We start from the raw sequence: 57671 nt of genomic DNA, 5'->3' as shown, positions 1-57671 counted from the left end.
GGCAGGCTTCTGGGAGCGCAGAAAACGATTTGGAGCGGTGTGGGCGGCGGTTTTCTGGAAGCCCCGCACGTCTATCACATCGGAGACTGGTATTACCTGCTGGCAGCAGAAGGAGGCACCAATTTTAATCATATGATTACCGTTGCGAGAAGCCGCAGCGTGGACGGCTCTTATGAGAGCTGCCCCGGTAATCCTGTATTGACCAACCTGCATGATGCCAGCAGGCAGGTGCAGTGTTCCGGGCACGGGGATCTGTTTCAGGATCATCTGGGAAACTGGTGGCTGGTTCATCTGGCAACCCGGATTTCCAGGCGGACAATGAGCCATTTGGGACGGGAAACCTTCCTGACCCCGGTAACCTGGGAGGAAGATTGGCCTGTGGTGGGAAACAACAGGAAAGCCTCCCTAATTTGTGAAGGCCCTTTATGGGCGGAGCAGGAGGCGGAAAAAAGCTGGCAGGCGGATTTTTCAAACAGGAAATGGGAACCGGAATGGATTTTTCTGCGCAGGCCGGCAGAGGGGGCCTATGAAAGAGGAGAGGGTTCGTTGAAGCTGCACCCTTCCACAGTCACCTTTGAAGCAGCGAAAAGCCCTGTATTCGCTGCGGTCAGACAGTGTGATTTCGGATGTGAGACAGAAGCCGTATTTGATTTTAAACCCCGCAGGGAAGGCGACGAGGCCGGCCTGGCAGTGGTCCTCGCCTCTGATTTCCACTACCGTTTTGGGAAAAAAAGAACGCAGGAAGGGAATTTCCTTGTGGTGGAAAAAACAGCGGAGGATTTCCGGCAGACAGCATTCTGTGCGCCGGCTCCGGAGGGGGAACTGCGGCTATGTATCCGTGCGGATAAGGAATTTTTTACTTTTTGTTATGCATCCGGCGAAGGGGAGATTCACCAGGTATGCAAAGCTTCCACCCGCTTCCTTTCCTGCGAACTGGCAGGAAAATGTTTTACAGGAACGGTTATCGGTCTGTATGCAATGTCGGAGGTGACGACAGACGCTGTGATGGAAGTAAAGGAATTCAAAATGACGCCGCAGCCGGAATAAGGCCTTCGGATTACATGTGAATTTCACAAGTGAAATCCATTCATATTTGATATTGCAATCCATCCATAAATGCTGGTATGATATAGAAGTTACGGATATCATGCTGAACCGGAAAACAGATGAATGAAACAGCATGAGGGAAGGAGAAAAAGAATATGAAGGAAAAGAAAGGAATCATCATAGCCGCGGTGCTCCTGCTTCTTGTTTGTGCGGGAGCAGCAATCCTTTATGGAAAATTCCGTCCGTCAGGAGAAGCGGGAAGCAAGAACGTTACGGTTGTGGTAGTACACGGGGATCAGTCGGAGCAGACCTTTGAATACCATACGGATGCGGCGTATCTTGGCGAAGTGCTGGAAGCGGAACAGCTGGTGGAAGGCGAAATGGGACCTTATGGTTTATTCATCACTGCCGTGGACGGAGAGAAGGCTGACGATACAAAGCAGCAGTGGTGGTGTATCACCAAGGGCGGCGAAACCGTCAATACTTCTGCTGAACAGACCCCGATAGCGGACGGAGATCGTTTTGAACTGACCATGAAGGAAGGCTATTAATGGCACATCTTAATACAAAGGAAATAGCGCTTATGGGGATCCTCAGCGCGTTGCTGATCATAGGGCAGGTTGCGCTGGGGTTTCTTCCCAATATTGAAGTTGTGACCCTTTTGGTAATCGCCTATACGCTTGTGTTCGGCAAAAAGGTGTTTTTTATCATCTATATTTTTGTGCTGGTGGAAGGGCTGATTTACGGCTTCGGATTATGGTGGATCAATTATCTTTATGTCTGGAGTGTTCAGGCCGCAGTCACCCTGTTTTTCAGAAAACAGAAATCGGTGCTGTTCTGGAGCATCCTTTCCGGCTTTTTTGGGATTACCTTCGGCGCGCTGTGCGCGCTGCCTTATTTTGCCATAGGGGGCCCGCAGGCGGCGTTTGCCTACTGGATATCAGGCCTGGCCTATGACATTCCCCACTGCATCGGGAATGTAGTGGTATGTCTTGTGCTTTTTAAGCCTGTGCTTTCCATATTGAAAAGGACCTGCGGTGAAATCAATGTGTGTGAAAATTGATTTCACCGCATTTTTTATTCCCGCGAGCAACGAGCCAAGTATCCATGCTTGCATGGATATTTGGCGACTGCCGCGAGGGTCAAAGACCCCGCTGCTCTGCCGCGAGGTCTTTGATTGCGGTCATTTCCGGGTAAATTCTCCAAAAGGGTGGGGAAGCCTGCAAAGCTCCCCGGCCAGGGCTTTCTGCATGGAGATTAAAAGCTCTTTCCTTTTAGGATCAGAGGCCAGGTTGTGCTGCTCCATGGTAAATGCGCGACCTGTCTGAATGGTAACTTTATCTTCCTTACCTTTTTGGGGATTTTTAAATCTTTTTCCATGTGTAACCTTTTGGCAGGGGGAAACATCTTATTAATGCAATTGCAGAAAAAAGGATCCGTGGCAAACGGCAGGAAAGGATAGACGGATGGAACTTGAAATGTTGGTCAGAAGGGCGAAGAAAGGCGATAAGGATGCTTTTCTGGAATTGATGCTGCTTCATAAGGAATATCTGTACCGAACCGCTTTCTTATATACCAGAAATCAGGACATGGCCTGCGACGCGGTCCAGGAATGCATTGTCAAAAGCATGGAGGCTATAGGCCAGCTGAAAAAACCGGAGTTTTTCAAAAGCTGGATGACCAGAATCCTGATTAACTGCGCGCTGGCGGAGCTGCGCAGGAACCGCCGGTATGCAGAGGAACCGGAATGGGAATCAGAGGAATGGGCCCAGGAGGAGGCCCCGGTATCTGCGGAGGAAAAGATGGATTTGTACCGGGCCATCGATCATCTGGATTATCCTTATAAAGTAATTATCATTCAGAAGTATTTCTTTGACTGCAAGCTGAATGATATTGCGGAACTTCTGGAAATGCCGTTGGGAACGGTTAAGGTTTATCATGCCAGGGCAAAAGAAAAGCTGAAGCGGTATCTGGAAAGCGGCTGAGCTTCGGCCCGGGCAGCGGTACATGAAAATTTTGACGGACACGGCCAGGCAGGCGTCTGGAGACGAGGAATGGATATGAAGAAAAATCAACATTTTAACCCCGGGGAAATATGGGAAAGCATAGAACTGCCGGATAACCTTGACCTGCTGATTAAAAACAGCGTGGAAGAAGGGTATAAGCGTATGCAGGATAAGAAAAAAAGAACAGAAAAGTGGAGAGGAAAAAGGATGGCAGCAGCGGTGGGCATCGTGGTATTGGGCTGTGCCGCCGCCATACCGGTAAAGGCATTTGTAACATCTCTGGTGCAGGAACGGATGCAGCGCATTCCTGCGGAAGAAATAAAAGAGGTGGAAAGCGTTATGGACAGCCAGGAGGTGAATGCGGACAGCTATTCCAGGGAGTATACGCAGACAGAGAAGGAAAGGTATGGGAATCTGTACAGAGCCTATCTCCAGGGAACTTTCCCGCAGGGGGAACTCAGACAGGAGCAGACGCAGAAAAAGGAGAGGGCGGATTCGCTTTATTATGCCAGGGATACCTCAACCTTCTATCTGCCCGAGCGCGAACTTACGGATGAAGAGCTGCTGCAAATCATAGAGTTTGAAACCAAAAGGGATTATGTGCTTTCCGAAAGAACGGAGCCGGCGGATATCACGGCAGAAGAAAAGCAGGCCAGGGAACAGATCGCGGAAAGCGGCGGGATTACCGAAGAAAAGGCAATTGTGCTGGGAAGCGAATGGCTTCATAATCTGTATGGCGTGTCCGAAAAAGGGATGGAACTGAACCATTATCTGAATACAGATATGGGGGCTGAGGGAAAAGGCGTCTATAATGTGAACTTCAGCGTACGCAGCACGGAATACTATTATTTCTATTTTGAACCACAGGACGGAACTCTGCTGGGGGCTTCCAGTAGCCTGGCCGCGGATATGGATGCGGATGCCGTAAGTTACGCTGTGCTGGAAGGAAAGATGGAGAAAATGTGTGAAACGGCAAAGGCTGTTTTAACAGGAAAACTTCAGAAGGAAGCAGAATATGAAAAAATCGTCTGTGCTTACCGGGATGAAAACGGATATCTGGGCAGCTTTAACAGAATTGCCTACTATTTTATCAGAAAGGATGGAAGCGCTTATAAGATCGCAATGAACGCCGCAAGAGAAGCATTCCTGGATTATGCATATATTGAAGATTATGGCGCATACATTCAGGAACAGAATCCGCAGACGGCGGAAAAGAGTAAAAATCCGAATTCCGGGCAAGGAAAAACGGTTTATGTGGAAATGGGGAAATGAGGAAATAAGGAAAGGTCCGGGAAGCGGTTCCCGGGCCTTCCTATTTGGCTCCTTTTTCTGAACGGTACTGGCTGGGCCAGATACCAGTATTTTTTTTAAATACTTTACTGAAATATACCGGATCAGGGTAACCAGACATTTCACCGATTATAGATACCTCTAATTCCGGGTGACGGATCAGAAGCTGTCTGGCATAATGAATCCTTAAATTGGTCAGATAACGAATCGGGGATTCATTATGATATTTTTTGAACAGATGACTTAAATAATCAGGAGCAAATCCCAACCTATCCGATATTTCGCCCATTGTTATCTGTTTCCTGAAATTTTCCTGGAGATATTTTTCAATACAGGAAACAATTTCTTCCTTGCTCATGTTTTTCAGGTGTTCGGGTACGCTGGCCTGTACTGTTTCGTTTTCACCATCCAATTCAATCAGGAGCTTGGTTAATGCCTGTTCCAGGTTCTCCTGCTTTATTGGTTTGAGAAGGAATCCTTTTACCTGATATTCAATCGCCTGCTGTGCTAACGTAAATTCATTATAACCGCTTATGATCAGGACTTTAATGGAAGGAAATGAAGCACGGAGGATACGGGAAAGCTCAAGGCCGCTCATTACCGGCATCTTGATATCTGTAATAAGCAAATCCACATGATGATTCCGAATGAAATCTAATGCGCTTTCTCCATCTTCAAAGGTTCCTTTTATGGTAAAAGGAAGGGAGAGGGCATTAATTTTCTTGATCAGGTTTTCCTGTATAAGCAGTTCATCCTCGGCCACAACCACATCATAAGCTTTTCTGCTAGCTAATTCAGTCATTTATTTTTCCTCCAATCGTGATACAGGCTCCGCCTTCCGGGTTATTTTCTAGTATGAGAACTGCGCAGGCACCGTATTGCAGCAGCAGCCTGAGATAAACATTCTGGAGCCCCATGCCCCCGATTTTCAGACAGGCAATATCTTTGGAATCCCGAATGGACCGCATAAGTTCAGTAAGCCGTGTAATCTCTCCTTCTGCAAAGCCGCATCCGTTATCTTTAATACGGATGTACCATTTCCCGTCCGTTTCTTCAAAAAATCCGCAAATGCTAATGCGCCATGGAGGTTTTTTCATAAAGGCGTATTTCAACGAATTTTCAATAATCGGCTGTATGCTCAGTTTAGGGATTTTGATATCGGCAATTTGTTCGTCTAAAGAAAAAGTGCAGGTGAGACGATCCCGGTAACGTACATTCATACAGGCTAAATATTTCTGCGTATATAAAAATTCATCCCGGATAGTTACGCGAAGTTCTCCGCCGGTCGAAGTATACCGGAGATAATCACAGAGATTTTCAGTTAAACTTATGATTTCCTGATTCATATTTTCTTCCGCCATTACGCTTATATTTGCCAGATTATTATAGAGAAAATGGGGCTTCATCATGGACTGTGTTGCAATCTCTTTGGCGCGTATTTCATTTTCCTGTGATTTCATCATTTCAAGAGTGGAAGAATTCATTTTATTATACATGTTCCGGAAAGAGGCAATCAATGTCTTTATTTCTTCAAAATGACTTTCAGGCAGCGGGACGGAATCGATTGAACGTGAGAAAACATCATCTAAGTCCAGGGTTTCAAAAGTATTTTTTAATTCTCCCACAGGTTTGAGAATACGGCCGGATATGGATATGCATATGGCAAGGGTTACTAACAATACGATTATCAGAACCGCCAGAAAAAACAGGGTGGGGGCTATCAGAGAATGAACGAGAATACTGTCGGACTCCATCGCATATATTTGCCAGCCTACGGAAGACAGGGTATTATAAAAGACAGCGGTTTTATTTCCGTTTTCATCCCGGATATGCGTAATCTGTCCTATAGGAAGCGAAGCTTTGGCGGAAAGGAGTGAAGCAATACCTGCGGATTCTGTCTCGGCAGTCTGGACAGGGTATACCTGTTCTCCGTTTTCGTTTAAAATTACAAGCCGGATGGATTGATTAGCGGCAGACAGCCGATTAAGATAACTGAAAAAAGTATCACATTTCTGCAAAACCTCAACCGCGCCTTCGATTTCGTGAATATTATCAAAATAGAGCCTGGTCAGCGTGATGTAATAAGGATCATAGGGAAGCGGAGCAGGGGACATAAAAAAGGAAAGCTGCCGCGGCAGACTCATGACTTTGTAACCGTTTTTTTCCATTACCGTATCGTACCAGCTTCGTTGGGACAACTGAATTTTTTTATGATAAGTATAGAAGCCGGAACCAACAGAAAAGCCATTTTTATGGTAAATGTTTATCTGCGCCACAGTCTGCTGCGGCCCGATCATGGCTGATATGGAATTGTAAATGGATTGTACCTGTACATAGGTCTGCTGGCTGTTAATCCGGGTGACATCCACATTGCGGATTCCGGGAAGAATATCCTTGGAATAAATGGTATTCAGCGATACGGTAGACATTTTCTCTATCTCCTGTTCCATATTGGAAAGCGCCGAATCACAGATATTCTGCAGATTCTGATATTCGCTGACCCTTAGATTCTTAATATAATATATGTAAAAAGCAATCAGGAGAATGGCGAGGGTAATAAACAGGACAAGAAAGTAATAGCGCGGCAGTGCTTTTTGTAAAGAGGGGGTTTTCTGTTTCATATGCAGCTCCTGAAAATTTCAAAAAATTACAAGCGGCAGAACTGTTTTGTGCATGTTGCTTTTTGAACGGTTAATGTACCATATAACTGTAGCAAAAAGCTACAAAAAATGCAAATAGAATCGTATATGGAGGATGGTTATGAAGAGAAAATTTGCTTTACTATTAACTGCAGCACTTGCTGTTTCCTGTCTGGCAGGATGCGGAAACAGTGTTGGAAATGGAAACGGTGGAGATGTACAGACATCATCGACTGTCTCGGAAACTGCAGACAAAGGGAAAAAAGAAAATATTACATTGACGTTCGGAACACATCAATCAGGAATTCCTTCCTGCGGAGTTGTTCAGGATTTGGCAGCGCAGTTTGAAGAGGAAACGGGAATCAAAGTAGATTTCCAGATATCTCCCGATGCGCAGTGGCGTGATTTACTGAAGGTAAAGCTGGATTCCGGAGAAGCCCCGGATATTTTCTGTGTTGATGCGGATCCCTTAAGCTTATATTCCAGGGTACGACCCGATGAAAACTGTGTGGATCTCACCAATGAGGAATGGGTGGATCGCATGGCCGATTATGCAAAGGAGTGTGTGGAATATGATGGCAAAATATATGCAATCCGCTTTGCGGAACCTAAGTTGAACTTTTATAACTATAACAAGAAAATTTTTTCGGATCTTGGGTTAGAAATCCCCACAACATATGAGGAGTTTAAAACCGTATGCCAGACGATTCAAGAGGCAGGGATCGTCCCGATTTATGAAGCAACTCAGAGTGCCTGGCATCAGTGCGTGCCTCTTTACGGCAGCGGCCCTTATTATGAAAAGCTGGAACCCGGTTTGTATGAGGCTTTGAACAATAATACAAAGGATATTAAGGACGTTGCCATGATGAAAACGATTCTGGAGCAGATGAAAGAGTTTGCGGAGCTTGGGTATTATGGAGAAGATTATCTCAGTAACACGGTGGATGCAGCGAAGGATGAAATTGGAACCGGAAGGGCGGCGATGTATTTGGCAGCTCCCGGATTTGCGCTTCAGGTAGAGGATCAATATCCTGATATGAAGGATCAAATCGGCATTTTCCTGATGCCGTTCGGAGATAATGATGTACTCGCAAATAATGCATCAAGTGCAGCATATTTTATTAACAGTAAAAGTGAGAATGCGGAATATGCGCTGGAATTTTTCCGCTTTCTGGCAAGACCTGAGAATCTGCAGTACAGACAGGATAATAATCCGGAAGAAATGGGACTGTGCTGGCCGGAAATTACACCCTCCTATCCGGATGAATTTAATAAATACATCGATTCCCTGGAAAGAGGTACTATTATGCAGGTAGGTGTGAAATACATTGATCCGCAGTTTATGGATACCGGAAAAGATATTGAGGCAATGTATACGGGAGCTATGACTCCTGAAGAAGTGATGGAGAATATTTCCAGAAGAAGGGCGGAACAGGCGGAGCTTCAGAAGGATCCGGCGTGGGAATAAGCGGGAAGCAGGGCGGCGTATGCCGTCCTGCCACATTGGAAGCTTAAACATGTCAGAGATACTTTGCACGTAGCGTACGTGCGGATGGGAGCTGTTATGAAGGCAAAAAAATTATATCCGACCTGGTTTGCTCTGGGAGCGCTTATATTTTATCTTGGTCTGTTTTTTCTGCCCGGAATTATGGGCATCGGCTATTCCTTTACTGATTGGAATACTTACAGCAGCGAAGTGAATTTCGTTGGCTGGAAAAATTATCTTAAGGTTTTTGAGGGCGGAAACAATTATGGAATGTATATAAAAAATACATTGTTATTTACAGCAGTGAGTTCCGTTACCAAAACGACACTGGGCATAGCCCTTGCTGTACTGCTTACCAATAAAATGGTAAAGATGAAAAGCATGCACAGGATGCTTGTTTTTTTGCCTCAGGTTATGTCTTTCCTGATTATTGGGCTGGTATTTAAGAATATTCTGCATCCCAGCCGCGGCTTTATTAATATTACACTAAAAGCTATTGGGCTGGATTTTTTTGCAAAGAACTGGCTGGGGGATTTGAATTTTGCTTTTAAAACGGTATTTGCAGTAGATGCCTGGAAAGGTACGGGATATGTTATGATGGTGATAATTGCAGGACTGAATTCCATTTCATCCACCTATTATGAGGCGGCAGAGCTGGATGGTGCCGGGTTCTTCAGTAAATTCAGGTATGTGACGCTGCCTCTTTTAAAAAATGTAATTATCAGTGTTACCGTATTGAATATTACATACGGCTTCCGTGTTTTCGATTTGATTTACAGTCTGACGAACGGAGGGCCGGGAAATGCAACCGGAGTTATTAATACGGCAGTTTACAGCGAATTTTCCAAAGGAAATTATGCGATGGGAACTACATTATCAAGCATTCTGTTTGTTTTTGTTTTGTCCGTATCTTATTTCATCCTGAAGGCAGTGGGGAATAAGGAGGTAGAGCAGTGAAAAAGAAGCTTTGTACTTTTTTAGCTAATTTTGCGGCCTGGGCTGCCAGTCTTATCATTTTGGTGCCAATGCTGGTGGTGGTAGTCAACTCCTTTAAATCACAGAAAGAATCCATGGTAATGACGCTTAGTCTGCCAAAAAAATTTATGCTTGAGAATTATGCTACGGTAATTGAAAGAGGAAAGCTGCTGTCTTCTTTTTGTAACAGCGCTGTTTATGCCTCCTTTAGTGTAATATTGATTTTATCGGTGGTATCCGCTGCTTCCTATGTGCTTTCACGGAATAGAAGCAGGCTGCACAGATTTGTTTATTATCTCATAGTGCTTGGCATTGCCATGCCGGTAAACAATGTGGCACTGATGAAAATTATGAAGGCAACTGCCCTGATAAATACCAGATATGGTTTGATTTTTCTGTATGTAGCGATGAATATCCCGCTGGCGCTGTTTTTGATGTTTGGGTTTGTGGAGACATTGCCCAGAGAGATTGATGAAGCAGCGGTTATTGACGGCGCAGGGCCGATGAGATTGTTTTCCAATGTGATTTTTCCTTTGATGAAGCCTACGGTTGTTACTGTAGGGATCCTTAATTTTATGGCTATCTGGAATGACTTTTCCATGCCTTTATATTTTATGAACAATTCGGGAAAGTGGCCTATGACGCTGGCCGTTTATAATTTTTTCGGACAGTTTGAACAGAGTTGGAATCTGGTAAGCGCTGATATAACGCTGACTGCGCTGCCGGTACTGATTGTATTTATTTTCGGACAGAAATATATTGTTGGCGGAGTAGCGGCAGGAGCCGTAAAAGGTTAGCGGAAAGAGGAAAAATATGAAAAAGAATATTTTATATATACATACGCATGACAGCGGCAGGTTTCTGGAACCGTTCGGCGTAAACGTAAAAACCCCGAATATAATGCGTCTGGCGCAGGAAGGCACTCTGTTCCGTCAGATTTACTGCGCAGCGCCCACCTGTTCTCCCAGCCGTGTAGGGCTGCTTTCCGGACAGGCTCCTCACAGCACTCATATGCTGGGGCTTGCACAGAGAGGATTTCAGATGGACAGTTATGATTCTCATTTGTCCAATTTCCTTCGCGGCCATGGCTATCATACCTGTCTGTTTGGTGTCCAGCATGAAGCGCCTGTTACAGATATGTTGGGTTATGATTACTGGTTTGATGAGGATTGCCATCATTCCCGATTTATACAAAGAGATACGGCGGCCAGTAGTCATGCAGCCGAATATCTTCTTAGTTATAAGGAAGATAAGCCATTTTTTATGTCGGTAGGATTTATCAATACCCACAGGCGATATCCGGAAGCTCCTGCGGATTTTGTAAACCCGGATTATGTCATGCCGCCAATGACAATCCCTGATACAAAAGAAAACCGGAAGGATATGGCCGATTTTATGTATTCGGCGAAAATTGCGGATGACTGTGTGGGAACGGTGCTGGAAGCATTGAAAAAATCCGGTAGAGAGGATGATACAATTATTATTTTTACAACCGATCATGGGATTGCATTTCCATTTATGAAATGCAACTGTTACGATACGGGAATCGGGGTTACTCTGATAATGAAGTACAAAAACAATCCTTCTGCCGGAAAGGTGTCGGATTCTTTGCTTTCACAGATTGATATTTATCCAACTCTCTGTGATATGCTTGGACTGGAAAAACCGGAATATCTGCAGGGAAAATCATTTGTTTCGCTGTTTGATGATACCGAAAAACAGATTAACGATGAGATATTTGCAGAGGTTACTTATCATGCTGCCTATGAACCGATGCGGTGCATCAGAACCAGACGTTATAAGCTGATACGGTACTTTGATTACCATAATAGCTATGTCCCTGCAAATATAGATGGTTCTTCCAGTAAAACAGAAATGATTGCCGCCGGACTTCTAAAACAGACAAGAGAGAGAGAAATGCTGTTTGATCTGGAACTGGATCCCCTGGAACGGAAGAACCTGGTGAATTCACCGGATTATAAAGAAATTTATGAAGAATTAAGACTGCATCTGGAAGCCTGGATGGAAAGAACCTCCGATCCGCTGCTGGGAACAGGATACCGGGTACCGAAGCCGGAGGGTGCTTGGGTGAACAGACTGCAGGATTTGGATCCGGAATGTACCTTAAGTGAATAAACAGAGAATAAAAACCCGGCCGCCGCAGCTTTTCTGATATGGAAATACTGCGGCGGCCGTTTCCTGGGAATAAATTGACAAAATTTTTATAATCCGCTACACTGATGTAAACGCTTACATAAACGCAGGAATCAGTATTCACAATCAGAACCAGGGAGGTTTCAGCCATGGCGCAGGAGAAAGAAGAAAAAACAGCAGGCCAGGAAAAAGCGGAGAAAGGAAAAGGGAAAATTCATTTTTCCATAGACGATTTTTTTACAGCCTTTATTGACTTAACGGAAAACAGAAAAGAATATTCCTCTTTATTTGAGCAGCCTGTATTTGCCTTTTTTAAACGGCTGCATCAGGATTATCAGGCGGTTTTTTCCTGCTTTTGTTTCTATGAAGAAGGCAAAGACGGAAGGAATCTGGCGCAGGTAACGGATGTTTTCCGGGAAGAGTTCCAGGAAAATTCAGACTGGCTGCGTTTCGGTTTTCATGGCCTGAACAGCGGGGCCAATTATGGCTCCACCCGGTTTCAGACGGGGGAGTGCAGGGCGGATTACCGGCAGGCGGGAACGGATTATGAGAAAACGGTAAAGGAACTGGAACGGATCACCGGAGGGGGCCGGTGCATTGACCGGGTGCCGAGAATCCATTTTTATGCCGGGACAGCAGAGGCCTGCCGGGCCTGGATGGATGCCAGCTGTGGGATCCGGGGCCTGATTTCTGCGGAGGATGACAGAATCGCTTATTTCCATACAGAGGAACAGAGCAGGACGCTGCGGCAGCAGGATCGGCTGGATACGCCTGGTTTGGGACTCACATTTTTCCGCACCAAGGTGCGGCTTGAAAATACAGAGGATATCGTCGCCTTTTTGGAAGATTTTGGCCGGCAGGAGAAAATGGAGGAGCTTCTTGTTTTCACCCATGAGCCATTTCTCGAGGAAGAGAGAATAAGGCAAATGTTCCGAAGCTGTGCGGCTTTTGCCAGGGAACGGGACTGGGGCTTTGGCTTCCCTGAAGACTGGCTGGAAAGGAAAGACGGAGGACATCGGCAAAAAATATAAAATAATACTGTAAGTGGTTACATCGATATGAGTACAATTCTTTACTGCAAATACGCAATAAATATTGACAAACTCGCAGCAATTAGATACTATTTATGTAAGTACTTACATAGATATATGCCATGGAAAACTGTTGTAAAAAACAAGAATAAAAGAGGAAAAATCATGTTGGAAAATCTTAAGAAAGAATTTCTGCAGCCGTCGGAGGAATTCACACCCATTCCCTTCTGGTTCTGGAATGATTATCTTACTGAAGAAGAGCTGGACCGGCAGATGCTTGCCTTTAAGGAAAAAGGGGTGGACGGGTTTGTAATTCATCCCCGTCTGGGACTGCCGGAGGAAATCGGTTATCTGACGGATACCTATTTTCATTACGTCCGTTATGCGGTGAAGCGTGCTTCCCAGCTGCATATGAAAGTTGTGCTTTATGATGAGGCGATGTATCCTTCCGGATCCTGTCACGGACAGGTGGTCAGGGAGAACCCGGCGTTTGCTTCCCGGGGACTTCGCATGAGTGATCGGGAATCGGCGGAGGAAGGGGAGCTTCTTATTGCCGCCGTGAAGCGGGAGGGAAAGACCTGGTATTTTTGGGAAGGTCCTTCCGGCGGTACCATCCGGGGCGTTCATTATGGAGAAGACGATGGAGAAGCGGGGGCGCCGGCCAGTGCGGATCTGATGAATCCGGAAGCAGTGACCTTATTCCTGCAGCTTACCCACGAACGCTATTATCAGGAACTTAAGGAATATTTCGGGAATACCATTATTGGGATTTTTACTGACGAACCGAATATCCTGGGGCGCTGCAGCAAAGAGGGAATGATTGCCTGGAGCGGGAATTTCCTGGAGGATTTTTACAGACAGGGAGGAAATGAGCAGGATTTATACCTGCTGTTTGCAGATACGGATTCCTCTGAGGGCAGACGCGCAGGTGAACGCTACAAAAGGGCGGTTTATGAAAGAATGTCCCGGGCCTATTACAGGCAGATAGCGGACTGGTGCGCGGCGCACGGCGTGGCGATGACCGGGCATCCGGAGAAATCTACGGATATCGGGTATTTACAGCATTTCACGATTCCCTGTCAGGATATTGTGTGGCGTTATGTTGCACCGGAAGAGGAAAAAGCGATCACAGGCGAACACAGTACCATGGGAAAATGCAGCTCCGATTCCGCCAGGCACCGGGGAAAAAGGCGGAACGGGAACGAATGCTTCGGCTGCTGCGGCGCGCCGGAGGATCCTTACCGTTTTACCATGGAGGATATGAAATGGTATCTGGACTGGCTGTTTGTCAGAGGCGTCAACATGATTTTCCCTCATGCTTTTTATTATTCCCTGCGGGACAGGCGAAAGGAGGAAAGACCGCCGGAGGTGGGCATGCACAGCAGCTTCTGGGAGGATTACCATATTGCTTCGGATTATATCAAGCGTATGTGCGGCCTGCTTACGGATTCCGTCAATCAGGCGAAGGCCGCAGTATTATGCCGCAGCGAGGAGCTTTCCTGGGAAATCGCAAAGCCCCTGTTTGAAAATCAGATAGAGTTCAATTATCTGGAAGAGGAGCTTCTGCCTTCCTGCAGGATAGAAAACGGCTGTGTGCTAATCCGGCAGCAGCGTTATCCTGTGGTTATTACAGACGGAAAGGATACGCCGGAAACCAGGGATTTTCTCCGCCGGTTGGAGGAAAGCGGAGGAACTGTCCTTGTCTGGAATGCGACCCTGACCGCTCAGAAAATCAGAGAGGCCGTAAAACCGGCGGAAACCTTCCTGCCTCCCGCCAGGGATCTTCGATGCACCTGCCTGAGAAAAGAAGGCACGGAGTTTTTGTTTCTGGTAAATGAAGGGGAAAATTCTGTTACCACAAGCCTGCGGCTGGAAGACGGCCATATCTGCCAGATCTGGGATGCCTGGAACGGTACAATAAAGCAGCTGGAGCTTCCTGTGCAGGAGATGAAGCTGTCGTTGGGACAAAGGGAAAGCCTCATCCTGGTAACGGACAGGGGCGAATAAGGGCTGGACGAAGAGCCGTTCCAGCGTACAAAGAAAAAAGAATGATTCATGCAGTATCGCAGGCCCGCCTGCGATATGCAGGAGGGATAATATGAAGCAGACAGACACAGTCAGACGGGAAGCTGCCCGGATAGAAAAGATATACAGCGTAACCACCGAAGATTCCGTCACTCTTTACTGGGAGAAGCCGGAAGGTGCGGCGGATTGCGAATACCGGATTTCCTGCGGGGAGGAACAAAAGGGAATTACCGATAAAACACATATAACCATTGACGGGCTGGAAACAGAAACCGAATATATATTCCAGGTAGAAGCGGTGGACAAGGGCGAAAAGCTGTCCTCCCTTCTGCCTCAAAGCTGCAGAGTAAGGACGGGGAAGAAGAAGGAGCGGCTGGATGTGACGAAGCCCCCTTATAATGCTGTGGGAAACGGCGCTGTCATGGATACCAGAGCGTTGCAGCAGGCCATTGATGACTGCGGCGAAGGACAGGCGGTTTATCTTCCGGCGGGGGTATACCTTACAGGAGCGCTTCGGCTGCACAGTGATATGGAACTGTACCTGGAAGAAAATGCGGTGCTGCAGGGCACGGACCGGGTGGAAGATTATCTGCCCCGGATCTGGAGCCGTTTTGAAGGCACGGAGCTGGAATGCTACAGCAGCCTGCTGAACCTGGGAGAACTGGATCATGACGGCGGCTATCGCTGCCAAAATGTGGTAATAAGAGGAAAAGGGACCATTGCCAGCGGCGGAAGAATCCTGGCGGAACGGGTAATCGCTTCCGAACGGGAGCGCCTGAAGGACTATCTGGCTTCTCTGGGAGAGAAAATAAAGGAATGTGAAAAACCGGAAACCATACCCGGCAGGGTACGCCCCCGCCTGATTAATATGAGCAACTGCAGGAATGTGGTTCTTTCCGGTGTGACTTTGAAAAACGGCGCCAGCTGGAATGTACATATGATTTATTCGGACAGCATAGTAACCCATGACTGTTCCTTTTATTCCGAAGGCGTATGGAACGGGGACGGCTGGGATCCGGATTCTTCCTCCAACTGCACCATATTTAACTGCACCTTTTATACGGGAGATGACTCCATAGCCATTAAATCAGGAAAAAACCCGGAAGGAAACCAAATCGGCCGCCCCAGTGAACATATCCGGATTTTTGACTGCAGATGTGCCTTTGGCCATGGGATCACCATCGGCAGCGAGATGTCCGGAGGCGTTGACGACGTGCGCATCTGGGACTGTGATATGAGCCATTCCATGTGCGGGATTGAGATTAAGGGAACAAAGAAACGGGGCGGTTATGTACGCAATGTCCATGTGGAGGATTGTGCTGCCGCCCGCATCCTGTTCCATTCGGTGGGATATAATGATGACGGCATCGGGCATCCGGTGCCTCCTGTCTTTGAAAACTGCAGCTTTGAACGGCTGCGCATCCTGGGAGAATACTACGGCGACGGCAGGGAGTGGATTCCCTGCGAGGCCATTGAACTGTGCGGCTTTGACGTACCGGGGCATGAACTGAAAAATATCGTGTTCCGGGATATCCGCATCGGCAGCGAAAGGGAGAGCAGGAAGCAGACTCTTTCCCTGCAGTGCTGTGAAAATATTACGTTTGAAAGGCTGCAATGCATTTAGCTACGCTGTACCGGAGTTTTCCGGTTGGGCAGTTGCAGCGGTAATGCCTTTATTCAGCGGCTCCTCCGGTTGAGGAGCCGTTTATACGTGGCGTCCATGCCAAAAGCCCCCAAAGGAGCGGTGATCAGAATGGAAAGCACGGCCACGGAGAGAACCAGCTTTCCGCAGGGAAGGCCCAGGGCCAGGGGGACGGAGCCGATTGCCGCCTGGACGGTGGCCTTGGGAAGATAAGCGATGACGCAGAACAGCCGTTCCTTCCGGTTAAGCTTTGTCCCCAGCAAGCACAAAAGTACGCCGGCGGAACGCAGGGCGAGGGCAAGGAAAATCATGAGAACCGCTCCCAGCCCGGCGTCCAGGGTATAGCGGATATCCACGGCTGCGCCCACAAGGACGAAAAGGATGACCTCTGCGGCCAGCCAGAGCTTTCCGAATTTTTCCGCCAGCCGTCTGGTTACGAAGGTTTCACTTTTTAACTGAAGGACACAGGCCATGCTCATGACGGCTAGCAGGCCGGAGAAGGGCAGCGTCCCCTCAAGCCAGGTTTCCAGTGCGACCAGTAGAAAGGAAATCCCCAAAACGATAATCACCTTCATGCTGTTGCGCACATATCGTTCTTTTGCATACTGCGATTCAAAAAAGAGAGCCAGCAGCCAGCCCGTCAGCGCGCCGCCTGCAATGCCAAGCAGGATGGATATGGGAATGCCGGCAAAATCCATGGCGGATACGGCGCCGCCCTGGGCCATGCCCGTGAAGGTGGAAAACAGGACGATAACAAATACGTCATCCAGGGAAGCCCCGGCCAGAATCAGCTGGGGAATCCCCTTATCGGTGCCGTAGCCGGTTTCCATCAGCTGCACCATTTTGGGCACGACCACGGCCGGGGAAACGGCGCCCAGCACTGCGCCCAGGATGGCGGCTTCCAGTAAAGTGACGCCAAGGATCCCTGGCGCCAGCAGGACAAAAGCCAGGATTTCAAAAACGGCGGGGAGGAAAGCCATAAGCACCGCGGGCCTTCCCACCTCCTTTAATTCACTGATATCCAACGAAAGGCCAGCCTTAATCAGAATGATGACCAGAGCCATTTCCCTTAAATCAGAAGAGATGCTGAGAATGGAGCCGTCAAGAAAATCCAGCACATAAGGCCCTAAAAGGATTCCGGTAGCCAGCATACCGATGATACGGGGCAGGCGTATCCGCTGGCAGATGGACGCGGCGGCCAGCCCCACCAGAAAAATAAGTGCGAGTGATGTAAGCATAAAAAATTCCTCCCTGAAGAATGTCAGATTACGGGTCGTTACCCAGCAGCAAAAAAAGCCAATGACCCTGTGAAAAAATCACAGAAGTCATCAGCTTTATCAGCGGTTTTGGCAATAGCCATGGGAGAACTTCATTCCCGGACCTTATTGTAGCATGGGGAAAAAGGAAAAGCAAGGCTTCCTTTAGAATCCGTAAATTTCCCCATACTTCTTATTGAAATAGGACAGCAGCGGCGCTGCGGAAATTTCACAGCCGCATACCCTCTGCACCGCCTGGCGGGAATTGTACAGGCTTCCGTAACGGTGGATTTTTTTATTGAGCCAGGCGGTGATTTCCTTTACCCGGCCTTCCGCAAGGATGGGATCCAGGCTTCCCAGCTCCTTTTCTATCTGATTTAAGAACATGCCGCCGTAAATGGAGCCCAGCAGATAGGAAGGGAAGTAGCCGAAGGAACCGTCGGACCAGTGCATATCCTGCAGAATGCCCTCCGCATCGTTGGCAGGACGGATGCCAAGCAGCTCTTCCATTTTATCATTCCAAAGCTCCGGCAGCGTGTCTGTGGCGGCATGGTCACGGAAAATTGCCTTTTCCATTTCATAGCGCAGGATAATGTGAAGGCAGTAGGTCACCTCGTCCGCCTCCGTCCGGATGAAGCTGGGACGGACATCATTGATCGCCCGGCAGAAAACATCAAAGGGAACGGTCTGAAACTGAGGAAGAAGTTCTCCCAGCTGTCCGTAAACCGGCTTCCAGAAATTTGGATTCCGGCCCAGGATGTTTTCAAAGAAACGGGACTGGCTTTCATGCAGGCCCATCAGGTTCACCTGCTCTGCTGCAGTATTCACAAAAACAGGATCGATATTCTGCTCAAAAATAGCATGCCCTCCCTCATGGATGGCGCTGAAAATGGCGGATAACGGGGCATCCTCAAGATAATGGTTCGTGGTCCGGATATCCCCATGGCATATGCCCATAGTGAAGGGATGCTCGCTTTCTGCCACAGCGCCTCCGTCGAAATCAAAGCCGATATAGGAAAGCAGCATATTCTGCACTTTTTTCTGGGCGTCAATGTCGTAATGGCCTTCAAGCGCCGACAGATCCGGCATGCCTGCGGCAGCTATTTTGGAAAGCAGCGGCAGCAGCCCTTCCTTCATTTCATCAAAAATCCGGTCGATGGTGGCGCTGTCCATCCCTTCCTCGTACATATCAAGCAGCACCTCATAGGCATCTTTTTCCGGTTCCATGTATCCCACGTACTGCCTGGTCATGGAAATCATTTTATCCAGCCAGGGAGAAAAGAGAGAGAAATCCCCGGCCCGCTTTGCTTCCTCCCACATCTTTTCCGATCGCGCGGAGGTGGTCACATAATCCGTATAAAAATCCTGGGGAACGCGCTGAAAGCGCTGATAATCCCGTAAACCGCGCTTTACCGTCAGCTGCATCCCTTCATCCAGCTGCGCAAAAAGCTCCGGACGGGAAAGCTCCTGCAGCATAGCCCCATATTCCTCTGATGTGGAAAGCTTGAAGGACTCGGTAGAAAAGAAGCCCAGGGTTTCCAGCTTGCTTTCCACTCCCTTTTTGGGAGCCATGGTCTGCAGATCCCAGTTAAGCAGACATACCGCCTGCTCATACTGCCTCATTTTTTTGAGATGTTCCTTAAATTTATCCAGTGTCTGATTCATAAGTGCCTCCTTTACAATGCTGTTGCTTCTTACAGTATACCAGCGCAGGGAGGCTGGTACAAGAAGAACAGTGACGGCAGAAGGACAAATCGTCTGTGGACGTTACTGTCATGGAATGAGCGGTAATCTGTGAACAGTGACCAGCCCGGGGGTAAGTGCAGGCGGGAAATAAGAATACATTGCGTTTTGCACAGGACTTCTGTATAATATAAAATAAAACATAATGTTTTACTGATCAACTGTAAAACGGGCGGCGGCCGCTTCGCCGTGAAGGTGCGGCTGAGAAGGTAAAATGGATGTAGGCGGGCAAAACAGCGTGAATTGGGGTAAAGAGCATAAAAACAAACAGGATGAATCCTGGAGTCTGGCCTGCCGTATCACGCACAGTCATTAGAATGAGCATGATGCGGAGTGGATCACGACTCTTTTTTTGCTGTGGTTTTCCGGGTTCAAAACAGGAAAAGAGGAAGAATAGGAAACGATGATGCCCCGATGGACAGAGTGCTGTTGACATGCAGTTACAGAGAGGATAAACAGATGAATATTCAAATGACGGCAGGGGAGGCGCTGCAGGCATTCTGCCGGGCCTGGTTTGTGGAACGGGATGTGGAGGCGGCTATGGCCTTTATCAGGGAAGACGTGGATTTTGTGGGCACCGGGATCGGAGAGTCAGCACGGGGCAGGGATGAGATGCTTTCCTACCTCAGACAGGATATGCTGGAGATTCCGGAGCCGTTTACACTGCTTCTTACGGAGATAAATGAACAGGTTATAGCGGAGCATGTGCGTAACCTGTCTGCGGAGGTTACTCTGAAAAATTCTGTGTATACCTGGCATGTACGCGGTTTCTTTACCATGGTAATGGAGGGGGAAGGCTGGAAGCTCCAGAGCTTCCACTTTGCCGAGCCTGCCGGCAGCCAGCGGGGGACGGAGCATTACCCGAAGACGCTGGTTATGGAGAATACCATTCGGCAGAGACAGGAGCTTTTGAATGAGTCCCTGCCCGGCGGTATGATGGGCGGTTACATAGAGGAAAACTTTCCGTTTTATTTCGTCAACCGCAGGATGCTGAATTACCTGGGCTATGCGGACGAGGCCGAATTCGTAGCGGATATTGAAGGCTGCGTTTCCAACTGTATGCATCCCGAGGATCGGGACATGGTGGAACGGGCAGTGATGGAGCAGCTGGCAGAGGATGTTGAATATGTGGTGGAATACCGCATGAAAAAAAAGGATGGTTCTTACATCTGGGTTCATGACATGGGACGCAGAGTAATGGCTGAAGACGGGAGGCCTGCGATCATATCGGTCTGCATGGATATTACGGCACAGAAGCGTGCGCAGGCGGAAGTGCTCAACCTGTATAACAACATTCCGGGAGCGGTGTTCCGGTGCCGGTTTGATGCTGATTTTTCCGTAATTGACGCCAATGACGGACTGTTTGAATTCCTGGGTTTCAGCAGGGAGGAATTCGCAGCCATGGGAAACAGGATGTCGGCCGTCATTTATCCTGAGGATTTCGATATCATGGCCGACAAGCTCAGGGAGCAGCTGAAAACAGGAAATACCATACATAACGAAAACCGCCTGATCTGCAGGGACGGAAGTGTAAAATGGATTTCCATCAAGGCGCAGCTGTTTACGGAAGAAGATGGAGAGCAGTATTTTTATTGTGTTTTTGTAGATATAACGGATGAAAAACAGCTGCAGCAGAGAGTGCTGAATCTGTATGAAAAGGAGCTGTCTTATTTTGCGGAGGTGTTTTCTGCGGAGGGAAGCATTCAGGGAAGCCTGAATGTGACTCAGGGGAGGCTGGAAACCTACGTTTCAACTTCGGAAATGGCGGTGGCCCATATCGGGGATTCCTATGAGGATACTATCCTCAGCCTGGAGCGATCAGCCATGGATCCGGAAATGGGGAAAAGGATTGGAAGCACTCTGGAACGGGAGAAGGTGCTGGCCGATTATGCCAACGGAAAAACGGATTATCACTTTGAATTCCTCCGCAGAAGCAACACCGGAAGCAGCTTCTGGGAAAGTACGAAGCTGCGCTCCTTCAGGAATCCGGAGAGCGGGGATGTGCTCCTGTTTTTCTATACCATAGATATTACGGAGCAGAAGCTTCAGGAGCAGCTGCTGAAAAGAATTGCGAAGCTGGATTATGACAGCATAACCGAAGTGGACGTCCTGCAGGGAACCCACAGGCCGGTTTCCATAGACGGCGGCGGGCGGAACATACTTCCTGCGGAAGGAGGTTTCCAGGAGGAGCTGCACAGGTTTGCCGATGCCTATATGAACGAACCTGCGAAAACGGAATATCTGAACCAGCTGGATTTCTCCAATATGGAAAGGCAGCTGAAGGAAAAGGATTCCTACACCTTCCTTGTGGAGATGAAGGATGAAAAAGGGGAGCTGCGCATTAAGCGGTTTGAGGTTTTCTATATCAGCCAGGAACTGAAAAGAATCTGCATTGCCCGTACGGATGTGACTGATGTGGTGCGTCAGGAACAGCGTCAGAAGGAGGAGCTGGCGGCCGCCCTGGTTGCAGCGGAGCAGGCAAACGCGGCAAAGTCGGACTTCCTTTCCCGCATGAGCCATGAAATCCGTACCCCAATGAATGCAATTATCGGCATGAGCACCATTGCCGCCCAGTCGATCGGGGATGATGAACAGGTGGAGGACTGCATTTCAAAAATAGGAATTTCCTCCCGTTTCCTTTTGTCCCTGATAAATGATATCCTGGACATGAGCCGTATTGAAAGCGGGAAAATGCTGCTGAAAAATGAAAAGATACCCACGGAGGAATTCCTGGTAGGCATTAATTCCATCTGCTACGGACAGGCGGAGGCCAAGGGCGTGGAGTATGAATGTATCGTGGATCCGGTGCTGGACGATTATTATATCGGGGATGCTATGAAGCTGCAGCAGGTGCTGATCAATATTTTAAACAATGCCATCAAATTTACTGGCGAGGGCGGTAAGGTGACCTTTTCCGCATCCCAGCGCAGGAAAACAAAAAACGATGCCATGCTCCGTTTTATTGTCAATGACACGGGAGTGGGGATGGGCGATGATTTTATCCCGCATATATTTGAACCCTTTTCCCAGGAATCCACAGGAACCACCTCCCTTTACGGAGGCACGGGGCTGGGGCTTGCCATTTCGAAAAATATCGTGGATATGATGGACGGGAAGATTACCGTACGCTCCATAAAGGGAATCGGCACGGAATTCATAGTGGATGTAAAGCTGGGGATTACCGAGGAAGAAAAGCTGCGCCATAACCAGAAAAAGCATGATTTTATTTTTTCCCATCTGAAAACGCTGGTGGTGGACGACGATGTGGCCGTCTGTGAAAGCGCGGTAATGACCCTGCATGAAATGGGCATCAGCGCCGAATGGGTGGACAGCGGCCGGAAGGCTGTTGAGCAGGTGAATACGCTTTGGAGCCAGAACCGTTATTATGATATGATTCTTATTGACTGGAAGATGCCGGACATGGACGGTATCGAAACCGCCAGGAGGATTCGGAGCATAGTAGGTCCGGAGGTGACCATCATCATCATGACGGCCTATGACTGGATTTCCATTGAACATGAAGCCAAGCTGGCCGGTGTTAATCTGCTGATGAGCAAGCCCATGTTTAAGTCCTCGCTGGTTTCCGCGTTCACCAAAGCATTGGGGGAAAAGGAAGAGCAGGAAGAAAAGACACAGGTCATTGATTATGATTTTACCGGAAAACGGGTGCTGCTTGCAGAGGACAACCAGATTAACACCGAGGTGGCGGTGATGCTTCTGGAAAGCAAGGGCTTTACGGTGGATACCGCGGAGAACGGACTGCGGGCTATGGAAATGTTCAGCAAGTCCCCGGAAGGCTATTATAATGTTATCCTCATGGATATCCGCATGCCTCTGATGGACGGCCTTACGGCGGCAACGAACATCAGGCATCTGAGTAATGCAGATGCCGCGGCAATTCCCATCATTGCAATGACGGCCAATGCCTTTGATGATGATATTGAAAAGAGCAAGGCGGCGGGTATGAATGCCCATCTGGCCAAGCCCATTGAACCGGAGCGTATGTTCCAGACGCTTTATGATTTCATTTTTGGAAAAGAAGATTATTAGTAACAGGCAGCGAAAAGCGCCGGGATTGAGGCTTCACGGAATCCCGGCGCTTTTCGTGCGGTCGCTGCGCATCTGCGGCTACGGCTGATTGTCCCGGATGATAAAATGGTTCTTGTTTACCTTAAGAAGCCCGTCCTTCTGCATTTTACCCAGCTCATTGGACAGGGCGCTGCGGTCCACGCTCAGATAATCTGCCAGCTGCTGGCGGTTGAAGGGAATCGTGAATTCACTGCTTCCCTGGGAGGACGCCTGGAAGGAAAGGTAGGACAGAAGCCTTCCGCGGATTGATTTGGGAGAGGTATGGAAAATCCTGCGGGAAAGAATCAGATTTTTCTGTGCCGAGATGGTGAGCAGGTTCCGGATCAGCCTGCCGTGATACTCACAGGCGCCAGGGCAGGTTTGCAACACTCTGGCGGCGTTCAGGAACAGGATTTCGGAGTTTTCCGAGGCAGTTACGCTTACCTGCATGGGCTCTCCCGGGATGCAGGCATAGGTTTCCGCAAAAATCATGCCCTCCCCCACGCTGTCCAGCAGGCTTTTATTCCCCCAATGATCATCATTTTCTATCTGCACACGGCCGGAAAGCACCAGTCCGATTGCATCCACCGGTTCGCCGGCATGATAAACAGTGCTTCCTTTTATATAGTGCTTCTGTTCTGCGCCAAGGCAGGAAAGCATTGCCTTGATTTCTTCTTCCGTATTTCCCCGGAATAACAGAGTTTTTGACAAAAATTTATAATTCAAAAAAATTTCCTCCATTTGTTGTTTTAACAACATACATGTTGGAAGGATTGTATTATACTTACTCCAGAAAGTCAAGTAAAGAGTTCCCGATGTGATAGCTAAGAATTCCCGGCGTGACAGGCCCATAGGTAAGCTGCTGCGATCCGGGAGTAATAAAAGGAGGCAGGAATTATGGTAAGAAAAATTATTCATATTAATGAAGAAAAATGCAATGGCTGCGGTCTTTGTGCTGCGGCGTGCCATGAAGGTGCAATCGGAATGGTTGATGGCAAGGCAAAATTGCTCAGGGATGATTATTGTGACGGACTGGGAGATTGCCTTCCCACCTGTCCCACAGGAGCGATTTCCTTTGTGGAGAGGGAGGCGGCTGCCTATGATGAAGGCGCGGTCCTGGAAAATAAAAAGAAAAAAATGCAGTCAGAGGGCGGGGCTGTTTCCGGCGGCTGCCCCGGCAGCAGGGCAAGGGAGCTTGACAGACAGGAGACGCAGCAGCCTGAACATGCAATGGAGGCTGTTCCCTCCCGGCTGCGGCAGTGGCCGGTACAGATCAAACTGGCGCCGGTGAATGCCCCTTATTTTGACGGAGCCAGCCTGCTGGTTGCCGCGGATTGTACCGCGTATGCTTACGGCAATTTCCATCAGGATTTTATCCGCGGTAAGGTGACCCTTATTGGCTGCCCCAAGCTGGACAGTGTGGATTACAGTGAAAAACTGACGGAAATCATCCGTCAAAATGACATCAGGAGCCTGACTATTGTAAGGATGGAGGTGCCCTGCTGCGGCGGTATCGAACACGCGGCGGTGACAGCCCTGAAAAACAGCGGCAAATTTATCCCCTGGCAGGTGGTAACGATATCCACTGACGGCCGGATACTTGAAAAATAAAAGGAAAAACAGGGTGGGAACCATCGGCAGCCTTCCCTGTCAGGGTATGTTTCCCGTTTTGGAGTCTGATACCGTTCAGGTATCAGGCTCCTTTTTGGTATTGCGGTCCTTTTTGCCGTCCCTTTTGGCATAGATGTCCCTTTTGGTATAGATTGCGTAAATAAAACTTCTGTGATAAAATAATCTAATGCAAACATGGACAGAGTTTGAGGGGAAAATGTAACTTCTGTTCCATAAAACATAAGGAAAGGAACAGATAAATGAAAAATAAAGGAACAGCAAATATATGCGCAGCGGTTTTGGCATGCATTTTTATTCTGGCGGGCTGCGGGAACGGCAATCAGGTGGTGAATTATGAGGAGACAGACCGGGAGAGCATTACGCTTACCTTTTTTGGAAATAAGTATGAACCGGAGAACGTTCTTATTATAGAAGAGATCATATCGGATTTTATGAAAGAAAATCCGGGTATCAGGATATCTTATGAAAGCCTGAAGGGGAATGCATATTATAATGCGCTGGAAAAGCGGATGGCGGCGGGAAAAGGCGATGATGTGTTTATGGTCAACCACGATATTTTGCTGGAACTGAAAAACCAGGGGCTTGTGGCTGATTTATCCGGGCTTGGCACGATTTCAAATTTTACGGAGAGTATGCGGGGACAGATGGAGGAGGACGGCAGGATATACTGGGTGCCAACCACCGTATCCATTTTCGGGCTTTACTGCAATCTGGATCTTTTGAAGGAGCATAATCAGAAGGTGCCGGAAAATCTGGGAGAATGGATGGCGGCCTGCGAGTATTTTGCGGGACAGGGAATCACTCCTGTGATTGCCAATAATGATATTTCGCTGAAGACGCTTGTAATCGGCAGGGGATTTTACTCCCTGTATCAGGAGAAAAGGGAAAAAGAAGTATTTTCCAGTCTGAACAGCGGTGAAGAGGCATTGAGCGATTATCTGGAACCGGGCTTCCTCCTTGTAAAAGAAATGATTGATAAGGGGTATGTGGATGCGAAGAAAACGGTGGAAACCAGGAAGACATCCGATGATTTACAGGAATTTACCAAAGGGGAAGCCCCTTTTATGCTGACCGGGGCATGGGCGGCAGGAAGAGTGGACGGGATGAAACCGGATTTTTTATTTGAGGTGATTCCTTACCCTGTACTGGAGGATGGTTCTCTGCTGGTAATCAATGCGGACACAAGGCTGAGTGTTAACGCGGGCAGCGAACATAAGGAGGAGGCCATGAAATTTGTGGAATTTTTTACAAAGCCTGAAAATATAAGCAAATTTGCAGATCAGCAGTCCTCCTTCAGTCCGCTGGAGGGAGGGGAGCCTTCATCGGTGAAAGAAATACAGACTCTGATACCGTGCTATCAGCAGGGCAGGACCGTTATCGGGACGGATGCATTTCTGGAGGTACCGATATGGAACCTGACTGCGCAGGCAGTACAAAAGCTTCTTGCGGGAGAACCGGAGGAGACGGTGATGGACTGGCTCGATGAACAGGCCGGTGAAGAAAGGGGAGCGGAGTGATGAAAAAAGAGAGGGCCGTAGGCAGCAAAATAAAATTCGCTCTGGCTGCTGTTTTTGTCGTCACTGTGCTCAGCACTATGACCTTGCTTTTTGTGCAGGGAGTGAAAAAACAGCTATGGGAACAATCGGTAAGCACGATTATCGAAAGCACAATGCAGGGCTGCAATACGCTGCGTATACAGCTGGAGGATGAATATCAGTCCATGGGGACCGTTGCAGGTTATATGAAGGAATTTTCTTCGCAGCAGAAGGAAGAACTGCAGCTGGCGCTGGAAAGCTATGCAAAGACGGATCAGGGTGCGGCTTTGTATCTGTCTGACGGCAGGGTTCTACCGGCAGGGACGGGGAAGGATGAAGAAGCCCAAAAGCAGCTTTGGAAAACCAATAAGAAGGATGGGATTATAAATCCGCATATAAGCAGCGTCACAGGGGTGAATGTATTTGACCTGTTTGTCCGGATCGATTTGCGGGACGGTGAGACGGGGTTCCTTGTGAAGGAATATGAAGTGGAAAATATTGTGGACAGCTTTTCCCTGTCATTTTATAATGATGCGGGTTTTTCCTATGTAATAAATACAACCGGGGACGTACTGATTCGTCCGCCCCATCCCAACAGCAATAAGACGGTCCAGAACCTGTTTGATATGCTTCTGGTCACTCAGAACAGCGAGACTAAAATCCGGGAGTTTGCCAAGGCCCTGGAAGATTTCCGTACGGGCTGGGCTGTATTTGCATATCAGGAGGAGCAGATGGTATTCTGCTATACGCCGCTGAAGCTGCAGTCCGACTGGTATCTGATTTCCATCATTCCCAGGAATGTGGTGGAGAAGCAGACGAATGAAATCCTGATGCGTACAATGACGCTGATAGCCAGCATTATTCTTGGGATTTTCCTGCTTGTGGCATTCTATGTCCGCTATGTGAACAGGACTGACAGAAAGCTGGGCAATCAGGCGGAATACATAGGGCATTTATATAATGCGGTGCCGGAAGGGATTGCCCTTATCACGCAGGAGCAGCCGCTATGCATTCTGCAATTGAACAGGGAGGGACTCAGATTGCTTGAATATCCGGAGGATGCGCAAAACGACGCGCCCAAAGGCAAAGCCATAAAGGATATCGTCCACCCGGAGGATTATGAGCAGACGATAGGTATTTTCAGGGATACAGCGGAGAATGACAGGAAAAACAGGTTTGAAAACAGGGTGATGCGCCAGGATGGTACCTGGTTCTGGTCATCAGTCATAGTGGAGAAGATGAAGGATCCTAACGGAAATCCGGTTCTGATCGCAACCTTTCATGATATTACGGAGGAAAAGCTGGCCAAGGAAGCGGCGGAAAGGGCGAAGCTTCAGGAGCGTCTTACGCTGGTCGGGGCGATTTCCAATGCCTATCCTGTGATTATCAGCATAAACCTTACCAGGGATACACTCAATTTTATCTATGTCAAGCCGGATCTTATGGTTGATTTGGGTAAGCAGAAGTCGTACTCTGAACTGTTTGAAGCTATGCTTCCCACCATGTATCCTGACGCGCAGGAAATATTCAGAAACCGTTTTTTAATGGAAAACCTGCGGAATGCGCTGGGGCAGGATAAAAATGAAATCTATCTGGAAGCAAAACAGCTGATGGCGGACGGGAAGTATCACTGGGTCTCCACGCAGATCATTTATGTGGATAATCCATATTCGGAGGATAAGCTGGCCATTCTCATTTCACGCAGGAATGATGAACAACGGTATGAGGAAGAGCAGCGCAGGCAGGCGCTTCAGAGCGCGCTGGACAGCGCGAGGGCGGCAAGCAGCGCCAAGAGCCAGTTCCTGTCTAATATGAGCCATGACATCAGGACGCCTATGAATGCGATTGTGGGAATGACGGCAATCGCCACGGCCCATCTGGATGACAGGGACCGTGTGGTGGAATGTCTGCGCAAAATCAGCCTGTCCAGCCAGCATCTGCTCAGCCTGATCAATGATGTGCTGGATATGTCTAAAATCGAAAGCGGAAAGCTGTCGCTCAGGGAGGAACCCTTTAACTTCGCGGAGCTGGTGGCGGATGCGGTGGAGCTGGTACGGCCTCAGGCGAATGCCGGTCATCTGAATCTGGAAATCCAGTTTACCATGCTGAAAAACGAAAAAGTAATCGGAGATCCTCTCCGTATCCGTCAGGTCTGCATCAATATTCTGAGCAATGCAGTGAAATATACGCCGGAGGGAGGAAGCGTTCTGGTGGAGGTCAGACAGGAAAACAGTACGCGCAGGGGATACGGGAATTATATTTTCCGGTGTGAGGATACCGGTGTGGGAATGAATGAAGAATTCCTGAAAAAGCTGTTCCAGCCCTTTGAACGTGCGCAGGATTCCACTATCAGCAAAATTACGGGAACCGGTTTGGGAATGGCAATTACTAAAAATGTGGTGGAGATGATGAACGGCGACATCCTTGTGGAAAGCTGTCCCGGGAAAGGCTCTGTCTTTACGGTAACTATGCCCATGCAGCCGGAAAATGCCCAGGCTGAGGAGGTCCCCGGGGAATGGATCGGCGTTCACAGCCTGATTGTGGATGATGACAGGCAGACGTGCGAAAATGCTGCGGAGCTTCTGGATAATATGGGGCTGCGCGCAGAGTTTGTGACGGATGGCAGAACTGCCGTGTCCTGGGTAGTGCAGGCCAGGGATACGGCGGACCCTTATCAGCTTGTTATCATCGACTGGAAAATGCCCGATATGGACGGCGTGGAAACTGCAAGGCGTATACGCAGTGAAGTGGGGCCTGATATCCCGGTCATCATACTCACTGCCTATGACTGGGCGGAAATAGAAGGAGAAGCCAGGGAAGCCGGGGTGACGGCCTTCCTTGCCAAACCCTTTTACCGTTCCAAAGTATGTTATCTGCTCAGTGAGCTGAGTGAAGACAGGGAAGGTACGGAACCTGTACGGCCCGGCTGGAAGGCAGATTACAGGGACAAAAGGGTTTTGCTGGCAGAGGATAATGAAATCAACCGGGAAATCGCCAGGGAGCTTGTGGGAGAAAGCGGCGTTGTCATTGAGGAGGCCTGTGACGGAGCGGAAGCGGTCAGGATGGTGCGGGAATCAGAAGAAGGTTACTATGATCTGATACTGATGGATATCCAGATGCCTGAAATGGACGGCTATGAGGCAACCAGGGAAATCCGTGCCCTGGAACGGCGGGATGTGAAAAGACTGCCGATTGTAGCCATGACGGCGAATGCATTTGCAGAGGATGTGCAGGCGGCCTGCCGGGCAGGGATGAACGCCCACCTGGCAAAACCGATCGATCTGAATGAGCTGGAACGGATACTGAAACAATACCTGTCGGAAGGGAATGCTATGGAGGAAAGACCCGGGAAGGGAGTAGGAACAGTGTAAAATAACAGTTTTTTTCTATTATATTTCAAAAAAAGTAACGATATTTTGAGAAAGGATAGAAAGAATTTCTGATCCGTGTTACAATATAAAACACAGACTGAACGAAATGTAGTGAAATGGAAGGAATATCAATATGAAAAGGCCTGTCAGATTCCCGGGAAGAAATAAAGGATGGCTGCTGCTTGTCATGCTTCTCATAATAGAAATGCTTTATCCCTGTATAAATATTCAGGCAAAGGAGCCGGAATCGGAACTGGTGCTGCGCGTGGCCTTCCCTGAAGTGGATGGATTTACGGAAATCGACAGGGAAGGCAACCGTCACGGTGTAGTAGTGGACTATCTGAATGAGATAGCCAAATATACCGGATGGAAATATGAATATATTCCTACGGACAGTGAAAGTATGACCGACAGATTCCTGGCGGGCGAATTTGATCTGATGGGGGGCACCTACTACAGAAAAGAGTTTGAAAAGTTTTTTGCCTATCCAGATTATAATTCGGGCTACACCAAATCAGTGCTTCTGGCGCGCCGGGACGATATGAGCATTAAGGCCTATGACCTGAAAAGTATTGAAGGAAAGACAATAGGCGTATATGAGCGTGCGGATGAGAATATCCGGCGTCTGAAGGTATATCTGGAAAGCAACAATATTAACTGCAATCTGAAATATTACACCAGCGAACAGCTTGTGGACGGGAAACTGTATGTATATCTGGACAGAGGGGATGTGGATATACTGCTTGGCAATAATGTGGATGATTCCATTACCTACCGTATTGTCACCGAATATGACTCCCAGCCTCATTATATTGTGACCAATGTGGGAAACCAGGAGGTGCTGGACGGGCTGAATATGGCGCTGGCGAAAATAATGGATTCCAATCCCAACTTTGCCGAAGAACGCTATAAGGCCAATTTTCCGGACGGCAGCATTGCAGGCATTATCCTGAATGAAGAGGAAAAAGAATATATCGCGCAGAAAAAGACGGTTTCCGTTGCGGTAGTGGAAAACTGGCATCCTCTGTTCTGCGCGCAGACGGATAATGATCTGCATGACGGTATTATATCAGATGTCCTGGGTGCCGTAGCCGGATTCACCGGACTGGAATTTGAGTATGTGTATACGGACAGCTATGCGAAGGCACTGGCTATGGTACAGGAAGGAAAAGCGGATATGCTGGGCGCGTTCATGGGAAACGAAGAGGAAGCCGCACAGATGGACCTGGCGCTTTCCGCTTCCTATGCTTCCCTGAACGATATCCTGGTAAGAAATAAGGCGGTCAGTTACCCGTCGGAAGGTCTGGTCGGCGGTATTATAGAGGGGCGGGAAATGCCTAAGGAAGTAGCCGCCGCCGAAGTAAGGTATTTTAAAACCGTACCTGAGGGCCTCATGGCAGTCAACAGCGGTGAGATTGATTTCTTTTATGATCTTTCCATGAGAATGGAGCAGGAAATACAATCCCATCATTTTACCAATGTGATCCCGAATTCCCTGATTAACGACAGAAACGATATGTGCTTTGCCATGAAGAGCCCGGCCCAGCCGGAACTGCTGACTGCCGTCAATAAGGCGCTCAACAGTCTGACAAGCGATCAGAAGGAAAACCTGGTAAATAAAAACATGATATCCGTCGGCGTAAGTGAGTTTTCTTTGATTGATTTGATTTATGCTAATCCTGTTATGGTGGTGGCGGTGACGATCTGTATTTTTGTCCTGCTGGCGGTGCTTGTTATTGTAGTAGCACGATCCAGGGTCCATGCTGCGGAAATGCACAGCAGCCTGGAAAAGGCAGAGGCGGCCAATCGGGCCAAGGGAGAATTCCTCTCCCGGATGAGCCATGAAATCCGTACGCCAATGAACGCTATTGTGGGATTGAGCGATTTAACCTGCATGGAGAAGAACGTTCCCGAAAATATCCGTGAGAACCTGGGGAAAATACGTTCCTCCTCCCATTATCTGCTGAATCTTATCAGTGACATCCTGGATATGAGCAGGATAGAGAATGAAATGATGACAATAACCAGCGAACCTTTTTCCATGGGACGCGTGGCGGATGAACTGAAAAGCATGATGACTGCGGAGGCAGGCAGACGAGGGTTGGAATTTGTCCTGGAGGATGGGATAAAGGATGATATTCTCTCCGGGGATGCCATACGGCTGAAGCAGGTGCTGATGAATCTGATTTCCAATGCCTTCAAATTTACGCCGGCAGGCGGCAGGGTAATAGTGCGAATCAGACAGACCGGGGAAAAAGAGGGGAAAGCGGAATACAATTTTCAGGTAATCGATAATGGAGAGGGTATCTCTGAAAAGAACCAGAAGCGTATTTTTGAGGCTTTTGAACAGGTGGGAACCAATTATTCCAAGAGCCAGGGAACCGGCCTGGGCCTTGCCATCAGTAAAACAATTGTTAAGCTGATGGGCGGGGAGCTGAAGCTGAAAAGCGAACAGGGAAAGGGCAGCGAGTTCTATTTTACAGTGGAATTTCCGCTTGCCATGTTGGAATCGGAAGAGGAAAAAGAGGAAACGCCGCAGTCTCTGGGAGAAATCAGGATATTGCTTGCGGAAGATAATGATCTGAATGCTGAAATTGCAGAGGAGCTGCTGCAGATAAAGGGAGCGCAGGTTTGCAGGGCTGAGAATGGCGAAACGGCGTTGAAAATGTTCCGCGACAGCAGTGAAGGCGAATTCCAGGTGATTCTCATGGATCTCCAGATGCCGGTAATGGACGGGCTGGAAGCATGCAGGGCCATCCGGAAGCTGGAACGGGCGGATGCGGCGGTGATTCCCATTATTGCCATGACTGCGAATTCCTTTAAGGAAGATGCCGATGCGGCTGCGGCGGCAGGGATGAACGGCTTTGTTACAAAGCCGGTGGATGTGGATTATCTGTATCATGTTTTGAACAGGGTTATGAATAAAAGCAGGCAGAAGCCTCAGGCCGGGGATTAACCCCAGCCCGGCAGTTCCGTGAAAAGCTGTGTTTCAGAAAAGAGCATCCAGCCCTTTTCGCTTCCATCGGTGCGTTCCATCTTTACAAAGATGAGTTCTTCCGTACAGGGAGCCAGGGCCAGACAGTACATCTGGTCTCCGGGATCCAGTATAAAGGACGGTACCCCGGAAGGCTGATCTTCCGGTGAATCAAAGAAGGGCAGCGCCGCCTGTGCTGTATAGACAAAGGGTTCTCCATACATCCAGGGGACTTTCATCTCATATTCGTCCTGTTGTAGCTGAGTGAAGCCGTTATCGCTGCAGCGGAAGGAAAGCTTTACGTAATAGCATCCAAGACCATTTACGAATACCGGTGTGTCGGCCCAGACAGAAAGGGTGCCGTCACCCGGTATTTTTATGTAATTTCCATATCCCTCATCCCAGGATGAGATGCGGTAAAGATTTCCGGTGCCGTTTAAGACGGAGGTCTCCGCCAGATCGCCAAGCTCTTTGAGCGCGTCATTTTCATAAGACAGAAGCTTCAGCATGAAAATGCAGTCATTTTCTTCCTGTCCCTTCAGAACCAGTTCCTTTTTCCCATCGGCCGCGTCCAAATCTGTTACCCAGACATAATATCCTGCGGCTCCCTGCTTCAGACTCCAAACCTCGCGTCCGTCAATCTCAATGCTGATGCCCTCCGACCGATACGATTCCTCGTCATAGTCCGTCTTGAAACAGATCATCTCCGGCAGGCCGTCTCCGTTCAGATCGTACCATGCATTCTCGTTTGGCTGCAGGGCTGCAAACAGGCCGTCCTGTCCATTGTTTTTCTGATCCCAAAGGCTCTGCAGGGCATTCTGGCCGCCAAACCAGTCCGCTGAGACGATTTCTCCGATTAAGGTGCCTGACAGCCCGTCGTTTTCCGATATGACAGCCAGACTGCCGTCTTCCATAGCGCAGGCAACGGTTTTATTCAGTGAATTATCCGTCATGTTTACCTGGATGAGACCATTCCCCCGCAGCCAGATTTCGCGTATCCAGTAATTCTCTGCCTGGAAAGGGGCAATGCAGTCCGCGGCGCCTTCCAGGGCCAGAAATTCCTCCTGGGTGAGGGGACAGGAACCGTACTCATGAAAAGCGCCGCCGGCATAGTAAAAATAGCAGGGCTTATAAGAATGGCCGGTGCCGTCGGTTCCCCCATCGAAGGAGCTTTGGGTCAGGAAAAAATTGTCATTTCCATCCTTTGTCAGGTTCATTCCCTTCCCTGAAAGGACAGTTTCGTAGGGGCTGCCGTCCTGAATTCCCCAAAGAAAGGAGAGGGTGGAGCTGGCGCCGTCTGTTTCCACGTACCAGTAGCAAAGGCCATCGGCAGTTTCCAGGACAGCGCTGCGATCCTGAAAATATTCAGGCTGATCCCCGACAGTTTGGCCATCCGGCGTCTGCCTTCTGGGAGTCAGCTGCTGCGTCCCCCCTGCGCCGGCAAACCAGATATGTCCCTTCAGATAACCATCCTGCCTGGTTCCGGTAAAGGCAAAGGCCTCCCGGACTCCGTCATTATCATAATCCGCACAGTCGAACAGTAAAACCTCTTCTTCCGAAGCCTCCTGCAGGGCGGCCAGAAGAGACGAGTCCTCTTGTGACAGGGCTTTCCCGCCGAAGCTTTGCCCGGCGTTATCTGTCTGCGCGCCGTTTTGTGTTTCGGACACGGCATGGCTGCCATCCTGGCTTTGCGCGCCGGAAGCTGTTCCCGCGTCAATAACCGGATCCGCGGCATTATCCGCAGGCAGGCCGCACCCGCCAAGAAGGGTGACGCTGAGTAAGAACGCGGTGGCAAGACTGGTAAGGGCGGGAACGGTTATAGGGGTATTTTTTTCCATAGATGCTCCTCCTTTGCTGAGGAAGGTGGTTTCCGGCAGATGAATGCCGTTATTAATTGTTCTGATTTTATGTTATATCCTGGAGCGGATTTCCGCAAGATGTCCGGGGAAAAATTAAAGAAATCGTAACTTTTGAATTTTCGGTGTATTTTCACAGTTTAAAGAGTGGCTAAGATCGCAGATACGTAGTATACTGGTTGCATTGAACAGCCCTGGCTTTAATGGATAAGCGCAGGAAAATGCGCGGATGGGAGTAAATATGACGGAAACAGATGTAAACCGGCTTTGGGAAAAGCTGGCCGGATGCCCCGCTGTGGAAGCGATTGCGCTCGGCGGATCCCGGGCAACAGGAAAAGCGGATGAAAAATCCGATTATGATGTATATGTTTATCTGCAGGGAGAATTCCCGGCCTGTGAGCGGGAAAAATTACTGAGTGAATTTTGTCCGGTTATGGAAATCAACAATTATTTCTGGGAGATGGAGGATAACTGTACCCTGGGAAACGGAGTGGATTTGGATATTATTTACCGGAGGCTGGAGGATTTCGCAGCGGGTATCCGCTGGGTGGTACAGGAAGGGAATGCTTCCAACGGCTATACCACCTGTATGTGGCATAACCTGAAGACCTGCCGGATTCTTTATGACGGCACCGGCCGCCTGACCGTGCTGAAGAAAGACTTCGATGTGGAATATCCCCGGGAGCTGAAAAGGAATATTGTGCAGCGGAATATGAAGCTGATGAACGGCGTCCTGCCCTCCTATGACATGCAGATAAAAAAAGCGCGGCAAAGAAGGGATCTGGTAAGCATCAACCACAGGACGGCCGCATTTCTGGAAAGCTACTTTGATGTTATTTTTGCATTGAACGAAATGACGCATCCCGGTGAAAAACGGCTGATACGGCTTTGCATGGATCAGTGCCATATCCTGCCTGCCTGCTTTGAAGAGAACCTGGAGGGGCTTTTCACCCATATGTTTGACGGGCAGGGGGAAGAATATCTGTGCAGGCTGGTAAAGGAGCTGCAGACGGTTTGTGCCGCCCAGGGCTTCTAAAGGCCCGCTGACTGTTCTTTGATATATGCTTCAGCTTCGGCTGCCGTGAGCCTTCTGATTTCTGTATGGGGAAATTCTCTGTATTCAGGCCTTTTGTAAACGGGCCGCATTGCAGTACAGGATTTTCCCCTGTTCTTTTCCAGATATTCCTTCAATGTAAATTCATCTCTGAAAATCTTAAAGGATTTCCTTCCATTGGAAGCTGTGATTTCGTATATGCCGCAATTTGTTTTTTCGGTGGCATCTGCTGTCCGCAGGTAGAGCTTTGCTGTTTCCGCTGATTGAAAGGGGAAATTCCATCTTTGCAAGCCGTTTTTTCCCGTTTTGTTGATGCAAATGCATCTGCCGCAGGTACCGCAGATGTATTGCAGATGATTTTCCAGGCAGTCCCGTGGGTTTTGCAGCGGGGTTGCTCTTTTTTTGTTGCTGTAGCATTCCGGGCATTCAGTCATATTTTTTCTCCTTTAGTAGGTTATATTAGTGGGATGTAAGGGGAAGCAGGTTCTTTTTTTGACAGGCGGGAAAGCCGCCGGAATGGATTAACAGCTGTATGCACTATCACTCCACAGTTAAAGTATAGACTCAGACATAATGGGAGTGTCAAGAAGAAAATAAAAAATATAAAATTTATTACTAATACGTATTGATTTTGATTTCTTATCGATTTATCTTCTTTTTAAGGATATCCTTCAAAACAGGGAAGGAGGAAGTCTATGGCGTTTATGCCGAAAAATAACAGGCCAAAAAAATAGAGAACATATTTATTAAATAAGAAGAAATTAACTGCCCGGCGCCGGGCGGTTACAGAGGATTGATATATGAATGAAGAAAAGATAACGGCATTGGAGAAAAAAATTCAAAAGGAGCATGGCAATATTGCGGGCATGGTGGTTCTGAAAGACGGCAGGACGGTATATGAAAATTATTTTAACGGCTGCGGGGCCGATGATACCATCCATGTATTTTCGGTGACAAAGAGCATTGTTTCCATATTGGCGGGCATTGCCATTGACAGGGGATATATTGGGAGCGTTGCTCAGAAGGTACTGGATTTTTTCCCGGATTACACGGTGAAGAGGGGAGAAAAAACGATACAGACGATTACGCTTAAGAATCTGCTTACCATGACGGCCCCGTACAAATTCAGATCGGCGCCGTACACCAGATTTTTTTCCAGCGAGGACTGGGTGATGGCGGCCCTTGATTTACTGGGAGGAAGGAAGCCGGCGGGTGAATTCCGGTATATGGAAATGATAGGGCCGGATATTTTATCAGGGATCCTTTCCAATGCAACGGGGCAGCCGGTGCTTGATTTTGCCAGGGAGGCTTTATTTGAACCGCTTCATATTGCCGTTGCTTCCAACATTGTTTTATATACTCCGCAGGAGCACGTGGCATTTATAAAAAAGAATTGTGCCAGCGGCTGGGTTGCGGACGAAAAAGGACATAATACGGCGGGCTGGGGGCTTACGCTCACCGCTGTGGACATGGCAAAGATCGGACAGCTGTATCTGGACGGCGGGAAATGGGAAGGCAGACAGATTGTTTCAGAGGAATGGGTGGCGGAGAGCACAGCGGAACACAGCCGTTGGGAGAAGGAAAAATTGTCTTACGGATATCTGTGGTGGACTGGTATATTGAATGGTTATGCCGCCATGGGAAACAGCGGGAATATCATTTATGTTAATCCTGCGGATAAGATGGTGGTTTCCATTGCCGCACTGTTTAAGCCCACTGCCAAAGATATTATGGAATTTATTGAAAAGGATATTAAGCCATTGTTCTGTGGGGCCGAAGGGTGAAACAAAGGGTGTACAGGTGCTTGGAAGAAATAAGAAAGAAGCCCGATTGCCTGAACGGGTGCGGAATCTGTAAAATTTACATGGCAGTCTGAAGAATTTCATATATTTTTTGCCGGCTTCTGCTTTTATAATGAATGATAGGACGGATATCTCAGAACGGCGCGGATGAGGAACTGTTTCCGGAAAGACGGATACCCTGCCGGGGAAGGCGGGGTATACGGTCTTTGCGGGATACACGGGAAGCGTATGGTATTTTTTCTGCGGGCCGTGGGAATAAAGGGTTAAATGAAGAAGGGAGTTTTATTCATATGAAAGCAGCACTTGTTTATACGAGTACCACACCGGAGCTGATTGAACTGGTGGAACGGGAGGTAAGAAAAAATATCGGGGAGGAAGCGGAGCTTTTGAGCCTGCAGAATCCGGAGATATTGGCTATGGTGAGAGATGCGGGCTATGTGACGCCCAGGGCGGCGGCAGAACTGATTTCCATGTATATGGACGCGGTAAAACAGGGGGCGGATGTAATTCTGAATATCTGCTCCTCCGTGGGGGAGGTTGCTGACAGTATGCAGGCGGCCGCCGCTTATCTGGGGGTCCCGGTGGTAAGGATTGATGAAGAGATGTGCCGGGAGGCGGTTCGCCGCGGCAACAGAATCGCTGTGCTGGCAACGCTTCCCACCACGCTTGAGCCTACGAAGAATACGGTTCTGCGTGTGGCCAGAGAAATGGGACGTCAAGTGGAACTGGTGGATGGTCTGATTGACGGCGCATTCGGCCTTGATCAGGACAGCTTCCGCAGGTTGCTGCTTCAGAAAGCGGCGGAGATTAAGGAGAAAGCGGATGTAATCCTTCTGGCGCAGGGCTCCATGGCCTATGTGGAAGAGGATATTTGCAGGGAGCATGGAATCACAACCCTGTCAAGCCCCGGATTCGGAGCCGTGGAACTGAAAAAAGCACTGGAAAAGAAAGGCTTGTTATAGGAGGAAGATATGCTGACAGATACCAGAAAATCACCTAATGCCAGACTGCAGGGAATTCCTTTTTCCGATGTGGAGTGGACGCATGGACTGTATAAGGAGCGTTTTGATACCTGCGCCGGTTCCACGGTACCCCATTTGCAGAATATGTTTGAACGCAGGGAAGTCAGCCATGTGCTGGAAAATTTCAGAATTGCGGCAGGGGATGCGGACGGGGATTTTGACGGAACCGTATTTGGGGACGGAGATTTCTATAAATGGATGGAAGCGGCTGTTTATACGGCGGTGCGGACGGATAACAGAGAGCTCCTTGCGCAGCTGGAGGATTATATTGCACTTATCGGCAGGGCGCAGCAGCCGGACGGCTACATATCCACCAAACAGATTATCGGAGAAAGAAGCGGAAAGGCTTCCAGGCTGGGGGACATTAATGATTTTGAGGTCTATAATTTCGGTCATCTTTTTACTTCAGCCTGTCTTTATAAGCGGCTTACCGGAAGAGACAGCTTTCTGGAGATCGCAGAGAAGGCGGCGGAGTATCTGAATAGGCTGTATGCGGAAGCGGAAGAAAAGGGCGAGGTGCAGACTGCTGTGTGCCCTTCCCATTATATGGGATTGGCGGAGCTGTACCGGACCACAGGGAATCCGGAATATCTGGCTCTTTTAAAGAAAGCAGTGATGCTGCGGGATTCTGTAAAGGAAGGAATGGACGACAACCAGGATCGCCTTATGCTGAAGGCTCATGATAAGATTATCGGGCATGCGGTACGCGCCAATTATCTGTATGCAGGTGTAGCGGATTTGTGTCTTGAGGAAGAGGATCCGGAGCTTATGGAGGTGCTGCATAAGGTGTGGCGCAGCCTGGTGACACAGAAGCTGTATATAACAGGCGGATGCGGCGCGCTTTATAACGGCGCTTCCCCTTATGGGAACTTTTTCGGCCACCAGCTGGTTCATCAGGCCTATGGCTACGAGTATCAGCTTCCCAATGTCACGGCCTATAACGAAACCTGCGCGTCCATCGGCGGTGTTTATTGGGCGTGGCGTATGTTCTGTCTGGAAAAGAAGACGGAATATGCGGATGTGCTGGAACGTATGCTGCTGAATGTTAACCTGGCTGCTGTCAGTATGGACGGAAAGCGTTTTTTTTATGAAAATATGCTGCGCAGGGCCAAAAAGCTTCCTTATGAGCTTATATGGGGGCAGGAAAGGGCGGAGTATATTTTGAGCTATTGCTGTCCTCCTAACCTGGCCAGGCTGATGGCACAGATGAGTGAGTATGCCTATGCGTTGGACGAAAGCGGCGTATATACGGTTCTTTACGGCGCGAGCCGGGCAAGGATAAGCCTGCCGGGAAGAGGGGAGGAGGCTTTCATCCTGATTCAGGAGACGGAATATCCGTATGATGGAGCTGTGCGTTTTACCTTTGAAAAGGAGAGGGAGCAGCAGAGGGAGCTTAACGGTTTTGCCCTGCACTTGAGGATTCCGGCCTGGGTGCGCAGCGCAAAGCTGCGGCTTGGAAACAGGACAAATGGCAGGGAAATCAGCCTTCAGACGCTTCGACGGGAGGATGCGGGGACGTATCTGACCGTTTGGGTGGATAAGCCCCAGGAAACGGAGGTGCTTCTGGAGCTGGGAATGGAGGCCAGGCTTACCTGTGCCCATTCCCTGGTGGAAGAAACGGTAAACCAGGTGGCTGTTGAGCGGGGACCTCTTGTGTATTGTATGGAAGGAATGGATGCACCGGTGGAAACCATCGATGATCTTTTTATCCCCTCGGATATCTCTTTACAGCCGGAGCTGTTTGAAATTGGCGGGAGAACTGTGACAGCCCTCACCGGAACCTTCCTTAAAAAAAGGACGGATGGAAAAGATGGCTATGACAGGCAGGCGCTGTATCAGGATTATGTGGATCGGGGATATGAAAAGATAAAAGGCAGGATGATTCCCTACTTTGCATGGGATAACCGTGGAATGGATGAAATGCGTATCTGGATGCCGGTTACGGACGTGCGTTCATTATAAATGAGAGAACAAGGAGGAGAATTCCTCTGCACGCCAGAGGACTCGCATTTTTCCTGGCAAAACAATTAGGAGGAATAAAATGGGACAATATCATAAACTGCCTATATCGGTCCTGGATACCTTTCCCGGGGCGGATGCGGAGGCGGTGCATGGACTTTTTCTGGAGGAATTAAGGGATTTCCACCGGAAAATCGTGGTGCTGGATGATGATCCTACCGGGGTCCAGACGGTTCATGGTGTATCTGTTTATACAGATTGGGAACAGGAAAGCCTGATGGAGGGAATACAGGAGGAAAACAATATGTTTTTCATCCTGACCAATTCCAGAAGCTTTTCTGCACAGAAGACCGAAGAGGAGCACCGGCTGATTGCAGAAAGGTCGGCAAAGGCCGCGGCTGCCTGCCATAAGGAGCTGCTGTTTGTTTCCAGAGGGGATTCCACGCTGCGTGGGCATTATCCTCTGGAGCCGGAGGTGCTTAAGGAAACGCTTGAGGAACAGAACGGGAAGTCTGTGCACGGACAGATACTGTGCCCTTTCTTCCTGGAGGGCGGGCGGTTTACCATTGACAGCATCCATTATGTGAAGGAAGGCGATTGGCTGGTGCCTGCCGGACAGACGGAATTTGCAGCGGATAAAACCTTTGGGTATAAAGCCTCCCATTTGGGAGAATATCTGGAGGAAAAAAGCGGCGGACGTTACCGGAAGGAGGACGGCATTTATATTACGCTTTCCCTGCTACGGGAGCAAAAGCTGGCGGAGATTACTGAGCTTCTTATGCAGGCGGAGAATTTCCGGCCGGTGTTTGTGGATGCCATTGCCCAAAGCGATGTGGAAGCCTTTGCCGTCTGCCTGCTGCGTGCCATAAAGGCAGGAAAGGAATTCATCATCCGCAGCGCAGCGGCGGTTCCCAAGGTGCTGGGAAACGTAAGCGACAGGCCTCTGCTGGGGCGCAGGGAGCTGTTAGGCGGAGTGGATGCGGGAATGGAAAAGGGGGAAAAATGCGGGGAGACCTCTAACTATGGAGGCATCGTACTCATTGGTTCCCATGTAAAAAAGACAACGCAGCAGCTGGAGGCGTTGAAGGATTCCGGTGTCCCCGCAGAGTTTCTGGAGTTCAGAGTGGACGCCTGTCTGCAGGAGGGCGGCCTTGCCGGGGAAAGGGACAGGATAATAGCCGAAGCGGAGCGGGTAATGGGGCAGGGTAGGACCGCGGTGGTTTACACCAGCCGGGAACTCCTGGCGCCGGAAGGAATGGACAGGGAAGATATGCTGAAGCTTTCCGTAGAGATTTCTGATGCCGTAACAGGAGTAATTGCCGGTCTGCACCGCAAGCCGCGGTTTCTGATCGCAAAAGGGGGAATAACCTCCAGCGATGTGGGGACAAAAGCCCTTGGAGTCCGCAGGGCCAGTGTGCCGGGGCAGGCGCAGCCGGGGATTCCGGTTTGGAAGACCGGGCCGGAAAGTAAGTTCCCGGGATTGTCTTACATTATTTTTCCGGGAAATGTGGGAGATAAGGATACGTTGAAAAAAATTGTGGAGCTGCTGGCTTAAAATATATATGACAGATAACTGTGGAGAAACTTAACAGTTACGATTGGAGTAAAAAGGATATGAGAAAAGTGATTATTTCGCTGGCACCGGTGGAAGCGGAGAAGGCGATAGATAAGGAAAAGCTGGTGGAGGATGTCGTGCGGTGCGAACAGGCCGGAGCAGCTATGTGCCATCTGCACTGCAGACGGCCGGATGGGTCTTTGACACCGGATATTTCGGAGCTTACGGATACCTTTGAAAGGATTGCTGAAAAGACGGATCTGATCATTCAGGCTTCTACCGGAGGGGTATCCGATATGAGCATTGAACAAAGGTGCAATCCTCTGGATTACTGGAGGGTAGAAAGCGCTTCATTAAACGGCGGAACCACGAATCTGGGAGAAGCGGTTTATATAAATACATTTGAGGACATCAGATACTGCGCAAAGGCGGTATATGAGCGGAAAATCATTCCGGAAATCGAGGTATTTGATATCGGGATGATTTATAACATCCGTATGACACAGGCGCAGGTACCTTACAGGGAGCCTGTTTTATATAATCTGGTATTTGGACACAGGGGTGGAATGCAGGCGAATATGGAATGCCTCACCGCCTTCCTGGCGGCGGTGCCGGCAGAAGCCAGATGGGGCGTTACCCACTATGGAAGAGATAACTGGGATTTCCTGGCAGCGGCTATTGCCATGGGCGCATCGGTGGTGCGGATTGGATTTGAGGACAGTCATTATCTTGCGCCCGGCCGTACCGCCGCCTGGAATTATGAAGAAGTGGAAAAGCTTGCCGCTTTGATCCGGGCGATGGATCTGGAGGTGGCGTCCCCTGCACAGGCAAGGGAAATCCTGCATATTTTCCCCACGGGAAAGAGATAGAGTGACCGGAATGACAGGCCGGATAAGAGGAGGATAAAGCATGCTGTACAAAAAAAATGCGGAAACTAAGTTAAGTCGGGAGCTGTTCGAAAATCCCACCAGTGAATACAGGGGAACCCCCTTCTGGTCCTGGAACTGTCTTGTGACAAAAGAACTGATTGCGGATCAGTTGGAGATTTTCCGGAGGATGGGCTTTGGCGGTGCACACCTGCATCCTCGCACCGGTCTGGAAACACCGTACCTGAGTGATGAATTCATGGAGCTGGTAAAATACGCGGATGAACAGGCCCGGGAGAAGGGGATGCTCTGCTGGCTGTACGATGAGGACAGATACCCCTCCGGCGCAGCGGGCGGCATGGTCACTGAGAATTGGAATTACAGAGCCAGGCATCTCCTTCTGACAAGGGAGAAAAAACAGGGAATGTGCGCTGACAGGGAAGAATTCCTTTCCTGTATTGCGGCCGGGGGAAAGCCGGCTGGTTATTATCTGTGTGCATATCGGGTTAAGACGGAAAAAGGATATCTTCATTCTTATCACAGGGTATCCGGGCCGCAGCCGGATTTTGACAGCAAGGCCGCAGAGCAAAGGGAAGGAAAGCTGTGGTTTGCATATGTGGAGCTGATGCGGGAAAGTCCCTGGTTCAATGACCAGACCTATATTGATGTTATGAACAGGAAGGCTGTGGAACGCTTCCTGGAGATTACTCACGAACGTTACTATGAGGTACTGGGAGAGGAATTTGGGAAATCCATTCCTGCTATTTTTACGGATGAACCGCAGATAAAAGGCAGCATGGTGCTGCCGGATGGAGAAAGTGAAGCGGATGTCACGCTTTCCTTTACAGACGATCTTCCGGAAACCTTTGAAAAAGCCTATGGTGCTGATCTTTTGGAGGTGCTGCCGGAGCTGCTATGGGAGCTGCCTGAGGGAAGGGTTTCGGTTCATCGTTATCATTATCATGATCATCTGTCGGAGCGCTTTGTGTCGGCTTACTGCGATACGATTGCGGACTGGTGCAATGCCCATCATATCGCTATGACGGGGCATTATATGTCGGAGCCTACGCTGTATTCCCAAACCCTGCGGCTGGGGGAGGCCATGCGCTGTTACCGCCGTCAGCAGCTGCCCGGAGTGGATATCCTTTGCTCCGATCCGGAATATTCCACGGTGAAGCAGGCTGTCAGCGTGGCGCGGCAGAACGGCAGGGAAGGCGTGCTGAGCGAGCTGTACGGTGTGACCCACTGGGATTTTGATTTTAAGGGACATAAGCTGCAGGGGGACTGGCAGGCGGCGCTGGGAGTGACTATCCGCTGCCACCATCTGGCGTTCATGTCTATGGAGGGAGAGGCCAAGCGCGACTGGCCCGCATCCATCAATTACCAGTCACCCTGGTGGGAAAAATATCCTTACATAGAAAATTATTTTGCCCGGGTAAACACTGCGCTGACCAGGGGAAAAGCGCGGGTAAGGACGGCGGTGGTGCACCCGATAGAGTCCTATTGGATGAGCTATGGGCCGCAGGCCCAGACAAAGCTGATGCGGGAGCAGTTGGATGACAATTTCCGCAGTCTGATCGAGTGGATGCTTTTCGGTCTGGTGGATTTCGATTTCCTTTCGGAAGCGCTGCTTCCCGAACAGTGTCCTGAAGGACGCTTTACCGTAGAAACAGACAAAGAAGGGGCGGCGCTTTTGGCGGGAGAGATGGCTTACGGCACAGTGCTGGTACCGGGAATGAGAACCATCCGCAGCACAACGCTGGAACGGCTGGAAGCGCTGGCTGATGCGGGCGGCCGTGTCATTTTTCTGGGAAAGGTCCCTGCGCTTGTGGATGCAGTTGTAAGCGATCGGGCCGCAAAGCTGGCGGAACGTTCCGTGGTGCTGCCGTTTCAGCAGTATGAGCTGATGGAGGCACTGGAGGAGGAGCGGGAGCTGGACATCCGGAAAGAAAACGGGGACCGTACCGATAACCTTTTCTATCAGCTCAGGGAAGACAACGGCTGCAGGTGGCTGTTTGTCTGCCATGTGGGCAGGAAGAACAACAGGCTTGACCAGCCGGAGGTGCTTCAGGTGAGAATACGGGGCAGTGTGCAGGTAACCTGTTATCATGCGATGGACGGCAGCGTGCAGGCGCTGGAGGCTGAATACCTGGACGGCTGGACGCAGCTGCAGGTGACGCTTTTTTCCCAGGACAGCTTTTTGTGGAGGCTGACGGAGAAGCAGGGTGACGGTGCGGCAGAGCCGGAAAAAAAGCAGGAAAACAGCATCGCGGATCCGGCGGGAAGGCAGGATGGCACTATGGTATCCTCCGGGGACAGCTTCCCGGTAAAGACAGGCAGCCTGCGGCCCTTTTACGGACTGGTGGCAGGAAATGGGGCCGCATCGGGAAAACAGGAAACAATAACGGCAGTCATCAGGGAGCCGGAAACCGTGATGCCGGCGGAACCGAATGTGCTGCTGCTGGACCGCGCCGCCTGGAGGCTGGACGAGGGCGCCTGGCAGCCGGAGGAGGATATCCTGCGCCTGGATAACAGCATCCGTTCCATACTGGGCTATCCGCACCGACAGGATGCCTATACCCAGCCCTGGAGAATCCGGGAAGCGCCTGAGAAGAACCAGGTGAGCCTTCGGGTGGAAATCTGGTCGGAAATGGATACCGGAGAATTGAAGCTGGCTATGGAGAGGCCGGAGAAAGCGGTAATCCGGTGGAACGGAACGTTATGTGATGCAAAAACGGATGGCTGGTATGTGGATTCCTTTATCCATACTGTGCCTGTTCCCGGACTTGTGAAAGGAAAAAATGAACTGCTTCTTAGTATTCCGTTTGGCAGGAAAACCAACCTGGAAAACATGTATCTTCTTGGGGATTTCGGCGTCAGGCTGCAGGGAACGAGGGCTGTGGTGACAGAAAAAGAAAAGAAGCTTTACTTCGGGGATATCACCAGGCAGGGGCTTGCGTTCTACGGAGGAAATATCACCTATGCCATGCACTTTACCTTGGAGCGGGAGCAGGAAACAATCCTGCGGGTGCCGCATTTTGCAGCGCCTGTGCTTGAGGCAAGGGTGGATGGCAGGAGCGTGGGGCTGATAGCCCTTGCACCTCATACGCTGCGGGCAGGGAAGCTTTCCGCGGGCAGACATCTATTGGAAATCTGCGCCTTTGGGAACCGGTTCAATACCTTCGGCACGCTGCATAACTGCAATGAGGAATATAAATGGTACGGGCCGGATTCTTACAGAACCAGGGGAAGCGAATGGAGCGAGGCCTGGTGTGTAAGGCCTGCGGGCATCCTGTCCCGGGTGGAAATCCTGGAAGGAAGGCCTGACTGGAAAGGAGAAGAAAAATGATTGAGTTAAGCGATACACGGATACAAAAATATATGACGCCATACCGTTATCCCAAACCGGTCCTTCACGGTTCCGGTACGGAGGGCGCTTTTGACAGCATGGCGGTTGACATTCCGTTTGTATTCCGGCATCAGGACTGTTTTTACATGCTTTATACCGGCTTTGACGGCAAGGGCTACCAGTCCGCGCTGGCGGTGAGCGATGATTTGCTCCACTGGAAGCATAAGGCCGTGATTCTGAAGCGGCATATGGAAAGCGACCGCTGGGACCGCATCGGCGGGGCTGCTACCTGGATGATTAAGGAAAGCGACAGCCTCTGGGAGGTTCCCCGGCTGAAGAAGGTGGACGGCAAATACTGGATGGTCTACCACTCCTACCCCGGCACCGGCTACGAGAGCGGTCCGGCGGAAATCGGCCTTGCCTGGACACAGGATGAGGAGCTGCTGGACTGGCATTTCCCGGACAAACCGGTTTTCTCCTGGAGAGACGGGGAGGCATGGGAGGCAGGGGGACTTTATAAGGCCTGTATTATTCAAAATGACGGACTCTGGTACATGTTTTATAATGCCAAGGATAAGAAGGAACGATGGACGGAACAGACGGGCATGGCCTGGTCCCCGGATCTGGAGCATTGGACCCGCTGCCGGGAAAATCCGGTGCTCCGGGTAAACCCGGATTCCTGGGATGAAAGATTTGTATCCGACCCCTGCATTGTAAAGGACGGCGATGTCTGGGTAAACTTCTATTTCGGCTATGGCAGGATGTACGAAGACGGCCATACCCATGCCCAGGAGGGACTGGCGCTTTCCAGGGATCTGTTTACATGGGAAAAAGTAAAGGAACCTATCCTTACCTATGGAAAGCCGGGCGCAATCGACAGCGGTCACGCCCATAAAGCCTCCGTGCTGTTTTATAACGGCATACTTTATCATTTTTACTGTGGGACACGGCCTGCACAGGAGGGTGACGCCGCGCAGGCTTATGGGGAATACAGAACAATATGCCTGGCGAGCCAGGAAAAGGTGTGGTAACTTACAGCAGGCGTCTGATGCCTGAGACCGAAAAGCGGGGAATCCGGCTGTGGATCCTGGGAATGTTTCCGGGGGAAATTGCAGCCTATAAGGAAACGAATAGAGCGGGAACCGGAGCAATCCGCACATATGCTCTGGTTTCTGCCATATGCGCTAAAGGGCGCAGATAGGAGCAGCAATGAAAAAAGCAGACAGAATTTATTACGGAGGGGATTACAACCCCGACCAGTGGGATGATAAAACGATTGAAGAGGATATGCGGCTTTTCAAAAAGGCGGGGATCAACCTCCTGACCCTCCCTGTTTTTTCCTGGGCCAGGCTGGAGCCTGACGAAGGCGTTTATTGCTTTGAATGGCTGGACAGGATTATCGATAAGATATGGGAGAACGGCATTTACGTATGCCTGGCCACGCCCACAACCGCGCAGCCGGCCTGGCTGTCCACCAGATACCCGGAGGTGCTGCCGGTAGATATTGCGGGCAGGAAGCGTACCCACGGCATGCGTGTTTTCTTCTGTGTCAATAGCCTGAAATACCGGGAACGCGCGGCGGCGATTGCAGAGGAGATGGCAAAAAGGTACGCGCATCATCCTGCGCTCGCCATGTGGCATGTGTCCAATGAATACGGAACCTACTGCTATTGCCCCACCTGCCAGGCCAAATTCCGGCTCTGGCTGCGCAGGCGTTACGGCACGCTGGAGGAGCTGAACCGCAGATGGCATACTTCCTTCTGGGGCAGGGTTCTTACCAGCTTTGAGGAAGTGACGCTGCCTACGGAGTTAAATGATGATTATCGTTTCAATCCTGCTATCCAGCTGGATTATATGCGCTTTGTCACCGACTCCACCGCAGAGTGTTTTATGAATGAGTACCAGGTGCTGAAAAAATACAATCCCGAAATCCCCATTCAGACCAACATGTCCGGCTATATCAAAAAACTGGATCAGTTTACATTGACCAAAAATCTGGACATCGTGGGCTGGGATAATTACCCGTGGCCTGACGATCCGCCGTATTTTGTGGCAATGAAGCATGATATCATGCGGGGGCTGAAGGGCGGACGTTCCTTTATCCTGACGGAGCAGTCACCGAACCAGCAGAACTGGCAGCCCTATAACCTGCTCAAACGCCCCGGCGAGGTGCGCAGACTGTCCTACCAGGCCATGGCTCATGGCGCGGATACCTGCCTGTTTTTCCAGATGCGCCAGTCCATTGCCGGACAGGAAAAATTCCATGGGGCCGTTATCAGCCACTCCGGCCGGGAGGATACCCGGGTGTTCCGGGAATGCACACAGCTTGGGAAAGAGCTTCAGAGCCTGGGAGACAGCTTCCTGGAGGGGTGCACGCCTGCGAAGGCGGGAATCCTGTTTGACTGGAATAACTGGTGGGCGTTGGAGCTGGCAAGCGGCCCCAGCAAGGATATGGATTATCTGAAGACAGTTTCTCTGTATTATGAAACCCTGTACCGTCAGAATATCCCGGTGGATATTCTTCCTTACGACGCAGAGGTGTCCGGTTATGATTTGATAGTGGCGCCCATGCTCTATATGACAAAGGAAGGAGTGGCGGAGCACCTTAAGGATTTCGTGCGGGACGGCGGCACACTGGTAACCACCGTAATGTCCGGCCTGGCAGATGAAAACGACCGTTGTATTTTCGGCGCTTATCCGGGAAAGCTGAAGGACCTGCTTGGAATCTGGGTGGAAGAAACCGACGCCCTGCGTCCCTATGAGAAAAACCGCATGAAGCTTTCCGATAAGCTGGCACTTGCGAAGGCGGAGTATGACTGCGGCTTCCTGTGCGATATCATTCATACCGAGGGCGGCGCGCAGGTGCTGGCGGCATATGGGGAGGATTTTTATGCGGGATGCCCCTGTGTCACTGAGAATTCTTATGGAAAAGGAAAAGCCTATTATATCGGCACGCAGCCTGAGCAGGCATTTTTGGATGATTTTATGGAAATGGTATGCGGCGGCTGCGGCCTGAAGCCCATCTGCCAGACATCGGAGGACGTGGAGGTGACGCTGCGCGTTTCCGAAAAAGCGGAGGTGATGTTTATCATCAACCATGGAAAAACAGAGGGCTATATAGATTTCGGTACGGATACGCTGACCGGGCTTTTGGATCAGACGAAGCTTACAGGACGGATGATTATCGCACCCGGGGATGTAATTGTGGCAAGGAGAGGATAAGCGTTTGGCAGTGCATTTCAAACGATCAATGTGGTATCGCAGGCTTGCCGGCGGTATACAGGAGGTGAAAAATGGAAAAAAAGATATTATTCCCACAGGCGGGAGGCTTCCTTCATGGAGGCGATTATAATCCGGAGCAATGGCTGGATCGGCCGGATATCCTTAAAGAGGATGTCCGTATGATGAAAAAAGCAGGGGTAAACTGCGTCACGCTGGGCGTTTTTTCCTGGTCCGTTTATGAACCTGCAGAAGGGGAGTTTCATTTCGAATGGCTGGAAAAAATCATGGATCATCTGTACGAAAACGGCATCTTTACCATTCTGGCCACACCCTCCGGCGCCCGTCCAGCCTGGCTGGACGAGGCGTATCCTGAGGCCATGCGCGTCAGCCGGCAGGGGATGCGCAATCACCACGGCGTACGGCATAACCATTGTATGAGCTCACCGGAGTACCGTAAAAAGACGGCGGATATGGACCGCAGGCTGGCGGAACGCTTTGGTTCCCATCCCGGCCTGTTAATGTACCACATCTCCAACGAGCTGGGAGGCGAGTGCTTCTGCCCGTTGTGCACCGCCCGTTTCCAGTCCTACCTTGCGGAGAAATTTGACCATGATATAGAAAAGCTCAACCAGGCCTGGTGGACCACCTTCTGGAGCCACCGCTACAGCAGCTTTTCCCAGGTTGAGCCGCCCTTTGCCAACGGAGAAGGCAGCATTATGGGACTGAATCTGGAATGGAAACGCTTTACTACCTGGAATATGACCGATTTTTTGAAGGAAGAAATCAGGGCGCTTCGGGAAATTACCCCGTCCGTGCCGGTGACCACCAATTTTATGATGCTCTATAATGGTCTGGATTACCGTAAAATGGCCAGGGAGCTGGATATGATTTCCTGGGACAGCTATCCCCGGTTCCATAATGATGAAGAGACTTTATTCGAAACCATGACGGAAAACGCCTTCCATCACACCGTCATGCGTTCCATGAAAAAGGAAAAGCCCTTTATGCTCATGGAAAGCGCTCCCGGCCTGGTGAACTGGCATCCCTTCAACAAGGTGAAGCGTCCCGGCGTCCATAAGCTGTTCTGCCTGCAGACGGCGGCCTGCGGGTCCGATACCGTGCAGTATTTCCAATGGAGAAAGGGAAGAGGTTCCTTTGAACAGTATCATGGTGCCGTCGTGGATCATCTGGGCACTGATGACACCCGGATTTTCCGGGAAACAGCCCAGGTGGGAGAGCTTCTGAAAAAAATAGCGCCTGCTGCCGGAACCTGTGTGAGGGCCAGGGCGGCCCTGCTTTTTGACTGGGATAACCGCTGGGCGATCCAGGATGTGAAGGCCCTGGCGGAAACTACAAAATGCTATGAAAAAACCTGTATTTCCATTTGGAAGGAATTCCTGAAAATGGGAGTGGAAATGGACGTGGTTCCATCGGACGATGATTTTTCCAGTTATGATGTCATTGTGGCTCCCATGCTTTACCTGCTGCAGCCTGGGACCGCTTCCTGTCTGAAACAGTTTGTTGAAAGAGGCGGCCAGCTGCTGGCAACCTATTTTACCGGATATGTGGATGATAATACGCTTTGCTTCATGGGCGGCTTTCCGGGAAACGGTTTATCGGAGCTGTTCGGCATCATCAGTGAAGAGATCGACACCCTGTATCCCTCCGACCGAAACCACATCCGTTTCGGGAACGGCTGGGAAGACTGGGAGGTTAGGGATTACGCCGAGATACTCCGGTTAACAGATGCCGAGGTTCTGGGGCGGTATACCGATGATTTTTACCAGGGCGGCGCAGCGCTTACCCGGAAACGGTACGGAAAGGGAAACGCCTATTATGTGGCCGCCAGATGCTGCCCTGGGCAGATGCGCCCGCTGTTTGAACAAATGCTGACACAGGCAGGCATCCCTGTAAAGCAGCTTCCGGAGGGAGTGGAATACCATGTGAGAACCGGAGATGAGGGTGCGTACGAGTTCTACCTGAATTATGGCACCGCTCCGGCCTGCGTACAGGAGGTATACGGACAGGATATGCTGACCGGATCGGAGGTTTCCGGAACGCTTACGCTGGAAGGCTATGGCGCGGCGGTGGTACGCAAGTAAGGTTTGATATTTAAGAAAATATCCGCTATACTGAGTATTAGATTTGTGCATTTTATGAATACTCATAGCTGTGTGGGTAAACTGCAAATACAAAGTTTTGACTGCAGGTTATATCATGGCAGCATTCCCGGCAGGCGGAAAGGATGGAAGCGGATGGCAAGGACGGTAAGCATCGGACATCAGAATTTTTCAACATTACGTGAAAATGATTACTTTTATATTGATAAAACCGGATTTATCCGGGAATGGTGGGAAAATGGAGACAGTGTTACTCTGATAGCCAGGCCAAGGCGTTTCGGGAAGACTCTGACCATGAGCATGGTAGAGCAGTTTTTTTCTGTGGAATATGCAGACAGAAGTGAACTGTTCGAAGGCCTGTCTGTGTGGCAGGACGAAAAATACCGCAGCCTTCAGGGAACCTTTCCCGTTATCAGCCTCTCTTTTGCGAATGTGAAAGAAACCCGGTTTGAATCAGCGGTACAGAGAATCTGCCAGCTGCTGACCGATCTTTACAGCCGTAATTCATTTCTTCTGGAAGGAGAGCTTCTGACCGGGGAAGAAAAGGTATTTTTCCGCAGTGTGAAAATGGATATGCCTCAGGTAGTGGCAACGCTGGCTGTCCATAAAATGTCGGAGTTCCTGTACCGCTATTATGGAAAAAAGGTTATTATTCTTTTGGATGAATATGATACGCCGATGCAGGAAGCCTTTGTCAATGGATATTGGGAAGAGCTGGTTTCCTTTGAACGAAATTTCTTTAATTCCGCGTTCAAGACGAATCCATGGCTTGACAGAGCATTGATGACGGGGATAACCAGAGTCAGTAAGGAATCCATTTTTTCAGATTTGAATAATCTTGTGGTGATAACAACAACCTCGGAGCTTTATGCTGAGTATTTTGGTTTTACGCAAAAAGAAGTTGATGATGCATTAAATGAGTATCAGTGGCCTGAGCAAAAGGATATAGTGAAGGAATGGTACGATGGCTTCACTTTTGGAAACAAAAAGGATATATACAATCCATGGTCGATCATCAATTTCCTGAAGTCCGGTAAAGTTGGGACATATTGGGCAAATACGAGTGCCAACAGCCTGGTTGGAAAGCTGATCAGGGAAGGAAGCAGAGATATCAAGCTTTCTTTTGAACAGCTTTTACAGGGAAAAACAATACGGACAAGTATAGATGAGCAGATCGTATTTAACCAGTTAAACCAGGATGAGAATGCCATCTGGAGCCTGCTTCTTGCCAGCGGGTATCTTAAAGTGGTGAGCTACAAGGCGGCAAATCCTGAAAAGGACGACTGGCAGCAGGAGTATGAGCTGGCCCTTACGAACCTGGAAGTAAGGCTTATGTTTTACAATATGGTACGCAGCTGGTTTGCAGGCTCAGGTTCCGATTATAATGAATTCGTAAAAGCATTGCTGCAGGACGATTTGGATGCCATGAATGAATATATGAACCGGGTGGCGCTTTCCACCTTCAGTTATTTTGATACGGGAAATAAGCCTGGCGGCCACACGCAGCCGGAACGTTTTTATCATGGCTTTGTGCTTGGGCTTATGGTGGATTTGGCTGATCGTTATACGGTATCCTCCAACCGGGAAAGTGGCTTTGGAAGATACGATATTATGCTGGAGCCAAAAAAGACGGGAGAGGATGCCATAATCCTGGAGTTTAAGGTGCGAAATCCCAGAAAGGAAGAAAGCCTGGAGGACACCGTTCAGTCGGCCCTTGTGCAGATAGAGGATAAAAATTATGCCAGGCTGCTGCTGGATAAGGGAATTCCTGCAGAGCATATCCGAAAGTATGGCTTTGCTTTTGAAGGAAAAACCGTTTTGATTGGATAATGTGGCAATGAAGTGAGTGCTGCTGTATTAGCAAAGATGTGATTGCTATGACAGCGGCACTTTTTCTATGCAAAACGGCGTTAATTTTATGCAGCGGATATGCTTTGGCATTTTCAAATACGCTCCGGCATTCACTCCCTATCACTTTTACCATAAATCATCCGGCATATTATTCCAGATCTGAAAATTTTACTGCGAAATCATAAGAAAATGCTATACTTATAAAAAAGCACATTTGCTAAAATGTATAATATAAGAAAATACAAGCGGAAAAGATTGTGCAATCAGTGCAGGACAGATACATATCCGGGACAGAGAGAAAACGAGGAGGGGGATTCACATGAAGGTTTTAATGGTGGATGACGAGGAACTGACAAGAGAAGGGCTGCGCATGAGCATACCCTGGGAGAGTCTGGGGATTTCACAGATATTCATGGCAGAGGACGGAGAGGAAGGACTTCGTATGGCGCTGGAACTGAAGCCGGATATCATCCTGGCCGATGTGCGCATGCCGAGAATGGATGGGATTACCATGGCATTTGAAATCAGGAAAACATTAAGACAATGCCGTTTCATTTTCATCAGCGGTTATTGTGATAAGGAATACCTGAAGTCAGCCATCCAGCTTTCCGCGGTCAACTATATTGAAAAACCCATTGAGCCGTCAGAGGTCGTCGATGCGCTGAAAAAATCCATTCTCCAGCTGGAGGAGGAAAAACGCAGGCAGGCGATGGAAGAAGAGTACCGCGCCCATTTTTGCGGCGTGCTGGAGGAAATACCGGAGGAGGATCTGGTGCCTGTTTCCTGGCAGTCCTCCATGCATATGGCGGATAAAATAGAACATTATATCCAGGATAATTTCCAGGATATCAACCTGTCGCTGACACAGCTGGCGGACCATTTTGACCTGACAAAGCAGTATATGTGCTGGCTGTTTAAAAAGGAAAAAAACGAGACGATCAACCAGTGCATCATCCGTACAAGGCTTAAATGGGCCAAAGAATATATGCGCAGGAATCCCTTTGTGAAGATCAAGAATGTGGCGGCAAAGGCAGGCTTTGCGGACAGCAGCTATTTCATAAAAATATATAAAAAGTATGAACAGATGACGCCGGCCGATTACCTGCGGGAATGCAATGAAAACAGTCAGGAACGGGAATAAGGGCGGAGCTATCTATGAAAATAAGAGAAAAATACAATGCATGCAAGCAGCGTTTTAAGAACCTCAGCCTGAAAAAAAAGCTGCTGTTGTTTTATACGGCCCTTTTCCTTCTTCCGCTTCTTTTAATCAGCATTATCATATATGTGGAAGTATCACAGAGCATGACGGAGAAAATACAATTCTCCGCCACACAGGGCTATGAACAGGCCAAATCCTATCTGGAATATAAAATCCTGGAGATGATACAGCGAACGGACGTGGTGGTGACAAACAACAGCCTGCGGAAACAGATAGAAGACAGTGAGCTTTTATCCGATCTTCACAGACAGCTTGCACAGAAGGAATCAATCCGAAGCTACCTGCAGAGTGTGGAAAGCAGCACACAAAGCATAAGGATTAAAATTTATATTTCCGACAAACTGCAGATGCTATTTGACGGTGACTATATCTTTCCGCTGTCAGAAGCGGACGGGGCGCTCTGGTATCAGAAAAAAGGAATGCAGAAGGTATATTTTGCGCCGGGAATCTACCTGGAAAAAGAAAAACAGGACAAATATGTTGCCCTAGTACGCGATATCCCAAAGGAAAATAATTACAGAGAGCGCAGCTGTGTGCTGCGTATGGATATCGGAATAGAGGAACTGGGAAACATTCTGCAAAATGCCACGCCCACAGAGCAGGCGGTTACTTATCTTGTGAACCGGGAGAATATTGTAGTGGCGGTATCGGATCGGCAAAAGCTGGAGGCCCTGGGGCTATCCGGCAGTCTTCCTCCGGATTTTTGTTACAACAGATATGTAGATGAAAGCGAACTGGCGCAAATGAAGCTGAATCAGGAAAATGTTTATTGTATACGCAATAAAATACGCAATACAGACTGGGAAATGATAACGGTCATACCAAAGACAGACATGCTCAGTGGAATTGTGCGCCTTCAGACCATTGTGGCCGGACTTATGATTCTGTTCTGGCTTCTGACCATCGCGGGAAGAACCATGATTATTTCATGGATCGTGAAACGTATTTCTCTGCTGAATGACAGCTTCAATCAGGTAAAAGCCGGAGATACGAAAGTTTATCTGCCGAATGATACGAAGGATGAAATAGGTGTTCTGTATGATAACTATAATGAAATGATGGCTCATACCAATCAGCTTATGGATGAAAAATACCATATGGGCATTCATTTAAAGAGCGCCGAGCTGAAGGCCCTGCAATCCCAGATCAATCCTCATTTCCTGTACAATACTCTGGAGATGGTAAATTGGCTGGCGTATGGAGGACGCGCGGAGGACATTCATACGGCTGTAATTTCATTGTCAAAATATTACCGGCTGATTTTAAACAAGGGCAGGGATACGCTGACGCTTTCAGAGGAGCTTGCTCATGTAGGTTATTATATTAAGATTCAGGATATCCGTTTTCCGGGTAAAATCACTTATAAGAAAGAGGTGGAGGAAGGTATTTTAGCCAGTATCGTGCCTAAAATCATACTGCAGCCGCTGGTTGAAAATGCCATACAGCATGGAATATGGGAAAAGAAAGATAAAAAAGGTGTTATATGTATCCGGGGTTACGAAGAAAACGGCACGGTTTATGTTCAGGTGTCGGATGACGGCGTAGGCATGGATGCACAGACGCTTTCCCATGTGATGGATGGTACGATTGCAAGCTCCGGGAGCAGTTATGGGGTAAAAAATGTTCATGCCCGGCTGCAGCTTATGTTTGGAGAGGCTTACGGGCTTTCCTTTGAAAGCCAAAAAGGGGAAGGAACCTGCGTTACAGTTCGTTTCCCTAAATAACAGCGCAGAGGCAATCCGCTGTAAACAGAGAATCCCGTGAGAGGGTTTTGATGTACGCTCCGGCAGATTGCGCAGAAAAATAAATTATCTTCATATTTTCCTGTTTGATATGAATACATTCGGATTTGTTTTAAGAGGAACTGTTGATACAATAAGTACATGAAACAGATACCGGTATTCAAAAAAAGACAAAAGTAAACAAATAGGAGGTATGGAGTGAAAGCGACGACGATAAAAAAGCAGAGTTTTATGCAAAAGCTCATCCGGTATAAAACTCTGCTTTTCATGTTATTGCCTTCTGCAGCGCTGGTGATAATTTTTTCTTACCTGCCAATCGGCGGACTGGTAATGGCTTTTAAACGGTTCAATTATGCAGATGGAATTTTCGGAAGTCCCTGGGTGGGGTTAGATAATTTCCGCTTCTTCTTTGAATCAGGAAAAGCATTCACCGTTACCAGAAATACAGCGCTTTACAATTTGGCATTCATTCTGATTAATACGGTTCTGGAAATAGCCTTTGCCATTATCTTAAGCGAAATGGCCGGAAAATGGCTGAAAAAAATAACACAGTCAATAATTTTCCTTCCCTACTTTATCTCCTGGGTTATTGTGGGTTCCATTGCCTACAGCCTTCTGTCATACGAGACAGGGACGCTAAACGGCATACTCAGGGCAATGGGTGTGGATCCGATAAACTTTTACGGGGAAGCAGGCTGGTGGCCATTGATTATTGTGGCATTTTCTGCCTGGAAGGGAGTTGGCTATGGCGTAGTGGTATACCTGGCCTCAATTCTCGGCGTGGACGGTTCCCTGCATGAGGCGGCGGCAATTGATGGAGCAAATATTTTCCAGCGAATCCGTTACATAACCATTCCCAGCATTACACCAACGGTCATTACCCTGACATTACTTGCCCTGGGCAAGATTTTCCGGGGAAACCTGGATCTGTTTTATCAGCTGGTGGGACAGAATGGTACATTGTTTGACAAGACAGACGTTATTGATACCTATGTTTTCCGAATGACCATAGCTGCCACAGATGTGGGGCAGACAGTGGCCATCGGTTTCTACCAGTCGGTACTGTGTTTTATTACAATTATTATCGCCAACTGGATAGTAAAGAAAAAGGATGAAAATTATTCATTATGATCTCTCGGAATCTTGATTGATCATACCAGAGAATCTGGCAACTGAACAT

38 protein-coding genes and 1 riboswitch (1 of these 39 running past the window's edge) are annotated in these 57671 nt (G+C 49.1%); of the genes, 31 read left to right on the top strand and 7 right to left on the bottom strand.

Translation table 11 applies throughout. The features are described from left to right. The 5 genes from DXC51_RS16395 to DXC51_RS16375 all read left to right on the top strand — a co-directional run. Positions 1-1047 carry the 3' portion of a glycoside hydrolase family 43 protein gene (locus DXC51_RS16395; protein WP_117544945.1) on the top strand. It extends 459 nt beyond the left edge of the window, so only the last 1047 of its 1506 coding nucleotides appear in the window; its start codon lies beyond the left edge, outside the window; its stop codon occupies positions 1045-1047. Positions 1048-1202: 155 nt separating this feature from the next. Next, a complete protein-coding gene (locus DXC51_RS16390; protein ID WP_025489503.1) occupies positions 1203-1598 on the top strand; it encodes a DUF4430 domain-containing protein in 396 nt (131 codons plus the stop codon). Beyond that, positions 1598-2110 carry a hypothetical protein gene (locus tag DXC51_RS16385; RefSeq protein WP_021634588.1) on the top strand — a complete coding sequence of 171 codons (513 nt, stop codon included), beginning with the start codon at positions 1598-1600 and terminating at the stop codon, positions 2108-2110. Before DXC51_RS16390 ends, DXC51_RS16385 begins: the two co-directional genes overlap by 1 nt. Before the next feature lie 403 nt (positions 2111-2513). Beyond that, positions 2514-3032, top strand: coding sequence for a sigma-70 family RNA polymerase sigma factor (locus DXC51_RS16380; protein WP_117544944.1), 519 nt, complete (start codon positions 2514-2516; stop codon positions 3030-3032). Positions 3033-3107: 75 nt separating this feature from the next. Then, the gene (locus DXC51_RS16375) at positions 3108-4325 is read left to right on the top strand and encodes a hypothetical protein (RefSeq protein ID WP_147332373.1); all 1218 of its coding nucleotides are present in this window, start codon (positions 3108-3110) and stop codon (positions 4323-4325) included. Between the two features lie 40 nt (positions 4326-4365). On the opposite strand, the gene DXC51_RS16370 is transcribed toward DXC51_RS16375, so the two are convergent. Together DXC51_RS16370 and DXC51_RS16365 are read right to left on the bottom strand one after the other, a co-directional pair. Beyond that, a complete protein-coding gene (locus DXC51_RS16370) occupies positions 4366-5145 on the bottom strand; it encodes a response regulator transcription factor (RefSeq protein WP_117544942.1) in 780 nt (259 codons plus the stop codon). Next, entirely contained in the window at positions 5138-6964 is a 1827-nt protein-coding gene (locus tag DXC51_RS16365; RefSeq protein WP_117544941.1) for a sensor histidine kinase, read from the bottom strand. The genes DXC51_RS16370 and DXC51_RS16365 overlap by 8 nt, the downstream gene beginning before the upstream one ends. A 139-nt stretch (positions 6965-7103) precedes the next feature. Between DXC51_RS16365 and DXC51_RS16360 the strand changes: the two genes are divergently transcribed. From DXC51_RS16360 to DXC51_RS16330, 7 genes are all read left to right on the top strand, one after another. Continuing rightward, positions 7104-8450, top strand: a complete 1347-nt coding sequence (locus DXC51_RS16360) for an ABC transporter substrate-binding protein (protein WP_117544940.1) — start codon at positions 7104-7106, stop codon at positions 8448-8450. A 96-nt stretch (positions 8451-8546) separates the two neighbouring features. Next, positions 8547-9425, top strand: coding sequence for a carbohydrate ABC transporter permease (locus tag DXC51_RS16355; protein ID WP_102289149.1), 879 nt, complete (start codon positions 8547-8549; stop codon positions 9423-9425). Further along, on the top strand, positions 9422-10240 hold the full coding sequence (locus DXC51_RS16350; protein WP_117544939.1) for a carbohydrate ABC transporter permease: 819 nt from the start codon (positions 9422-9424) through the stop codon (positions 10238-10240). Before DXC51_RS16355 ends, DXC51_RS16350 begins: the two co-directional genes overlap by 4 nt. Positions 10241-10256: 16 nt before the next feature. Continuing rightward, positions 10257-11579 (top strand): sulfatase family protein, encoded by a 1323-nt coding sequence (locus DXC51_RS16345; RefSeq protein ID WP_117544938.1) that lies wholly within the window; start codon positions 10257-10259, stop codon positions 11577-11579. Positions 11580-11746: 167 nt separating this feature from the next. Beyond that, positions 11747-12628, top strand: a complete 882-nt coding sequence (locus tag DXC51_RS16340) for a hypothetical protein (RefSeq protein ID WP_117544937.1) — start codon at positions 11747-11749, stop codon at positions 12626-12628. Between the two features lie 165 nt (positions 12629-12793). Continuing rightward, entirely contained in the window at positions 12794-14635 is a 1842-nt protein-coding gene (locus DXC51_RS16335; RefSeq protein WP_181970124.1) for a glycosyl hydrolase, read from the top strand. 91 nt (positions 14636-14726) lie between these two features. Then, the gene (locus DXC51_RS16330) at positions 14727-16277 is read left to right on the top strand and encodes a glycosyl hydrolase family 28 protein (protein WP_117544935.1); all 1551 of its coding nucleotides are present in this window, start codon (positions 14727-14729) and stop codon (positions 16275-16277) included. 53 nt (positions 16278-16330) lie between these two features. On the opposite strand, the gene DXC51_RS16325 is transcribed toward DXC51_RS16330, so the two are convergent. Beyond that, a complete protein-coding gene (locus tag DXC51_RS16325; RefSeq protein ID WP_117544934.1) occupies positions 16331-17533 on the bottom strand; it encodes a cation:proton antiporter in 1203 nt (400 codons plus the stop codon). A 74-nt stretch (positions 17534-17607) separates the two neighbouring features. Continuing rightward, positions 17608-17681: riboswitch (Fluoride riboswitch) on the bottom strand. A gap of 35 nt (positions 17682-17716) precedes the next feature. Next, the gene (locus DXC51_RS16320) at positions 17717-19216 is read right to left on the bottom strand and encodes a carboxypeptidase M32 (RefSeq protein WP_117544933.1); all 1500 of its coding nucleotides are present in this window, start codon (positions 19214-19216) and stop codon (positions 17717-17719) included. A gap of 537 nt (positions 19217-19753) precedes the next feature. Here DXC51_RS16320 and DXC51_RS16315 point away from each other — a divergent pair. Next, a complete protein-coding gene (locus tag DXC51_RS16315; RefSeq protein ID WP_117544985.1) occupies positions 19754-23344 on the top strand; it encodes a response regulator in 3591 nt (1196 codons plus the stop codon). A gap of 78 nt (positions 23345-23422) precedes the next feature. Here DXC51_RS16315 and DXC51_RS16310 read toward each other — a convergent pair whose 3' ends face one another. Beyond that, positions 23423-24088 (bottom strand): Crp/Fnr family transcriptional regulator, encoded by a 666-nt coding sequence (locus DXC51_RS16310; protein WP_025489520.1) that lies wholly within the window; start codon positions 24086-24088, stop codon positions 23423-23425. Positions 24089-24259: 171 nt separating this feature from the next. Here DXC51_RS16310 and DXC51_RS16305 point away from each other — a divergent pair, with 171 nt between their 5' ends. The 4 genes from DXC51_RS16305 (at position 24260) to DXC51_RS16290 (ending at position 32856) form a co-directional block, all read left to right on the top strand. Continuing rightward, a complete protein-coding gene (locus DXC51_RS16305; RefSeq protein WP_117544932.1) occupies positions 24260-24973 on the top strand; it encodes a 4Fe-4S dicluster domain-containing protein in 714 nt (237 codons plus the stop codon). Positions 24974-25233: 260 nt separating this feature from the next. After that, positions 25234-26511 carry an ABC transporter substrate-binding protein gene (locus DXC51_RS16300; protein WP_117544931.1) on the top strand — a complete coding sequence of 426 codons (1278 nt, stop codon included), beginning with the start codon at positions 25234-25236 and terminating at the stop codon, positions 26509-26511. Then, entirely contained in the window at positions 26511-29900 is a 3390-nt protein-coding gene (locus tag DXC51_RS16295; RefSeq protein ID WP_117544930.1) for a response regulator, read from the top strand. Before DXC51_RS16300 ends, DXC51_RS16295 begins: the two co-directional genes overlap by 1 nt. 133 nt (positions 29901-30033) lie before the next feature. Beyond that, positions 30034-32856: an ATP-binding protein gene (locus DXC51_RS16290; protein ID WP_117544929.1), complete on the top strand. Its 2823-nt coding sequence runs from the start codon at positions 30034-30036 to the stop codon at positions 32854-32856. Here DXC51_RS16290 and DXC51_RS16285 read toward each other — a convergent pair. Then, positions 32853-34712: a hypothetical protein gene (locus DXC51_RS16285; RefSeq protein ID WP_117544928.1), complete on the bottom strand. Its 1860-nt coding sequence runs from the start codon at positions 34710-34712 to the stop codon at positions 32853-32855. The two genes, DXC51_RS16290 and DXC51_RS16285, sit on opposite strands and share 4 nt — an antisense overlap. A gap of 259 nt (positions 34713-34971) precedes the next feature. Between DXC51_RS16285 and DXC51_RS16280 the strand changes: the two genes are divergently transcribed. Next, the gene (locus DXC51_RS16280; protein ID WP_117544984.1) at positions 34972-35766 is read left to right on the top strand and encodes a nucleotidyltransferase domain-containing protein; all 795 of its coding nucleotides are present in this window, start codon (positions 34972-34974) and stop codon (positions 35764-35766) included. Here the strand turns inward: DXC51_RS16280 and DXC51_RS16275 are convergent. Further along, positions 35763-36218 (bottom strand): hypothetical protein, encoded by a 456-nt coding sequence (locus DXC51_RS16275; protein WP_117544927.1) that lies wholly within the window; start codon positions 36216-36218, stop codon positions 35763-35765. The two genes, DXC51_RS16280 and DXC51_RS16275, sit on opposite strands and share 4 nt — an antisense overlap. Positions 36219-36584: 366 nt before the next feature. Here DXC51_RS16275 and DXC51_RS16270 point away from each other — a divergent pair, with 366 nt between their 5' ends. The 13 genes from DXC51_RS16270 to DXC51_RS16210 all read left to right on the top strand — a co-directional run bounded on the left by DXC51_RS16270 (position 36585) and on the right by DXC51_RS16210 (position 57622). After that, on the top strand, positions 36585-37568 hold the full coding sequence (locus tag DXC51_RS16270) for a serine hydrolase domain-containing protein (RefSeq protein ID WP_117544926.1): 984 nt from the start codon (positions 36585-36587) through the stop codon (positions 37566-37568). A 308-nt stretch (positions 37569-37876) separates the two neighbouring features. Further along, entirely contained in the window at positions 37877-38548 is a 672-nt protein-coding gene (locus DXC51_RS16265; RefSeq protein ID WP_117544983.1) for an aspartate/glutamate racemase family protein, read from the top strand. Between the two features lie 9 nt (positions 38549-38557). Next, complete coding sequence (locus DXC51_RS16260) at positions 38558-40570, top strand: glycoside hydrolase family 127 protein (protein WP_117544925.1); 2013 nt, start codon at positions 38558-38560, stop codon at positions 40568-40570. Between the two features lie 79 nt (positions 40571-40649). Next, positions 40650-42122 (top strand): four-carbon acid sugar kinase family protein, encoded by a 1473-nt coding sequence (locus tag DXC51_RS16255; protein WP_117544924.1) that lies wholly within the window; start codon positions 40650-40652, stop codon positions 42120-42122. A 59-nt stretch (positions 42123-42181) separates the two neighbouring features. After that, positions 42182-42991 carry a beta-keto acid cleavage family enzyme gene (locus DXC51_RS16250; protein ID WP_117544923.1) on the top strand — a complete coding sequence of 270 codons (810 nt, stop codon included), beginning with the start codon at positions 42182-42184 and terminating at the stop codon, positions 42989-42991. Between the two features lie 40 nt (positions 42992-43031). Beyond that, entirely contained in the window at positions 43032-46337 is a 3306-nt protein-coding gene (locus DXC51_RS16245; protein WP_117544922.1) for a glycosyl hydrolase family 2 protein, read from the top strand. Then, the gene (locus DXC51_RS16240) at positions 46334-47368 is read left to right on the top strand and encodes a glycoside hydrolase family protein (RefSeq protein ID WP_117544921.1); all 1035 of its coding nucleotides are present in this window, start codon (positions 46334-46336) and stop codon (positions 47366-47368) included. Before DXC51_RS16245 ends, DXC51_RS16240 begins: the two co-directional genes overlap by 4 nt. Before the next feature lie 178 nt (positions 47369-47546). After that, complete coding sequence (locus tag DXC51_RS16235) at positions 47547-49559, top strand: beta-galactosidase (RefSeq protein ID WP_117544920.1); 2013 nt, start codon at positions 47547-47549, stop codon at positions 49557-49559. Between the two features lie 71 nt (positions 49560-49630). Then, complete coding sequence (locus DXC51_RS16230; protein WP_117544919.1) at positions 49631-51661, top strand: beta-galactosidase; 2031 nt, start codon at positions 49631-49633, stop codon at positions 51659-51661. 153 nt (positions 51662-51814) lie between these two features. Continuing rightward, entirely contained in the window at positions 51815-53509 is a 1695-nt protein-coding gene (locus DXC51_RS16225; RefSeq protein ID WP_117544918.1) for an AAA family ATPase, read from the top strand. Positions 53510-53849: 340 nt separating this feature from the next. Then, positions 53850-54671 (top strand): response regulator transcription factor, encoded by an 822-nt coding sequence (locus DXC51_RS16220; RefSeq protein ID WP_117544917.1) that lies wholly within the window; start codon positions 53850-53852, stop codon positions 54669-54671. Between the two features lie 14 nt (positions 54672-54685). Then, positions 54686-56473, top strand: coding sequence for a cache domain-containing sensor histidine kinase (locus DXC51_RS16215; RefSeq protein WP_117544916.1), 1788 nt, complete (start codon positions 54686-54688; stop codon positions 56471-56473). Between the two features lie 216 nt (positions 56474-56689). Next, positions 56690-57622 carry an ABC transporter permease gene (locus DXC51_RS16210; RefSeq protein ID WP_117544915.1) on the top strand — a complete coding sequence of 311 codons (933 nt, stop codon included), beginning with the start codon at positions 56690-56692 and terminating at the stop codon, positions 57620-57622. The last annotated feature ends 49 nt before the right edge of the window (positions 57623-57671 follow it).

Source organism: Eisenbergiella massiliensis (assembly GCF_003435485.1).
This window is presented reverse-complemented; position numbering and strand designations above follow the sequence as displayed.

Coding starts and splice junctions, on each gene's coding strand:
- DXC51_RS16390 (WP_025489503.1), top strand. CDS start 1,203: ATGAAGGAAAAGAAAGGAATCATCATAGCCGCGGTGCTCCTGCTTCTT.
- DXC51_RS16385 (WP_021634588.1), top strand. CDS start 1,598: ATGGCACATCTTAATACAAAGGAAATAGCGCTTATGGGGATCCTCAGC.
- DXC51_RS16380 (WP_117544944.1), top strand. CDS start 2,514: ATGGAACTTGAAATGTTGGTCAGAAGGGCGAAGAAAGGCGATAAGGAT.
- DXC51_RS16375 (WP_147332373.1), top strand. CDS start 3,108: ATGAAGAAAAATCAACATTTTAACCCCGGGGAAATATGGGAAAGCATA.
- DXC51_RS16370 (WP_117544942.1), bottom strand. CDS start 5,145: ATGACTGAATTAGCTAGCAGAAAAGCTTATGATGTGGTTGTGGCCGAG.
- DXC51_RS16365 (WP_117544941.1), bottom strand. CDS start 6,964: ATGAAACAGAAAACCCCCTCTTTACAAAAAGCACTGCCGCGCTATTAC.
- DXC51_RS16360 (WP_117544940.1), top strand. CDS start 7,104: ATGAAGAGAAAATTTGCTTTACTATTAACTGCAGCACTTGCTGTTTCC.
- DXC51_RS16355 (WP_102289149.1), top strand. CDS start 8,547: ATGAAGGCAAAAAAATTATATCCGACCTGGTTTGCTCTGGGAGCGCTT.
- DXC51_RS16345 (WP_117544938.1), top strand. CDS start 10,257: ATGAAAAAGAATATTTTATATATACATACGCATGACAGCGGCAGGTTT.
- DXC51_RS16340 (WP_117544937.1), top strand. CDS start 11,747: ATGGCGCAGGAGAAAGAAGAAAAAACAGCAGGCCAGGAAAAAGCGGAG.
- DXC51_RS16335 (WP_181970124.1), top strand. CDS start 12,794: ATGTTGGAAAATCTTAAGAAAGAATTTCTGCAGCCGTCGGAGGAATTC.
- DXC51_RS16330 (WP_117544935.1), top strand. CDS start 14,727: ATGAAGCAGACAGACACAGTCAGACGGGAAGCTGCCCGGATAGAAAAG.
- DXC51_RS16325 (WP_117544934.1), bottom strand. CDS start 17,533: ATGCTTACATCACTCGCACTTATTTTTCTGGTGGGGCTGGCCGCCGCG.
- DXC51_RS16320 (WP_117544933.1), bottom strand. CDS start 19,216: ATGAATCAGACACTGGATAAATTTAAGGAACATCTCAAAAAAATGAGG.
- DXC51_RS16315 (WP_117544985.1), top strand. CDS start 19,754: ATGAATATTCAAATGACGGCAGGGGAGGCGCTGCAGGCATTCTGCCGG.
- DXC51_RS16305 (WP_117544932.1), top strand. CDS start 24,260: ATGGTAAGAAAAATTATTCATATTAATGAAGAAAAATGCAATGGCTGC.
- DXC51_RS16300 (WP_117544931.1), top strand. CDS start 25,234: ATGAAAAATAAAGGAACAGCAAATATATGCGCAGCGGTTTTGGCATGC.
- DXC51_RS16295 (WP_117544930.1), top strand. CDS start 26,511: ATGAAAAAAGAGAGGGCCGTAGGCAGCAAAATAAAATTCGCTCTGGCT.
- DXC51_RS16290 (WP_117544929.1), top strand. CDS start 30,034: ATGAAAAGGCCTGTCAGATTCCCGGGAAGAAATAAAGGATGGCTGCTG.
- DXC51_RS16285 (WP_117544928.1), bottom strand. CDS start 34,712: ATGGAAAAAAATACCCCTATAACCGTTCCCGCCCTTACCAGTCTTGCC.
- DXC51_RS16280 (WP_117544984.1), top strand. CDS start 34,972: ATGACGGAAACAGATGTAAACCGGCTTTGGGAAAAGCTGGCCGGATGC.
- DXC51_RS16275 (WP_117544927.1), bottom strand. CDS start 36,218: ATGACTGAATGCCCGGAATGCTACAGCAACAAAAAAAGAGCAACCCCG.
- DXC51_RS16270 (WP_117544926.1), top strand. CDS start 36,585: ATGAATGAAGAAAAGATAACGGCATTGGAGAAAAAAATTCAAAAGGAG.
- DXC51_RS16265 (WP_117544983.1), top strand. CDS start 37,877: ATGAAAGCAGCACTTGTTTATACGAGTACCACACCGGAGCTGATTGAA.
- DXC51_RS16260 (WP_117544925.1), top strand. CDS start 38,558: ATGCTGACAGATACCAGAAAATCACCTAATGCCAGACTGCAGGGAATT.
- DXC51_RS16255 (WP_117544924.1), top strand. CDS start 40,650: ATGGGACAATATCATAAACTGCCTATATCGGTCCTGGATACCTTTCCC.
- DXC51_RS16250 (WP_117544923.1), top strand. CDS start 42,182: ATGAGAAAAGTGATTATTTCGCTGGCACCGGTGGAAGCGGAGAAGGCG.
- DXC51_RS16245 (WP_117544922.1), top strand. CDS start 43,032: ATGCTGTACAAAAAAAATGCGGAAACTAAGTTAAGTCGGGAGCTGTTC.
- DXC51_RS16240 (WP_117544921.1), top strand. CDS start 46,334: ATGATTGAGTTAAGCGATACACGGATACAAAAATATATGACGCCATAC.
- DXC51_RS16235 (WP_117544920.1), top strand. CDS start 47,547: ATGAAAAAAGCAGACAGAATTTATTACGGAGGGGATTACAACCCCGAC.
- DXC51_RS16230 (WP_117544919.1), top strand. CDS start 49,631: ATGGAAAAAAAGATATTATTCCCACAGGCGGGAGGCTTCCTTCATGGA.
- DXC51_RS16225 (WP_117544918.1), top strand. CDS start 51,815: ATGGCAAGGACGGTAAGCATCGGACATCAGAATTTTTCAACATTACGT.
- DXC51_RS16220 (WP_117544917.1), top strand. CDS start 53,850: ATGAAGGTTTTAATGGTGGATGACGAGGAACTGACAAGAGAAGGGCTG.
- DXC51_RS16215 (WP_117544916.1), top strand. CDS start 54,686: ATGAAAATAAGAGAAAAATACAATGCATGCAAGCAGCGTTTTAAGAAC.